The organism is Paenibacillus sp. UNC496MF, assembly GCF_900113915.1.
Lineage (GTDB): Bacteria > Bacillota > Bacilli > Paenibacillales > Paenibacillaceae > Paenibacillus_Z > Paenibacillus_Z artemisiicola.
In genome coordinates this window covers 1-57,671 of the sequence record NZ_FORE01000013.1, presented here as the reverse complement: position 1 = coordinate 57,671, position 57,671 = coordinate 1, and the positions used below count along the sequence as shown (strand labels likewise).

Annotated in this window: 47 protein-coding genes and 2 pseudogenes (1 of these 49 running past the window's edge); 40 read left to right on the top strand and 9 right to left on the bottom strand. The window is 61.9% G+C overall.

The window, feature by feature from the left end; all coding sequences use genetic code 11:
• The 6 genes from BMZ79_RS23315 to BMZ79_RS23290 form a co-directional block, all read left to right on the top strand.
• On the top strand, positions 1-501 hold the final stretch of the coding sequence (locus tag BMZ79_RS23315) for a copper amine oxidase N-terminal domain-containing protein (RefSeq protein ID WP_256253052.1). It extends 1,083 nt beyond the left edge of the window; only the last 501 of its 1,584 coding nucleotides appear in the window; the start codon falls outside the window, past its left edge; the stop codon is at positions 499-501.
• A 73-nt stretch (positions 502-574) separates the two neighbouring features.
• Entirely contained in the window at positions 575-772 is a 198-nt protein-coding gene (locus tag BMZ79_RS23310) for a hypothetical protein (RefSeq protein WP_090644595.1), read from the top strand.
• Between the two features lie 325 nt (positions 773-1,097).
• A complete protein-coding gene (locus BMZ79_RS23305; RefSeq protein WP_090644592.1) occupies positions 1,098-2,048 on the top strand; it encodes a nucleoside hydrolase in 951 nt (316 codons plus the stop codon).
• Positions 2,049-2,146: 98 nt separating this feature from the next.
• Positions 2,147-2,965 carry an ABC transporter permease subunit gene (locus tag BMZ79_RS23300; RefSeq protein ID WP_256253051.1) on the top strand — a complete coding sequence of 273 codons (819 nt, stop codon included), beginning with the start codon at positions 2,147-2,149 and terminating at the stop codon, positions 2,963-2,965.
• Between the two features lie 116 nt (positions 2,966-3,081).
• A complete protein-coding gene (locus BMZ79_RS23295; RefSeq protein WP_090644587.1) occupies positions 3,082-4,002 on the top strand; it encodes a carbohydrate ABC transporter permease in 921 nt (306 codons plus the stop codon).
• A 50-nt stretch (positions 4,003-4,052) separates the two neighbouring features.
• Positions 4,053-5,654: an ABC transporter substrate-binding protein gene (locus BMZ79_RS23290; protein WP_177222290.1), complete on the top strand. Its 1,602-nt coding sequence runs from the start codon at positions 4,053-4,055 to the stop codon at positions 5,652-5,654.
• Between the two features lie 57 nt (positions 5,655-5,711).
• Here the strand turns inward: BMZ79_RS23290 and BMZ79_RS23285 are convergent, their stop codons facing one another.
• Both BMZ79_RS23285 and BMZ79_RS23280 read right to left on the bottom strand, forming a co-directional pair.
• Entirely contained in the window at positions 5,712-7,520 is a 1,809-nt protein-coding gene (locus BMZ79_RS23285; protein WP_090644581.1) for a cache domain-containing sensor histidine kinase, read from the bottom strand.
• Positions 7,517-9,094, bottom strand: a complete 1,578-nt coding sequence (locus BMZ79_RS23280) for a response regulator transcription factor (protein WP_090644580.1) — start codon at positions 9,092-9,094, stop codon at positions 7,517-7,519. The genes BMZ79_RS23285 and BMZ79_RS23280 overlap by 4 nt, the downstream gene beginning before the upstream one ends.
• Positions 9,095-9,304: 210 nt before the next feature.
• Here BMZ79_RS23280 and BMZ79_RS23275 point away from each other — a divergent pair, with 210 nt between their 5' ends.
• A complete protein-coding gene (locus BMZ79_RS23275; RefSeq protein ID WP_143089051.1) occupies positions 9,305-9,685 on the top strand; it encodes a chromosome partitioning protein ParB in 381 nt (126 codons plus the stop codon).
• Between the two features lie 138 nt (positions 9,686-9,823).
• Here the strand turns inward: BMZ79_RS23275 and BMZ79_RS23270 are convergent.
• Positions 9,824-10,452, bottom strand: a pseudogene (locus tag BMZ79_RS23270) (glycoside hydrolase family 125 protein); the annotation flags it as partial.
• A 143-nt stretch (positions 10,453-10,595) separates the two neighbouring features.
• Here BMZ79_RS23270 and BMZ79_RS23265 point away from each other — a divergent pair.
• The 5 genes from BMZ79_RS23265 to BMZ79_RS23245 are packed head-to-tail and all read left to right on the top strand — an operon-like array spanning position 10,596 to position 15,280.
• On the top strand, positions 10,596-11,684 hold the full coding sequence (locus BMZ79_RS23265; RefSeq protein WP_090644574.1) for an amidohydrolase/deacetylase family metallohydrolase: 1,089 nt from the start codon (positions 10,596-10,598) through the stop codon (positions 11,682-11,684).
• Positions 11,662-12,768: a DgaE family pyridoxal phosphate-dependent ammonia lyase gene (locus tag BMZ79_RS23260; RefSeq protein ID WP_090644571.1), complete on the top strand. Its 1,107-nt coding sequence runs from the start codon at positions 11,662-11,664 to the stop codon at positions 12,766-12,768. Before BMZ79_RS23265 ends, BMZ79_RS23260 begins: the two co-directional genes overlap by 23 nt.
• A complete protein-coding gene (locus BMZ79_RS23255; protein WP_090644569.1) occupies positions 12,768-13,523 on the top strand; it encodes a 2-dehydro-3-deoxy-phosphogluconate aldolase in 756 nt (251 codons plus the stop codon). Before BMZ79_RS23260 ends, BMZ79_RS23255 begins: the two co-directional genes overlap by 1 nt.
• Positions 13,516-14,529 carry a sugar kinase gene (locus tag BMZ79_RS23250; protein ID WP_090644566.1) on the top strand — a complete coding sequence of 338 codons (1,014 nt, stop codon included), beginning with the start codon at positions 13,516-13,518 and terminating at the stop codon, positions 14,527-14,529. The genes BMZ79_RS23255 and BMZ79_RS23250 overlap by 8 nt, the downstream gene beginning before the upstream one ends.
• 28 nt (positions 14,530-14,557) lie before the next feature.
• Complete coding sequence (locus BMZ79_RS23245; protein WP_090644564.1) at positions 14,558-15,280, top strand: GntR family transcriptional regulator; 723 nt, start codon at positions 14,558-14,560, stop codon at positions 15,278-15,280.
• A 122-nt stretch (positions 15,281-15,402) separates the two neighbouring features.
• Here the strand turns inward: BMZ79_RS23245 and BMZ79_RS23240 are convergent, their stop codons facing one another.
• The gene (locus BMZ79_RS23240) at positions 15,403-19,662 is read right to left on the bottom strand and encodes a S8 family serine peptidase (RefSeq protein WP_177222289.1); all 4,260 of its coding nucleotides are present in this window, start codon (positions 19,660-19,662) and stop codon (positions 15,403-15,405) included.
• Between the two features lie 55 nt (positions 19,663-19,717).
• Positions 19,718-23,092 carry a S8 family serine peptidase gene (locus BMZ79_RS23235; RefSeq protein WP_090644558.1) on the bottom strand — a complete coding sequence of 1,125 codons (3,375 nt, stop codon included), beginning with the start codon at positions 23,090-23,092 and terminating at the stop codon, positions 19,718-19,720.
• Between the two features lie 642 nt (positions 23,093-23,734).
• Between BMZ79_RS23235 and BMZ79_RS23230 the strand changes: the two genes are divergently transcribed.
• The 4 genes from BMZ79_RS23230 to BMZ79_RS23215 all read left to right on the top strand — a co-directional run bounded on the left by BMZ79_RS23230 (position 23,735) and on the right by BMZ79_RS23215 (position 27,571).
• Complete coding sequence (locus BMZ79_RS23230; protein ID WP_090644555.1) at positions 23,735-25,000, top strand: ABC transporter substrate-binding protein; 1,266 nt, start codon at positions 23,735-23,737, stop codon at positions 24,998-25,000.
• Between the two features lie 57 nt (positions 25,001-25,057).
• Positions 25,058-25,948, top strand: coding sequence for a carbohydrate ABC transporter permease (locus BMZ79_RS23225; RefSeq protein ID WP_090644552.1), 891 nt, complete (start codon positions 25,058-25,060; stop codon positions 25,946-25,948).
• A 37-nt stretch (positions 25,949-25,985) separates the two neighbouring features.
• A complete protein-coding gene (locus BMZ79_RS23220) occupies positions 25,986-26,813 on the top strand; it encodes a carbohydrate ABC transporter permease (RefSeq protein WP_090644550.1) in 828 nt (275 codons plus the stop codon).
• Between the two features lie 131 nt (positions 26,814-26,944).
• Entirely contained in the window at positions 26,945-27,571 is a 627-nt protein-coding gene (locus BMZ79_RS23215; RefSeq protein WP_090644548.1) for a family 43 glycosylhydrolase, read from the top strand.
• Between the two features lie 660 nt (positions 27,572-28,231).
• Here BMZ79_RS23215 and BMZ79_RS23210 read toward each other — a convergent pair.
• Complete coding sequence (locus tag BMZ79_RS23210) at positions 28,232-29,395, bottom strand: ROK family transcriptional regulator (RefSeq protein ID WP_218154761.1); 1,164 nt, start codon at positions 29,393-29,395, stop codon at positions 28,232-28,234.
• Between the two features lie 220 nt (positions 29,396-29,615).
• Here BMZ79_RS23210 and xylA point away from each other — a divergent pair, with 220 nt between their 5' ends.
• The 3 genes from xylA to BMZ79_RS23195 all read left to right on the top strand — a co-directional run bounded on the left by xylA (position 29,616) and on the right by BMZ79_RS23195 (position 34,541).
• Positions 29,616-30,929: a xylose isomerase gene (xylA, locus tag BMZ79_RS23205; RefSeq protein ID WP_090644546.1), complete on the top strand. Its 1,314-nt coding sequence runs from the start codon at positions 29,616-29,618 to the stop codon at positions 30,927-30,929.
• Between the two features lie 19 nt (positions 30,930-30,948).
• Positions 30,949-32,445, top strand: a complete 1,497-nt coding sequence (gene xylB / locus BMZ79_RS23200; protein WP_090644544.1) for a xylulokinase — start codon at positions 30,949-30,951, stop codon at positions 32,443-32,445.
• A gap of 368 nt (positions 32,446-32,813) precedes the next feature.
• Positions 32,814-34,541: a methyl-accepting chemotaxis protein gene (locus tag BMZ79_RS23195; protein WP_090644541.1), complete on the top strand. Its 1,728-nt coding sequence runs from the start codon at positions 32,814-32,816 to the stop codon at positions 34,539-34,541.
• A 121-nt stretch (positions 34,542-34,662) separates the two neighbouring features.
• On the opposite strand, the gene BMZ79_RS23190 is transcribed toward BMZ79_RS23195, so the two are convergent.
• Positions 34,663-35,634: a helix-turn-helix domain-containing protein gene (locus BMZ79_RS23190; RefSeq protein WP_177222288.1), complete on the bottom strand. Its 972-nt coding sequence runs from the start codon at positions 35,632-35,634 to the stop codon at positions 34,663-34,665.
• Between the two features lie 166 nt (positions 35,635-35,800).
• Between BMZ79_RS23190 and BMZ79_RS23185 the strand changes: the two genes are divergently transcribed.
• Positions 35,801-36,199 carry a hypothetical protein gene (locus BMZ79_RS23185; protein WP_090644536.1) on the top strand — a complete coding sequence of 133 codons (399 nt, stop codon included), beginning with the start codon at positions 35,801-35,803 and terminating at the stop codon, positions 36,197-36,199.
• A gap of 56 nt (positions 36,200-36,255) precedes the next feature.
• On the opposite strand, the gene BMZ79_RS23180 is transcribed toward BMZ79_RS23185, so the two are convergent.
• Positions 36,256-37,515, bottom strand: coding sequence for a BaiN/RdsA family NAD(P)/FAD-dependent oxidoreductase (locus BMZ79_RS23180; protein WP_090644533.1), 1,260 nt, complete (start codon positions 37,513-37,515; stop codon positions 36,256-36,258).
• A 404-nt stretch (positions 37,516-37,919) separates the two neighbouring features.
• Here BMZ79_RS23180 and BMZ79_RS23175 point away from each other — a divergent pair, with 404 nt between their 5' ends.
• From BMZ79_RS23175 to BMZ79_RS23150, 7 genes are all read left to right on the top strand, one after another.
• The gene (locus tag BMZ79_RS23175) at positions 37,920-39,482 is read left to right on the top strand and encodes an ATP-binding protein (RefSeq protein ID WP_143089050.1); all 1,563 of its coding nucleotides are present in this window, start codon (positions 37,920-37,922) and stop codon (positions 39,480-39,482) included.
• A 98-nt stretch (positions 39,483-39,580) separates the two neighbouring features.
• Positions 39,581-39,712: a hypothetical protein gene (locus tag BMZ79_RS35275; RefSeq protein WP_256253050.1), complete on the top strand. Its 132-nt coding sequence runs from the start codon at positions 39,581-39,583 to the stop codon at positions 39,710-39,712.
• Between the two features lie 15 nt (positions 39,713-39,727).
• Entirely contained in the window at positions 39,728-40,114 is a 387-nt protein-coding gene (locus BMZ79_RS23170) for a DUF3905 domain-containing protein (protein WP_256253049.1), read from the top strand.
• 129 nt (positions 40,115-40,243) lie between these two features.
• Positions 40,244-40,678 (top strand): BrxA/BrxB family bacilliredoxin, encoded by a 435-nt coding sequence (locus tag BMZ79_RS23165; protein WP_090644525.1) that lies wholly within the window; start codon positions 40,244-40,246, stop codon positions 40,676-40,678.
• Positions 40,679-40,691: 13 nt separating this feature from the next.
• Positions 40,692-41,501: an ammonia-dependent NAD(+) synthetase gene (nadE, locus tag BMZ79_RS23160; RefSeq protein WP_090644522.1), complete on the top strand. Its 810-nt coding sequence runs from the start codon at positions 40,692-40,694 to the stop codon at positions 41,499-41,501.
• A gap of 145 nt (positions 41,502-41,646) precedes the next feature.
• Positions 41,647-42,042, top strand: coding sequence for a holo-ACP synthase (gene acpS, locus BMZ79_RS23155; protein WP_090644519.1), 396 nt, complete (start codon positions 41,647-41,649; stop codon positions 42,040-42,042).
• A 93-nt stretch (positions 42,043-42,135) separates the two neighbouring features.
• Positions 42,136-42,366 (top strand): hypothetical protein, encoded by a 231-nt coding sequence (locus tag BMZ79_RS23150; protein ID WP_090644517.1) that lies wholly within the window; start codon positions 42,136-42,138, stop codon positions 42,364-42,366.
• 147 nt (positions 42,367-42,513) lie between these two features.
• On the opposite strand, the gene BMZ79_RS23145 is transcribed toward BMZ79_RS23150, so the two are convergent.
• Positions 42,514-42,864 carry a c-type cytochrome gene (locus BMZ79_RS23145; RefSeq protein WP_090644514.1) on the bottom strand — a complete coding sequence of 117 codons (351 nt, stop codon included), beginning with the start codon at positions 42,862-42,864 and terminating at the stop codon, positions 42,514-42,516.
• A 173-nt stretch (positions 42,865-43,037) separates the two neighbouring features.
• On the opposite strand from BMZ79_RS23145, the gene BMZ79_RS23140 reads away from it, so the two are divergent.
• The 13 genes and pseudogenes from BMZ79_RS23140 (at position 43,038) to BMZ79_RS23080 (ending at position 57,451) form a co-directional block, all read left to right on the top strand.
• The gene (locus tag BMZ79_RS23140) at positions 43,038-43,910 is read left to right on the top strand and encodes an AraC family transcriptional regulator (RefSeq protein ID WP_090644512.1); all 873 of its coding nucleotides are present in this window, start codon (positions 43,038-43,040) and stop codon (positions 43,908-43,910) included.
• Complete coding sequence (gene mutY / locus BMZ79_RS23135; RefSeq protein ID WP_090644510.1) at positions 43,904-45,259, top strand: A/G-specific adenine glycosylase; 1,356 nt, start codon at positions 43,904-43,906, stop codon at positions 45,257-45,259. The genes BMZ79_RS23140 and mutY overlap by 7 nt, the downstream gene beginning before the upstream one ends.
• 96 nt (positions 45,260-45,355) lie before the next feature.
• A complete protein-coding gene (locus tag BMZ79_RS23130; protein ID WP_090644508.1) occupies positions 45,356-45,991 on the top strand; it encodes a bifunctional 4-hydroxy-2-oxoglutarate aldolase/2-dehydro-3-deoxy-phosphogluconate aldolase in 636 nt (211 codons plus the stop codon).
• A 560-nt stretch (positions 45,992-46,551) separates the two neighbouring features.
• The gene (locus BMZ79_RS23125; protein WP_256253048.1) at positions 46,552-47,691 is read left to right on the top strand and encodes a type III polyketide synthase; all 1,140 of its coding nucleotides are present in this window, start codon (positions 46,552-46,554) and stop codon (positions 47,689-47,691) included.
• Positions 47,684-48,409 (top strand): methyltransferase domain-containing protein, encoded by a 726-nt coding sequence (locus BMZ79_RS23120; RefSeq protein WP_090644503.1) that lies wholly within the window; start codon positions 47,684-47,686, stop codon positions 48,407-48,409. Before BMZ79_RS23125 ends, BMZ79_RS23120 begins: the two co-directional genes overlap by 8 nt.
• Positions 48,406-49,569, top strand: coding sequence for an NAD(P)/FAD-dependent oxidoreductase (locus tag BMZ79_RS23115; RefSeq protein ID WP_090644501.1), 1,164 nt, complete (start codon positions 48,406-48,408; stop codon positions 49,567-49,569). The genes BMZ79_RS23120 and BMZ79_RS23115 overlap by 4 nt, the downstream gene beginning before the upstream one ends.
• Positions 49,563-51,737, top strand: coding sequence for an MMPL family transporter (locus BMZ79_RS23110; protein ID WP_177222286.1), 2,175 nt, complete (start codon positions 49,563-49,565; stop codon positions 51,735-51,737). Before BMZ79_RS23115 ends, BMZ79_RS23110 begins: the two co-directional genes overlap by 7 nt.
• 180 nt (positions 51,738-51,917) lie before the next feature.
• Positions 51,918-52,576 (top strand): annotated as a pseudogene (locus BMZ79_RS23105) (FAD-dependent oxidoreductase); the annotation flags it as partial.
• A gap of 627 nt (positions 52,577-53,203) precedes the next feature.
• Positions 53,204-54,028, top strand: coding sequence for an enoyl-CoA hydratase/isomerase family protein (locus BMZ79_RS23100; RefSeq protein WP_090644496.1), 825 nt, complete (start codon positions 53,204-53,206; stop codon positions 54,026-54,028).
• 341 nt (positions 54,029-54,369) lie between these two features.
• Positions 54,370-55,203 carry a 5-dehydro-4-deoxy-D-glucuronate isomerase gene (kduI, locus tag BMZ79_RS23095; protein ID WP_090644493.1) on the top strand — a complete coding sequence of 278 codons (834 nt, stop codon included), beginning with the start codon at positions 54,370-54,372 and terminating at the stop codon, positions 55,201-55,203.
• Positions 55,204-55,237: 34 nt separating this feature from the next.
• On the top strand, positions 55,238-56,014 hold the full coding sequence (locus tag BMZ79_RS23090; protein WP_090644490.1) for a DeoR/GlpR family DNA-binding transcription regulator: 777 nt from the start codon (positions 55,238-55,240) through the stop codon (positions 56,012-56,014).
• Positions 56,004-56,753, top strand: a complete 750-nt coding sequence (gene kduD / locus BMZ79_RS23085) for a 2-dehydro-3-deoxy-D-gluconate 5-dehydrogenase KduD (RefSeq protein WP_090644488.1) — start codon at positions 56,004-56,006, stop codon at positions 56,751-56,753. The genes BMZ79_RS23090 and kduD overlap by 11 nt, the downstream gene beginning before the upstream one ends.
• A 59-nt stretch (positions 56,754-56,812) precedes the next feature.
• Complete coding sequence (locus BMZ79_RS23080) at positions 56,813-57,451, top strand: bifunctional 4-hydroxy-2-oxoglutarate aldolase/2-dehydro-3-deoxy-phosphogluconate aldolase (RefSeq protein ID WP_090644486.1); 639 nt, start codon at positions 56,813-56,815, stop codon at positions 57,449-57,451.
• Positions 57,452-57,671: the final 220 nt, after the last annotated feature.

Here is a 57,671-nt window from a genome sequence, read left to right as displayed (position 1 = left end):
GGGTACAACAGCTTGAAGTATCAGGTCTATCACGTAGGCGTGCCGCTGCTGCCCGGGGACAATTCGTTTGTGCTGCGCGATATGCAAACGAAGCGCGTGATTGACAGCATTCCGCTGCGGACGACGATGACGGCTGCGGATGTGCCTTTTCGGACGGACGGCGCTATGCTCGCGGATGGCTTGAAGCCGGATCTGCGGTTAACGGGCAGCAACGGCAAATCATGGCCGGGCGGCTATGCGGAAATAAGCGACGGCGCCGCGGTCGATCTGGCCGGCAAGGGCTGGAGCTACGACTACGTTCAATTGAGTTACCGATTCGGCGAATTAGAGAGCAAGCGCGTTCAGATTCCCGTGAAAGACGGAACGTTGGCGTATCGCTTGATCCCGAACAAAGGTCCGGGCACCTATGAAGTAACGCTCTACACCCCGCCGGGCATCATGCCGGGAATGGGCGAAAAAGCCGCTGCGCCGCTGGTCCGTTTTGTTGTCGTAATCCTTTAGACGGCTCATATTCCTCTTTTTCGCAATGGTAGGGTTGGATGGTCAAGAGAACCGTAATGGGAGTGGGAAACGAATGAAGTTGGATATCGCGGCCATTGTCGAACAACTCGGGCTTGACTCGGCTAGATTCGGCGAATGGAAAAGCAAGGCGCTTGAGACGGAGCAGGCCTGTATCATCCAGGCGCGTTCATTTGAGGGGATTGAAAATGAATGCGCTCTTCATCCAATAAACGGCAACCCCCTATGCACGGACGCGCCGAATTCGCCTTGATCCTTGATGCGCGCATTTCTTTCGATCCTCCATGAAATTCAAAGCCAGTCCGATCGATTCCTGGATCGGACCGGCTTTTTGTTTGCTCCGGGACGACTTCAGAATAGCGCTAAGAGAACGCCGAGAGAACGCCGATAGAACTCCAAGATAACGACAGCTCTTTCAACGCGAAACATCGTATATTTTTACCCGAAATCGTACTTTTGTATATATAAACCGGCTCCGATTCACTCTAGAATAGATATGTAAGCCTTTTCAAAATCGTTGCGCGCCACAGGCGCGGCGACGGTACGCGAATGCAAATCCGTAGCTATGGAGGCTGAAGATGGAGCGGACGAAGATCATCATCGATACGGATATCGGCGACGATATCGACGACGCGCTGGCGATCGCCTTTGCGCTGGAGTCGCCCGAGCTGGACGTGCTCGGCATTACGACGGTATTCAAAAACGTGACAGCGAGGGCGAAACTAGCGGTTCGGCTGCTGGAACATGCCGGACGCTCGGACATTCCCGTCTACGCCGGCATCGGCAGTCCGATGCTGAACAAGGCGGACGTGAACGAGATCCCGAACCAATACGCCGAAGAACGCGACGGGGAAGCGTCGGGGTTCGGCACGAACGGCATCGACTTCATGATCGATACGATCCTGAAGTTGGACGGCGGGATTACGCTGGTGCCGATCGGCCCGCTGACGAATATCGCGATCGCCATCCTGAAAGAGCCGGCGCTCCGAAGCAAGGTGAAGGAAATCGTCATGATGGGCGGCTGCTACTACAGCCATCTAAGCGAATGGAATATCAGATGCGATCCGGAGGCCGCGAGAGTCGTGTTCGAATCCGGCATCCCGATCAGGGCGGTCGGCCTGGACGTCACGGTGCAATGCGTGCTGACCGCGGAAGACGTGGACCGGCTGACGACCAGCCCGAAACGGTCGGCCGCGTATCTCCCGGAGCTGCTCGCCAGGTGGCGGAAGGTGACGGACCACCATCCGATGCTGCACGATCCGTTGGCCGTCTGCGCCGTATTCGACGATCGCCTGCTCGAATTCCAACAGGACGACATCGTCGTGGAGACGCAGGGCGAATTTACGCGCGGGCAGACGTATAACCGCAGCGCCCTCTACTGGCGCGGCGGCGCGGACCGGTCCGTCATCCGGGCCGCGAAGCGCGTCGAGGCGGAAGCGTTCCTCAAGCTGTATATGGACAGGGTGTGCCACCGAAGCCATGACGCCATGGCGCAACGACTCGCGGACGAAGGAAGGGATAGCGGTTGAACAAGCACGGTATTCTCTATGAACTCCGTAAGAATCGAACCTTATTTCTCATGGCGCTGCCCGCCGTGCTGTTGGTCCTCTTAATCTCTTACATCCCGATGGCGGGGATCATCCTGGCGTTCAAGGACTACCGCTTCGATCTCGGCGTGTTCGGCAGTCATTGGAACGGGTTCGAAAACTTCAAATACTTCTTTAATTCGGGAACCGGGCTGCGGGTCACGCGCAATACGATTCTGTACAATTTGCTCAATCTGGCGACCTCGCAGCTGTTTGCCATCATGATCGCCATTTTCATTAACGAGATGCGAGGGAAGTATTTCAAGAAGGTCTCGCAATCGATTATTTTCCTGCCCTTCTTCATCTCATGGACGATCGTCGGCGTCTTCGTGTACAACATCTTCAACTACGAGACCGGGACGCTGAACTCGGTGCTGAAATCGCTGCACATGGACCCCGTCAACCTGTACAGCACGCCGACGGTATGGATCTTCATCATCTGTTTCTTCAATTCCTGGAAGTGGGTCGGCTATACGTCGGTCATTTATATCGCTTCGATTCTCAGCATCGACGCGGAATGCTTCGAGGCGGCCGAAATCGACGGCGCGAACGTGTTTCAAAAAATCTTTTATATTACGATTCCGTCGATCAGCCCGACGATCTTCATTATGTTCCTGCTCAACATCGGCCGGATCCTGCGCGGCGACTTCCAGATGTTCTACCAGATCATCGGCAATAACGGCCAGCTGTTCGATTCCACCGATGTCATCGATACGTTCGTCTTCCGATCGCTGCTGACGAGCGGCGATATCGCGATGCCGGCCGCGGCGACGTTCTATCAATCCGTGCTCTGCTTCGTCATCATTATGGTGGTGAACGGCGTCATTCGGAGGACCAGACCGGACAACGCGCTGTTCTAGGATGCATGCCCGAGCAGTGAGCGGAGCTCACGACCAGGCAGGATGCATGCCCGAGCAGCGAACAAAGTTCGCGACCAGGGGTAAGCCGAATACGTTTTCGCCAGGAGAGGAGATTTATGGAGAACAATCTTGCTATCGACCGGACGGGAAGGATTCCAAAGACGGCAGGCGCGAATTTGCTATTCAACGTGATCAGCTACACGGTGGTGAGCGTGGCGGCGATCCTCTGCCTGCTGCCGTTCGAAATCCTCATCTCCGGCTCGTTCACGGACGAGAGCGCGATCGCGCTGCACGGCTACGGCATCCTACCGAGCGATTTCTCGCTCGAAGCGTATCGCGTGTTGTTCAAGTTCCCGCAAGCGATCATACGGGCCTACGGCGTATCCATCTTCATTACGGTGGTCGGGACGGTCATCGGGCTATTCCTGACTTCGATGACGGCTTACGTGATGAACCGCAAGGATTTCAAGTACCGGAACAAGCTGGCGTTCTTCTTCTACTTCACGACGTTGTTCAACGGCGGCATTCTGTCGACCTATATCTTCTTCGTGAAGTACCTGCAATTGAAAAACGACATGCTTTCCTTGATCCTCCCGCTGCTGATCAACGTGTTCTACCTCATCGTGATGCGGACCTTCATCAGTTCGATTCCCGATTCGATCAGCGAATCGGCCAAGATCGACGGAGCGGGAGACTTCACGATCTTCATGAAGCTCATCCTGCCGCTTACGAAGCCGGGGCTGGCCACCATCGGCCTGTTCTATGCCCTGGATTACTGGAATGACTGGTACAACGCGATGCTCTACATTACCGACGTGAACAAGTACCCGCTGCAATATTTGCTGTTCTCGACGCTGCAATCCGCCGAGGCCATCTCGCGGATCTCCAAGATGGCCAGCGTTGCCGCCATTTCCGTTCCGACCTTGTCGCTCAAGCTGGCCATGGCGGTAATCGCGACGGGGCCGATCATTCTCGTCTATCCGTCCGTGCAGAAGTATTTCGTCAAAGGCCTTACGGTCGGCGCAATCAAAGGATAACGCCGGATGATCCGGTTTATCGCATAACGACTATTTCAAGGGGGATGCGTATGAGAAGATCAAACGTATTAACGCTGCTTCTGGCAATCACGCTCACGATGGCGATTGCGCTAACCGGCTGCGGCAATAACTCCGGAAATTCAAACGCCGATTCGGGCAGCGGCGGCAATTCGGGCACGAACGGCAACGCAAGCGCCGGCGGCAATGCGGGCGGCACGACGGATAACGCCGCCGGCGGTACCGGCAATGGCGCGGCGAAGCCGGATATCGACCTGTCCAAGCACGTCGACCTGACCATGTACCTGATCGGCTCGCCCGCCCGGGATTACGACATGGTGCTGGCCGAAGTGAACAAGAAGCTGGAGAAGGACTTGAACGCGACTTTGAAAGTCAACTGGGTCGGCTGGGCGGATTACGGCACGCAATATCCGCTGCTTCTGGCTTCCGGCGAACCGATCGACCTGATTTACGCTTCCACGTGGACGAACTTCTATCAGAATGCCCGGAAGGGCGCGTTCATGGATATTAAAGACCTGGCGAAGAAATACGCGCCGAAGAGTCTTGCCCAGATCACCCCGGACTTCTACAAGCAGACGGAAGTGGACGGCCACCTCTTCGCCATGCCCTCGGAGTTCTATCAGTACGGCGATATGGGCTATATCGTCCGAGGCGATTTAATGAAGAAATACGGACTGACATCCATCGACGGCATCGATGATTACGGGAAATTCATGGATGCGGTCGTGAAGAACGATCCGCAGCTCGATCCAAGCGGCGATATCAGCTCATCCGGCGGTCTGGAGTCGTATTATGCGAATGCTCAAGGCTATTACGGGATCCTGTCGAGCCAGTTTTCCCCGTTCTATATCAACATGGACGATGCCAATCCGAAGATCTTTAACTTGTACGAGACGGACGGCATCCTGGATTACTTCAAGAAAATGAAAGAGTGGGGAGACAAGGGCTACTGGTCGAAATCGATTCTCTCCAACAAAGACGATAAAATGTTAACGGAAGGGAAGGCCGCGTCCAAACTGCATAATCAAGATTCCTGGAGCGGCGTATACATGGAGCACCCGGATTGGGACGTCCAATTCTATCTGAACAGCAAGTACACGTATAAAACGCAAGCGATGCAGGACGGCATGGCGGTACCGGCTTCGTCCAAGAATCCGGAACGCGCGCTGATGCTCCTGGAATTGCTGCGCACGGATCGCAGCTACAACAATCTCCTGACGTACGGCATCGAGGGCAAGCATTATGAAATTACGGCCGACAATAAGCTGAAACCGCTGGATCTGGACGGCTTCGCGCCGGATGGCTATTGCTCCTGGGGCTTCAAGGCGCCAGAGCTCCGCTATGATGTCGTCGGGACTCCGCCGAACAACGCCGAAGTGCGTCAGAAGCTGGCGGACCGGGCGAGAGAGAATCCGTACGCGCTCTTCACGCCGGACTTCGAGCCGGTCAAGAACGAAATGGCCGCCGTCACCAATATCGTGCAGCAGTATTCGTTCCCGCTCAACTACGGTTACGTGAAGAATCCGGAAGAAGGACTGAAGACGCTCCAATCCAAAGTCAAAGCCGCGGGCTCGGAGAAGATCATGGCCGAAATGCAGAAGCAGTTGGACGCGTTCCTGGCGGCCAACAAGTAAAGCCATTCAATCAATCGGAAGGTTCAGGAGGGATGACATCCCTCCTGAATCTTTTGTTCACCGGAAGCGATCCGGGATCCGGATCTCGACGGACGTGCCGTTGCCCGGCGACGAGCGGTAGGCAAGCCCGTATTCCTGGCCGTAGCAGAGCTTGATCCGGTGGTCGACGTTGCGGACGCCGTAGCCTTGGACTTCCTCGCCGGCGATCCCGTTCGCAAGCAGGCGCTCGGCCTGTTCCGAAGGCATCCCCACGCCGTCGTCCGCGACCGTCAAGACGATCTCGCCCATCTCGGGATAGCCGGTAATCGCAATGGTGCCTTCCTTGCCGTCCCTGGCCTCGAGGATGCCGTGGATGATGGCATTTTCAACGAGGGGCTGAAGGATCAGCTTCAGGACATCGCGGCCGTATAAGGCGGGGTCGATCTGAACGTCCAGCTTGATTTTATTGTCGAACCGCAAATTCTGAATCTGCACATAGGCGCGGATATGATTGATTTCGTCTTCGATGCTGACGATGTCCCTGCCCTTGTTCAGGCTGAGCTTATAGAACTTGGCGAGCGATTGCGAGATGACCGCGATGTCGGGCACGCCGTTGTCGATGGCTTTCCAGTTGATCATCTCGAGCGTGTTGTACAGAAAATGCGGGTTGATTTGCGCCTGGAGCGCCTTGAGCTCGAGATTCTTGATTTCCTTGCCGTTCTGGTACTGCTCTTCGACGAGCAGCCGGATGCGTTTGACCATGTGGTTGAAGCTGTCGGTGAGCTCGCCGATCTCGTCCCGACTCGCGGACTGCGCTTCCACGTTCAGCACGCCTTCTTGCACCAAGCGCATTTTTTTCTTGAGCAGCAGGATGCGCTTGACCGTCGCGCCGGCAATCAAGTAGGCCAATCCGTAGGAGATCAGGCCGCAGACGAGCATCAAGACGAGCATGAGGTCCCGGATTCGGATGCTCTGCGTCAGGATTTCCGTCATTGGAATCGCCGTCACCATCGTCCAATCCGTATTCTCGACCGCTCTTGTCTTGATGACGTAATCGCTGCCGCCGATGGCCGCGTTTCTCCATGTCGGGCCATTGGTTTGCGCGTCTTGAGTCAGCGCCGGATTCGGGTTGATCCGCCGGAAATTGTCCATGTTGGAGCAGCTTACGATCGCGCCGTTCGCGTTTTGAAGATAGACGGCGCCGTCATTCGTGATATTCGCTTTCCGCAGGATGTCTTCGATCAATTCCTTGAGAATGTTCAGCTCGATAATGCCGATGATTTCCGTCGTCTGCTCGCTGTTGCGGATCTTGCGGAGCAGCGAGATGACCGGTACCGGGTCGAGATTGCTGTTGTTGTTCGTGATCGCATGTTCCGGCAGCCAGCTGACCTTATCCTTGGAAGCCAGCAGCGCCCGGTAGCTCCCGGTCTGGGAGAAGGCGTCCATGTCGAAGAAGTTGAAGTTCTGTCCCGCGTACATCAGCCACCCCGGCACGTACAGACTGGCCCGGTAGACGTCTTCCGCATTCTGAAAGCTGTTCAAGAAAGATTCCAGCTTCCGTCTGTCGATATTCTGCTGGACGTAATCGTCCCCGAACGCCTGCTTGTCCCTGGTCAGCATCGTCTGCACGTCGGCGTTGAAATAGATGACGTCGGAGGCTTTGATCAGCGTGTTCACCTTATAGCTTAGGAACGTGTAGGCCTGGTCGAACGACAGATCGGCGGAGTGAAGGATCTGCTTCTCGTAATCGCGCGATACGTTCTTGTACGAGAACGAAGTCATCAGCGCAAGCGGCAGGAAGATGAGGATGAAATAGGAGATCAGGAGCTTGCCCCGAATATGCAGGTTCGTGAACCATCCGGTTATCGTCCGCAGCGGGTTTCTCACGGCTTATGTTTTCTCCTGAATTGCGTAGGCGTCATGCCGGTGATCTTCTTGAAGGCCTTCGCGAAATAATTGGCGTCGTTGTAGCCCGACAGATCCGCGACCTCGTACAGCTTGGATTGCGGCTCCATCAGCAGGTCCGCGGAACGCGCGATGCGGACCTCCGCGATATATTCGCTGATCGTCTTGCCCGTCTCTTTCCGGAACAGCGACGACAGATAGGTCGGCGTCAGGTGGACGTGATCGGCCAGCATATTCACGGTAATTTCCTTGTCGCTGTAATTGCCCCGGATATACTTCTTCACGTCCAGCACGGCTCTGCAGTTGGATTCCAGGTTCGCGATGCGGTCGAGGAGAACGGCCGCCCTGCGCAGAAAGTAGTCCTTCAGCTGCTTGAACGTGCTGATCTTGGACATGACCGCCCAGTCGTATTCCACCTGCCCGGCGCCGGACGGGCTCAGGTGCAGGCCGCGCTTCTCGCCTTGCTCCGCGAGCAGGCGCAGCATGCGGTAGAACAGGCTTCTGACATCGTCGACCGGCGTGCCGGTCTTGGTTCGCATGGCCTGATACAGCTGCTCCGCAAACGACAGGATCGCCCCCTTGTTCGGCTCCTGCAGCAGCTTCTCGTAGGCATGAAAGAGTTCGGGCGTGATCGGGTATGCGGCGGTCGGCTTGTCCGCGGCATCGACCATCGTGCCGAAGTCGTAGTAGAACAGCCGGCTCAGGAACCCGGCCGCCGTCTCGTAGGATGCGCGGATTCCAGGCCAACCGGGGGAAGTCATGCCGACGATCCAGGATACCTTGGGGGATGGCGGGTACTGGCTCAGATGCTCCGCAAGCAGCGGGTAGACCGCCGCCAGCTCGTGCCGGCGTTCCGGCCGATGGGCGGAGATAACGACGATGCGGGCGGAATCCTGGATGGCCGCCAGGTGCGTGAAGCCGTTCGAAGCCCGATGCAGATAGTCGACGATCCGGTTGAGGCCGCGCAGGTCGATCGCGTTCGGTTCGCCGTCCTCATGGGCGGGGACGAGGATGGAAACCGTATAGGAGCTGCCGGGGGCGAAGGAGACGCGGGCAAGCTGCAGGCTGCGTTGCAGTTCGTCGTCGTCGATCGGGCCGCGAATGAGCCCGCTTACGATCGTCTGCCTGATGAACGGCAGGCTCTCGGACAGCGCCAGGTTCAGATGATCGGCTTTCAGATGCTCCAGGCACAGCTGCACGGCCTTGGCGATCACCTCCTGCAGCTCGTCGAGGTTGATCGGTTTCTCGACGTAACTGACCGCGTTGATGCGAATGGCGGCTTTCAGGTATTCCTTGTCGGAATGCCCGCTCAAATAAATGATTTTGCAAGCGGGAAACCGTTCGCGGACCGAGGCGGTGAAGTCGATGCCGTTCATGCCGGGCATGCGGATATCCGATACGACGATATCGGGCCGCAGGCGGCGGGCCGCTTCGAGCCCTTCAATGCCGTCCTTGGCCTCTTCGACGACCCCGATGCCCAGCTCATGCCACTTGATATGTTTCATCAGGCCTTGTCGAGTAGCGGTCTCGTCTTCGACGAGCAGAAGCTTAATCATGCGATTTCACTCCCGATTAGGTAGTCGCGGCCGGACGCCCGCCGCGCGGGGGAACCATGCGGACGCGGCGAACGACGCGGTATTCCGAATGGTCGTTCCCTCATTTGAAAACGATTACATCTAAGGAAATTATACGTGATCCCGTCGGATATTCACAGGGACGGGGAAGGGCAATCCGCAAGATTCGAAGAAGTAGAGGAGCAAGAGGTGATGACGGTGGAAGAATCGCTTGCGCGCATGAAGCATAAGCACGGAAGATTGATCGACGGAAGGCGGCATTACTGGGACGTGGAGAAGCTGTGGGCGCTATCGAAGGACCTGCCCGTTCGGAGAATCAAGCTTGAATCCATCCGGGAGCTCGATCAGGATTGTTGGTTTGCGGATAGCGGGAGCAGGCCGGTCCCGACGATTCGCAACGTCGCGTTTCATTGCGCTCGGATTATCGGCGCGAACATGGCATACCCCGTCTTGCTATGCGCCGAGGGGCGATTGATCGACGGGGGACATCGAATCGCAAGGGCGTTGATCGAAGAAAAAAGCGAGATCGATGCCGTCTATATGACGCTGCCGCCGGCGGATGCGATTCTATGATCGGATAACGCATGTCGATGCAGCTTTGCCTAATCGTCGTTTGGCGTACGAGGGATCATAAAAGGCCAGCCGGTCGCTCGCGACCGGCCGGCCTTTTTCTTTTGATGGCCCCGCGCGAACGGCCCGCCGGCGCGGCGTCTACACGAGTCCGCGTTCCATCGCTTTGACGATGAGGGCGGCGAACAGACTGTTGGACCACGCGAACCAGGGCCGGGTGAAGACGGCCGGGTCATCCGGGTGGAAGCCCTCGTGCATGTAGCCGGTGTCGGCGTCGGTGTTCACGAGCATGTCGATCAGCTCGCGGATCTCGTCGTCGTCGTCGGAGGTCAGGGCCTGCATGGACAATGCCATATGCCAGACATAGCCTTTCGGCGTGTGCGTGCTGCCGATGCCGCGCGCATGCGTCCCTTCGAAGTAATACGGATTGTCGCGGCTTAGCGCGAAGCGCCTGGTGTTCCGGTAGATGGGATCGTCGGGTCCGTTACGAACATGTTGTTCGGGATGTTGTAGCCGAACAGGCAGGCGTCGTCGCTTGGACGGAAGCCGGACCATGTCATGCCGGTGTAGTTGACGGGAAGTCCGCGGCCGTCGTTCTGAAGCGTCTCGGTTTCCTTGTCGGTGTCGCGGACGAACCGGTACGGCGACCGCTCCATATGCCGCTGCTCGGTCAGCATGACGTTCACGATCGACGTGAGCGCGCGGTAGCAGGTGTCGGTGAACGCGTCGACGCGGCCGGTCTCCTGCCAATAGCCGTACAGCAGCTGCACCGGGAGAATGCCATCGGCATGTCTCTTTAATTTGTATGAACATTATAACGTTATGTTCAATTTATTGCTAGGATGTGTTAAGCTTTACTCGATCAAGCCGGGCATGCAGCCCGCCGGCACGGAAAGGAAGGATGCTCGGACCCATGGGAATTGTACTGCGCAGCATGAAACGGTTGAATGGACAAGTATCCGACATCGTCATCGACGAAGGCAAGATCGCCGCGATCGTTCCGCCGGGGACGGGCGAAGGCGAGGTCGTCGCCGAAGGCGGCTATGTATCCAGCGGCTGGATCGACATGCACGTGCATGCTTTTCCGACGTTCAAGCCGTACGGAGACGCGATCGACGAGATCGGGGTGAAGCAAGGCGTGACGACGATCGTCGACGCCGGGAGCTGCGGCGCGGACCGGATCGGCGAGCTGCGTGAGGCCGGGCGCCGGTCGGTCACGCGGCTGCTGGCCTTCCTGAACGTCTCCCGGATCGGCCTCGCGCGCATCGACGAGCTGTCCCGGCCGGAGTGGATCGACGAGGCGGCGGTACGGGAGGCGGCGCTGGCTTACCCGGACTTTATCGTGGGGCTCAAGGCGCGCATCAGCCGCAGCGTGGTGAAGGAGCTGGGCATCGAGCCGTTAAGGCTGGCCCGCCAATTCTCCGCGGCGACGGGGCTGCCCTTGATGGTGCATATCGGCTCCGGGCCGCCGGCGATCGGCGACGTGATGGCGCTGCTTGCGCGCGGCGATATCGTCACGCACTATTTGAACGGCAAGGCCAACAACCTGTTCGACGCGCAAGGACGGCCTCTCCCCGCGCTGACGGACGCGGTGGCGCGCGGCGTGCACCTGGACGTCGGCCACGGGTCGGCGAGCTTCTCGTTCCGCGTGGCGGAGCAGGCCCGGGCGGCAGGCGTGCCGCCGCATACCATCAGCACGGACATTTACGAGCGCAATCGGCTCGAAGGGCCGGTCTTCAGCTTGGCCGACGTCATGAGCAAGTTTCTCGATCTCGGCTACGGCTTGCGGGAGGTCGTGGGCGCGGTGACGGTGAACGCGGCCGCCTGGCTGGGCCGGCCCGAGCTCGCCGAGCTAAGCGTCGGCGGGGACGCGAACCTGACGGTGTTCGAGGTCAAGCAGGGCGGCAAGAGGCTGACGGATTCCGAAGGGGAGACGCGAACGGCGAGCACCTATATTCAAGCCAAGGGAGCGGTGATCCATGGATCGTACTTTGCATGCTAAATACGGATTGAAACGGGTCGTCAACGCCAGCGGGCGCATGAGCATTCTCGGCGTCTCCGCGCCGACCGACGGCGTCATGGCGGCGATGAAGACGGGCGGCCAAAGCTACGTGGAAATGGCGGATCTGGCGGACAAGTCCGGCGCGTACGCCGCGAAGCTGCTGAACGCCGAAGACGCGGTCATCGTCAACTCCGCCTCCAGCGGGATCGCGATGGCCGTCGCGGCCGTCGTCACCCGGGGCGACGAGCGGGCGAGCCTCAAGCTCCATCAGGAGCTGCCCGAGCGCAACGAGATCGTCCTCTTCAAGGGGCACAACGTCCAATACGGCGCCCCGGTCGAGACGATGGTCGCGCTCGGCGGCGGGAAGCTCGTCGAAGTCGGCTACGCCAACGAGGGGCGCAAAGCGCATCTCGAGATGGCGCTGGGCGCGCGGACGGCTGCCATTCTGTTCGTGCAATCGCATCATTGCGTCCAGAAGAACATGATCAAGGTCGAGGAGGCCTGGGAAGTGGCGCGGCGCCGCGGGGTACCGCTGATCGTCGACGCCGCGGCCGAGGAGGACCTGCGCAAGTACCCGGCCTGCTCGGACCTGGTCATCTACAGCGGCTCCAAGGCGATCGAAGGCCCGACCTCCGGCATCGTGGCGGGCAAGGCGGACTACGTGAGCTGGGTGAAGACGCAGCTGCACGGCATCGGACGGAGCATGAAGGTGGGGAAGGAGTCGATCTTCGGCCTGCTGCGGGCGCTGGACGAGTACTTCGAGAAGGACGACACGAGCGAGCAAGAGCGCGCCGCGCTCGCGGCGCTGGACGCGCTGGGCGCGCTTCCGGGCGTTGGCGTTCGCATCGTTCAAGACGAGGCCGGCCGGGCGATCTTCCGCGGCCGGGTCAACATCGACGAAGCGGCGGCGGGCTTGTCCGCGCGGGCGGTCAACGACGCGCTTCGCGGCGGCGATATTGCCGTGTACACGCGGGATTACGGCGTGGCGCAGGGGTATTTCGACATCGATCCGCGCTCGCTGCAAGGCGACGATCTGGCGGTCATTATCGGCCGCATTCAAGACATTATCGGAGGGAAGCACTAATGGCGGACATTCGTTCCCGGTTGTACAGAAACAAAGCGGCGCTTAACGTGCTGGCGGGCAGCATCGACAACGCGCGCGAGATCTACGAAGCGGCGGAAGGCCGCGTGATCGTCGGCGTGCTCTCCAAGGCCTATCCCGACGCGCCGTCCGCCGTCGCGGCGATGAAGCAGTACGGCGCGGCCATCGACGATGCGGTATCGATCAGTCTCGGCGCGGGCGACAACCGCCAGGGCGCGGTCGTGGCCGAGATCGTCAAGTCGTACGCGGGCAGCCACGTCAACCAGATCTTTCCGGCCGTCGGCGCCACCAGCGCCAACCTGGGCGGCCGGGCGGGCTGGATCAACGCGCTGGTGTCGCCTTGCGGCCGGCCCGGTTACGTGAACGTCTCGACGGGCGTGTTCAGCGCGGCCGCCGCGGATCAAGCCGTCGTTCCGGTCAAGGCGGCGATCGCGCTGGTCCGGGACATGGGCGGGCATGCGCTGAAATACTTCCCGATGCAGGGCTTGAAGCTCGAGGAGGAATACCGCGCGGTCGCCAAAGCCTGCGGCGAGGAAGGCTTCGCGCTGGAGCCTACCGGCGGCATCGATCCGGCCAACTTCGCGAAGATCTTGGAGATTGCCTTGGAAGCGGGCGTGCCGCAGGTCATTCCCCACGTCTATTCCTCGATTATCGATCCGGCGAGCGGCGATACGCGCGTAGAGGACGTGCGGACGCTGCTCGGCGAGCTGAAAGCGCTGGTCGACCGGCATGTCTAGCATCGCCGCGTTCGGCGAAGTGATGATGCGCCTGGAGACGCCCGGCTTCACGACGCTGTCCCAGAGCGGCAGCCTGGCGTATTCGTTCTCGGGGACCGGGGTCAACGTGGCCTCGGCGCTGTCGCGCTTCGGCCATGAGACGTACCTGGCCAGCACGCTGCCGGACAATTCGCTCGGCGACGCCGCGCTGGCGCATCTGCGCAAGCTGGGCATCGGGACGGCGTTCGTGAACCGGGGAGGCCGCTACATCGGCATGTATTTCCTGGAGCACGGCTTCGGCCTCCGCCCGAGTCAAGTGACCTATACGGACCGGCTCGGCAGCAGCTTCAATACCGTTCCGCGCGACGCGGGGGATTGGGAGCGGATAGCCGAGGCGGCGGACGCGGCGCATTTTTGCGGCATCGCGCTGGCGATGAACGAGCTCGCGCGCTCGCAAATGAAGCAATTGGCCCGCGCGGTCAAGCGCCGCGGCGGCAAGGTGATGTTCGACTGCAATTACCGGCCGTCGCTCTGGGGCGAAGGCGGGCACGCGGCGGCGGCGCCGCATTATCGCGAGATGCTGGAGCTGGCGGATCTCGTCTTCATGAACGAGAAGGACGCGCTGCTCACGCTCGGCATGCCGAGCGGCGGCGCCGACCGCCTGGCGCAGCTGCGCGACCTGATCCCGCAAGTCGCGAAGACATACGGGATCGAAGCGATCGCCGGCACGCACCGGCAGGTGAACGGGGACAACACGCATACGCTGGCCGGCTATTTCTACCGGGAAGGGACGTTCCGGTTCGCCCAACCCTCGACGTTCTCGGTGTACGACCGGGTCGGCGCCGGCGATGCGTACGCGAGCGGCATCATTCACGCGTGGCTGCGCGGCGACGATCCGCAATACGCGGTCGATTTCGCGACCGCCGCGGCCGCGCTCGCGCACACGGTGCACGGGGATACGCCGCTGGCGTCGGAGGCGGACGTGGTGAAGGCGCTGGCCCGTACGGCCGGCGATATCGTGCGTTAACCAGGATGACGAAGAAAGAGGAGCCGGGATGACCATCACGCGCAAGAAGGGCCCGCTGTATTTGCAAATCAAGAAGATCGTCAAGGACCGCATTCTTCACGGGGTCTATCCGCTGGGCGGCCATATCCCGCCGGAGCCGCAGCTGGAGAAGGAATTCAACGTCAGCAAAATGACGGTGCGCAACGCGATCCGGGAACTGGCGGAGGAAGGCTACGTCGCGAAGAAAAGCGGCGTCGGCACCATCGTGCTCACCAACGTGTCGGTCTCCCGCCTCTCCAAGGGCAAGCGGTTCACCGAGCTGCTGGTGGAGGAGGGGCACCGCTTGGAGAAACGGATGCTGTCCATGACGCGCGCGCGGCTGGAGCCGGGGACCGAGCTGCACGGCCTGCTGGGGCCGGAATCGATCCGCATCGAGCGGCTGTACGTGCTGGATGACCGCCCGTATCTTCACATCCGGCACGAGGTGGCCGCGGCCCTGCTGCCGAAGGCGGAGCGGGACGCCGGCGAGCCGGCGTTCGAATCGCTGTACGATCTGCTGGAGGAGCAGGGCGTCGTGCTGGACAACTTCCGCGACGCGTTCTCGGTCGGCATGGCCTCGGCGGAGACCGCGAGCCTGCTCGGGATTCCGCCGGGGTCGCCGCTGCTCGTGCGGCAGCGGCGCACGTACGACCTCGAAGGGCGGCTCATCGAGTACAGCACGGGCTATTACCAGACGGAGCTGCAGCCGTATCTGGTCCGTTACGACGCGTAAAGCCGGCATGAGGCCCCGTTTCCGCGCGCATGAAGAAGGACCGTTGGAGTTCGAACTCCGACGGTCCTTCTTTTCCGTTAGGGTACGCGATTCGAACGGCTGCGGCACGCTATTCCGCGCGGTCAGTCGATCCAATTACCCGCTTGGAGCAAGCGGAACATGACTTTGGCGGTCGCTTCGCGCGTCGTCGCTTCGGCCGGCCGGAAGAAGCGGCTGCCTTGTGTCTCGACGCCGTTCATCAGGCCGGCTTCGGTGACGGCCCGAATCGCGTCGGCCGCATAGGCGCCGAACGTCCCCGCATCGGCGTAAACGATGCCGCCGCCGGCCGCCGGCTTCGCATGCAGCAGCGTAAGCGAGCGGTTCAGCATGACGGCCATGTCTTGACGGCTCACGGGCGCGTTCGGAAGGAAGCGTCCGTTGTCGCCGGTTACCAACCCGGCCGCGTGCGCGGCGGCAACCTCGGCGGCGAACCAGTCGTTGTCGCGCACGTCCGCGAACGGCGCCGCTGCGCCGGGGGTCTTCAGGCCGAGCGCTCTGACCAGCATCGAGGCGAACTCGGCCCGCGTCACGTTGCGTTTCGGCGCGAAGGCGCCGGCGGACGTGCCGTTCATCACGAACTTGGCGGCGAGCTTCGAGATCTCGTCCTTCGCCCACGAAGACCCGATATCCGAGAACGCGACGTCGCGTACCGCCGCCGCATAGGTCGAGAAGCCCGGACGCGCCACGGTCACGATCGTGCCGCCGTGCTTGCCGGCCTTGAAGGTTGCGGCCGCCGGACGTACGGCGCCGTCTTCTTCGTACAGAGCGCCGGCCGTCGCGGCGGGGACGTCTTCGGCGATCAGGAAGGCGCGCGTCACCGTGTCTTGGACGGAGAGCGGAATCGGCGTCTCGCGGTCGTCTTCGACGCCGACCGCTTCGAAGGCGATCGGCGTGCCGACGACGCGGGCATCCGGATAAGCCGCCTCGAAGCGCTTGACGGCATCGCCGTCCTTCTTCATTCGAATGACAAGACCCGCGTCCTCCGAGAGGCCGCCGAGCGCGGAAAGCGGGAGCGCGACGGATGCGCCGTCCAGGGCGAACACGACCGAGCTGCCCGTCGGCGCGGCTTTCAACCGCTGCGCTTGGGCCGGCGTGAAGCGCAGCGCCGCTTCGCCCGCGTCCGCGGAGGAGGCCGAGGCGACGAGCGCGACCGGTTTCGCCGCGCCTTCAAGCGCGCGGTCTAACGCGGCATCGTCAACGGTCGCGGTCAGCACGCCGTTAGCCGCGCTTGTCTTCGCGGCCAGCGACACCGGCGTTTGCGCGGCGCCGATAACCGATGCCGCGACGTCCGCGCCGCTATCCGCCGGCGCCGCGTCCGGCGTTTGCGGCGTACCGGAACCAGGCTGACCGCCGCCTCCCGGATTGCCGCCTCCCGGCTGACCGTCTCCCGGGCTGCCGCCCCCCGGGTTCCCGTCTCCCGGCTGACCGCCGCCGGTATAATCGTTGTCCACGTTGATCGTGATATTGGAGAAATGGACGGCGGATGTGAAGCCGTAGACGGAAAACGCCGTAACGGCGGAGAGCACGTACTGTCCGTCGGGCAGCGAAGGCAGATCAAAGATGCCGTTCGCGCCGCTTGATCCGTCCAGATAACTTCCGTTAAAGTCTTCGATGACGTAATCGCCCTTCGACATATAGGAATCGAAGCCGTTCTTGGCGCTCCTCCAGTCCGCGAGCAGCCCGTAATACCGGCCGTCGTTGTCGAGCAGGGCGAGCTGCAGGACATTATAGCCGCCGCCGTTGTAATGCAAGGTAATGTCGATCGGCGATTGCGGAGATACGATCCTGTTCGTGACGTCGATGCCCCCGAACGCGTTCTCGTTATCGAGCGACTTCTTCCCGACGTGGAAGACGAACGGGAGGCGGAGGGTCGGAACGCCGTCGCTTTCCAGCACGACGGTCCCTTCGTACACGCCCGGCTTGGCGTCCGGCTTCGCTTCGACGGACAAGCCGAAGGTACGGGCTTTCCCCGAGCCGACGGCGAGCTTGCCGTCCGCATCCAGTCCGGTCAGCTTGACGGAGACGCCGTCCCAGTCCGGGGTGCTGACGTATCCGGGCTTATTGGTGAACGCTTGGTGAAGCTCCGTCTTGGCGGCGTAAGTCACCGTCTTGCCGGTCACGCTCTTCAGCTGAAGCGTGCTCGCGGCTTTCGCGTCGCCGGCCGGATCCACGACGCCGAAAGCGACGCTGCTGGCTTCGCTCGGGAGCGTGACCGGCTTCATGTCCTTGTCCATGATCGTAATTTCGTCCAGCGATTTCAACAATGCCGCCGTATGCAGGGCATGGGTCAGATCGGCGCGCCCGGCGCCTTGCGAATAAGCATCGTACGGCGTGCCGTTCTCGTCCGCCAAGGGATCGGACGTATTCGCGAGCGCCGCCCGGATGTCCGAAGGCGTCCAATCCGGAAATTTATCCTTCAGCAGCAGCGCGAGGCCGGCGATATGCGGCGTCGCCATGCTGGTCCCGCTGTAACGCTCGTAAGCCTCGGAATAATCGGCATCCGGGTGCGCCGCGCCGTAGGCGGGGACCGACGAGCGGATAAGGTGGCCGGGCGCGACGACGTCCGGTTTGATGCCCAATCTTCCGTCCTGGTTCGGCCCGCGCGAGCTGAATTCCGCCATGGTATCGCCGGGCAGGGAGACGCTCTTGAAGGGCTTGCCGAACGTCAGGGTAACCGGCGCGTCCGGCTGCTGCAGCATGGCCCGAACCAAGGCGCGGCCTTCCTTGCCCGCGAGGTCGAAGGCGGGGATGAAGCCGTCGTATTCGCCTTGGAAGCCCATGTACCCGATCGGGCCGTCCCGTCCCGGAATCGATTCCGATAGATCGACGGTATTCGGCTGAAAGACGTCGCGGGAATCGTTGGTCGTGCCGTTGAAGATGACGACCGCCTTGGCGCCGTGCTGCTTGGCGGAGACGATTTGCCGGCCGTAGGGGATGTGTTGGCTGTCGTGCGTCCGCGTGACGATGACGATTTTGCCCGCCACGTCTTTCCCCTCGTAATCGGCGTCCAAGCCGAAGCCGAGATAGACCGCCGCAATCGGATCCGTCCCGAGGAGGGAAGCGAAATCCGTGCTCCCGGGCGCCCAGGCCATCGCGCGAAGCGCGTATCCCTGTCCCGTCAAGGAGCTGGCGGCGGCCGTCTCGTACGTGTCGATCCGGCTGGTGGCCGCGCCGACCGTAATGCCGAGCTCCGCCGTCGACGGGGAGCCGAGCGAATAATAGTAAGGCGCGTCCATGGCGGCGTTGCCTGCCGCGATGACGGGGACGACGCCGGCGAGCGCCGCGTTGTTGATGGCAACCGCCTCCGCGGAATACGGATCCTTCGTCGCATCGTCGCCGAGCGACAGGTTGATCACGTCCATGCCGTCCTTGACGGCGTGTTCGATGCCGTCGACGATCATGGCCGAGGTGCCGGTGCCCAGCACGCCGCCCAACACTTTATACGCGTATAAGTCCGCTTCGTAGGCGACGCCCTTCTGCAGGAAATGGCCGTCGGCGTTCGCCGCGCGTCCCGCGATCGTGCCGGAGACGTGGGTGCCATGGGCCGTACCCGCGACCAACTCTTCCGGAATGGCAATGTCTTCATAAGGGTCGCCGTCGTTATAGAAGGAATCGTGCCCGCCTTTGAACGCGTCCTTCAGGTCGGGATGCAAGTAATCGATGCCGGTATCGATGACGCCCACTTTGAGCCCTTTGCCGGTGTAGCCTTCCGCCCAGGCTTCGTCAACGCCCAATTGCCGCAGGGGCGTCATATCGATCCGCGGATCCTCCGCGTTCGCCTCGTAGGCTGGCGCCGGCTCCGACGTATAGGTCAAGTTCGGATAGATCGCGCTCACGCCCGGAAGCTTCGCCAGTTGGGCGATGCGGGTGCCCGGCAGCGTGACCGCCATCCCGTTCAGCACCTGATTGTACCGATAGCCGACGTCAAGGGATAAGCCGCCGGCTTTGGCGGATTTCAGGAATGCGGCTTGCTCGGTCTGCACCGCTTTCGCGGTCGCTTCGGCCGCCAGCGTTTTATACCCCTTGCCCGCGGCGTACTTGCCGATGGCGGCGGGCGGAGCGCTCAATTGCACGATGACGCTGACCGGCCCCGCGGAGGACGTGTCGATCTCCGGCGATATTAGGAGGTTGGCCGAAGCGCCGGGAGCGGAAGCCAAGCTGCGCTTCCAATCGTCCGCGAAGGTCTCGAACAGATTCATGTCCGGGTCCGCCGAGGCGGAGGCCGGGATCAAACCGTTCGGCGAAGCGCCGGCGGACGCGGAGTAGGCGGGCTGGAACAGGGAAGCCGCCAAGACGGTCGCGGAGATCACGATGGACGATACCTTAGGAATTCGCTTCTGCATGCTCTTCAAATCCAGGTCCCCATTTCTTAAAAGTTGTCGCTCTCGCATGGATGATTCACGATTCGATCTCGAAGGCGTCGATCGAGACGGCGGTGCCGGCGGAGCTCGCGTGCTTCCGGCCGCTGTTCGCGACGCGCACGGTGTGCGTGCCCTCGGAGAGCGTCTCCGATTCGAAGACGACGGCCTCGTATTGGCGGGCCGGCCGGTACAGGTCCGCCGATGTCGCCAATTGCCCGTCGATGTAGATATCCGCGATGCCGCGGTTGCCGCCGACCGGCGCGAGGAGACGAACCTTCGTCCCGGCGAAGACGAACTCGGCATAGTCGTCTTTCGTGATGGACGTCGTCACGGACTGGCCCGAGTAAACCGTGCTGAAGCTTGTCGCCCACGTGCCTTCATAGCGCACCTCGGAGAAGTCGGCGTCTTGGACGAGATGTTTGACGAGGAACGCATCGACGTTCACGAACGCGGGATCGTCCTTCCGGGCTCTCGGATCGGTCTTGCCCGTCCATTCGATCCGGATCGTATGCTTGTCGTAGGAGACCGTCTTCTTGAAGAGCGACTGACGCTTCGATTCGGCTTCGCCGTACAAGGACACGGCTGCGGCCAGCTTGCCGTCGAGATAGACGTTGGCGATGCCTTGCTGCGGATTCTTGGTTCCGATCCATTCGACGTAGCTGCCCTCGAAGGCGAGCTCGGCATGGCCCGGGGCGTCGATGCGCTTCGCGGTTCCGCCGGACAGCGCGTCGTCCGGTACGTTCTCCCAATCGCCGGCGTACGTCACGGCTTCCGAATCGTCCTCGTAGGTGCCGGAGGCGTTGGCGTGCCGCAGGCGCAAGGTGTAGCCGCCCGATCCCGCGAACGCGTAGACGTTCACGTAATAGGTGCCGGTTTGCTTCGCGAAATAGGAGAAGCCTTCCCCGGACGTTCCCGGATGCTCGGAAGCGGCGACGATGCCGGCTTTGCCGTGGACGGTAACGGCGGAAGGCGAGTAGAGGTAGAGATCGAAGTCGGTGCCTTCGTCCCCGGTCAGCTCCGCCTGAATCGTTTCGCCGGCGTTCAGTTCGACGGCGTACACGCGGTCCGGATCGGACGCTTCGTCGAGACGCTCGCTCACTTCCGGCACCTGGAGCGGCGTGCCGGGGATATCCTTGTCGGATACGGCCCGATAGACGTCGATCATCTTGCCGGACATGTTCGCGTCCGCCAGGGAGCTCACTTTCTTCCCGCTGTTCATCAAGCGTTGAATCGTCAGCTTCGCGTCGTAGGCCGGATTGACGCCAAGCACCACGGCAGCCGCGCCGGCGGCGTGCGCGATGGCCGGCGTACCGTAGTTTCCGGGAATATCGTAGTCCGGCTTATCCAGGAACAGGTTGGTTTGGGCGAAGGAATCCCGGGCAACGATCACGTCGCCGAACGATTCATCCGGCATCGGAACGGATTGTCCGGCAAAGATGGTCCCGTCCGCGCCCTGCAAATCGTAATAGCCGAAATAGCCTTCGGCCACGTAATCCAAGTGGAGCACGTCCTTCACGAAAGGCGACGCTTCGCTTCCGAAGAGCGCGTCCCTGCCCGTAAGCATCAGTCTCCCGCCCGCCTGCAGGTAATTCGTTAGATTCGCCTTGTCCGACTCGGTCAGCACCGAAGGGGCATCCGGATCCGGATTCATGCTCGCGTTGGCGTAACCGGTGAACCATACGACGATGTCGTAGGCTTGCATGGCTTCAAGCGAAGGGCCGTCCTCGTTCTTGGCAACGGTCGCGATTTGGAACGTTCCGCGCGCATCGCCCTGCGGCATCCCGTCGGTCTCGTAGCCGGCGGACAGCAGGAAGCTCTTGTATAGCGCGAGGAAACTTCGCTCCTCCTCGTTGCCCCCGGCCGAGTTGTCGTCCTGGACGAGCAGGACCGACGGTTTGTCCGCGCCTTCGCCCAAGTAATCGAGCGCCGCGCGGAAGGAATCGGTTTGGAACGGCGGAGCGAAATCTTCGAAGCCGAGTCCGTTATAGATCGCGCGGTACGCGCCGGTATCGATCTGGGCGGCGTACGCCGGGTTTTCCGAAGGCATGGTCGTTAACGTGTCGAGGGCCGGCGCGGCGAGCTGAACGGTCTTTTTGCCGTAGCTCGTCGGCGTATTGCCGGCGCGCCCGATGCCGTTAACGGTCAGCACGTTCGGGAGCTTGTAGGAAGCCGGGTAGCTCGGGATGCGGTCCAGGTCGTCGCCGAAGTCGCCGGGCTGCGCGACGAACAGCATGTCGGAGTGCCGAAGCGCGTCCAGGATCAGGTCGCTCGGTTCCCAGGTCACGAAGTCCAAGACGGCGATGTCGGCACCCATCTGCTCGGCGTAGGCGATGCCCGCCGCGATTTGCGAGAACGTTCCGCTCCCCGACGTCGAGGAAAACGTCTTGACCGGCAGAATCTTCGCGTTCTGGGCCACGCCCGCGATCCCGACGCCGTTGTTGACGGAGGCGGCCACGATGCCCGCGATTACCGTCCCGTTCTTGGCCGGGTCGTCCAAGCCGTCGTCGGCATCGTTGTCGTCATGATTGAAGTCCCAGCCGTGAACGTCGTCGACGAAGCCATTGCCGTCGTCGTCGATGCCGTTATCCGGGATCTCTTCGGGATTGGTCCAGATGCTGTTCGCCAGATCCGGATGATCGCCATCCACGCCGTCGCTGATTACCGCCACGACGACGTCCTTGCCGGCGTCCTGCAGGAACGGCCAGGCTTCCGGCGCGTTGATGTCGATATCCAGGCCGTCGGCGTTATTCAAGGCCCACTGATTGGGAAATAATGGATCGTTCGGGATGAGGGGGGGCAGCTCGGATGAAACGGATGCCGGCCCGTTCGCGGAGGTCATGCCGGCCGAAACGGAGGTCATGCCGGTCGAAACGGAGGATGACGGTTGCGGTGCATGGAGGGCTTGTCCGGGATTCGGCGGAGCGCTTGTGCCGGATGTTCCCGAATCCGATGCGCTGACCTGGGCGTCCGGCTCCGCGTACAGGACGGCCGGGTCGGCCTTGAGACGGGCGAGGATGGCGGCGATATCCGCGCCTTCGGGCAGCTTTAGAACCTCGGCACCGAGTCCCGGGAGCGTTCGCGACGGCGTTAGACCGAGGTCCTCGGCCAACGATTGCGGGCGGCTGCCTGCTTTGTATTTCACGACGATACGGTCGGCTTTCATGGCTTTATCGGCGCCGGCCGGCCGGGAGAGAGGCTGCGAGCGAGGGGCATCCGGGACAGCGATGACCGTCTCCGGCGCATTCGCGGCTTCCGGTCCCATCGTCTTCCGGAGCTTCTCGGATGCGGCGGTTCCCTGCGCCAACGCAAGGCCGTGGCCATGCTGGCCGAGATTCGGAACGAGGGAACCGGACAGGCAAACGAAAGATAACGAGATCAACAAGAACAACTTGCTCTTCGAGCGATGCTTCAAGGGTGTGTCTCCTCCCACCGTGTCGATAGATTCCGAATGTTCATGCCACGCATCGGCTGCGATGGCGGTTGTCTCTGAATCGTGTCTAGTTCGGCCGGCAAAAAATGCGAGCGGCGCTTCCGGTGCGGCGAACAAAGAATGTCCGCGTACATGCAATGGGACTTAGTGAACAACCTCCTCGTCAAATGGCCTGGGACAGGCGTCCCGCTCGGTTGAATCGGCTCCTCCAGTCGGAGAATGGAGAGAATTCGAACATTATGTAAGGTTTTATGACGTATATCGTCCGAAATTCTGAGAGAATTATATAATTGGCAAATTTACGGCGTCAATAAGTTTATTTTTTTAAACTTTCGAAAGTGATTCAAAAAGATATGTAATATTAAGTGACATATACTCGCGTTGACGAATGCGCTTGCTGCCTTTTGGCGCGCCTAATCCGGTGCGGGCGACAACATTCGGGGCAGGTTCGTTGCTAAGGCAGTCGCGGACCGCCGTCCCCCTAAGGAATCCTCGCGTTCACCAAGCTGCCACAATTTTTCAGGTTCAACCGAGCTTGCTTCCGTGTAATTGAAGTCATCCGGCCAAGGTTAAGCGCTTACACCGGCTTGGCCGACTTACGAATGCAGACGGGAGGGATTGAAAATGACCACGCGCGCGACGTTTTCGGCGCTGCTGACGGCGATTCTGGTCGCCGCCGTCATCCTGACGGGCTGCTCCGCGCAGGCGGCCGCCGACAAGAAGACCACGCTGACCATCTGGTACTGGAACCGCGGGCTCGACGACAAGCTCATCGAAGCCGCCCGAACCGAATTTCCGAATGTCCGGATCGTGGCGCAGAAGGTCGGCGGCGATTTCAAATCCAAGCTCAAGACGACGCTGGCCGCCGGCTCCGGCGGACCCGACATCGTGGCCTTCAACGACTGGGTCACGGAGATGTTTCCGAACGCCGACCGGTTCTACGACCTGTACGAACTCGGGGCGCGCGACATCGAGCCCGATTACTTGCCTTGGAAATGGCAGCTCGGCGTGACGCCGCAAGGCCGCATGGTCGCCCTGCCGATCGACACGGGGCCGACCGCGCTGTTCTATCGGGCGGACTTGTTCGAGCAGGCGGGGCTGCCGTCCGACCCCGAGGAGGTTCACAAGCTCATGGGGACCTGGGACGATTATCTCGCGGCCGGCAAGAAGCTGCAGGACGCGCTCGGCGGCGGCGTCAAGCTGACGGACAACATCGGCACGATCTATACGCAGGTGAACGCGCAGAGCGAGACGATCTACTTCGACAAGAACGATCAATTCGTCGGCGGCGACCCGTCCTCCTCGGCGAAGCGGGCGTGGGAGCTTGCCGTGAAGGCTTCGTCCATGGGGCTGCTCGCGAACGCGAACGGCGGGACGCCGGAGTGGAGCGCCGCCATGAACACCGGCAAGATCGCTTCGTTCGTCGGCGCCGTGTGGAACAAGGAAATCCTCCAGCAAGCCGCGCCCGACACCGCCGGCAAGTGGCGCGTCGCCCGGGCGCCGGGAGGAGACGGCAACAACGGCGGCTCGTTCCTCGCGATCATGCGAACGAGCAAGCATCCCGGCGAAGCGTTCCAGCTGATCAAATGGCTGCAAAGTCCGGACAATCAGGTGAAGAGCTTCGCCGACGTCAATCTGTTTCCTTCCGCCAAGACGGCGCTGGACTCGCCGGTGATGCGCCGGAAGGAGGATTTCTTCGGCGGTCAGGCGACGGGCGAGATTTTCACCGCATCGGCGCTGCACGTGAAGCCGACGTACTTCGGGCCGCGGTACGTGAACGTGAACGGCATCGTGAACCGCCAGCTGCAATCGGTGGCGACGCAGGGCAAAAACCCGGACGACGCGTGGCGCGACGCCTTGGCGCGCATCGGCAAGGAGCTGCTCCGTTAGCCTCCGGCATCAAGCGCGCAAGGCAAGTCCGAATGTACGAACGAGGAGGCTCGGCCTATGAATCGCAGGTTAACCGCTGAACTATGGAAGCACCGCAAAGCGTATGCGGCCATTTCTCCCTTTTTTATCGTGTTCGCGATCTTCGGTCTGTTCCCGATCGCGTTCTCGATGTATCTCTCCTTCCAGAAGTGGGACGGCATCGGCGACATGACGTTCAACGGGCTGAACAATTACCGCTTCATGCTCGGCGATCCCGAATTTTGGCATGCGGTGGCCAACACCCTGCTCATCTGGATCTATTCCACGATTCCGATGCTCTTCTTGGCGCTCGTGCTGGCGTTCCTGCTGAACGCGTCGTTCGTGAAGGGCCGGACCTTCTTCCGGATCGGCTATTTCCTGCCGAACGTCACGTCGCTCGTGGCGGTCGCCATCGTGTTCAGCACGCTGTTCTCGGGCAATTACGGATTGCTGAACTACGTGCTCCGTCTGTTCGGCCTGCAGTCCGTGGAATTCCTGCAGAAGACGTGGGGCATCCAATTCGCGATCTCCCTGATGATCGTCTGGCGCTGGGTCGGCTATAACGCCATCATCTACCTCGCGGGGCTGCAGAGCATTCCTTCCGTCCTGTACGAGGCGGCGCGCATGGACGGCGCCACGGGCGCGCAGACTTTCTTCCGGATCACGGTGCCGATTCTGCGGCCGATCATCCTGTTCACCGTCATCACGTCCACGATCGGCGGCATGCAGATCTTCACGGAGCCGCAGGTGCTCGTCGGCAACGACGGCGGGCCGGGAGGCGGCGGACTGACCATCGTGCTTTATCTGTACCGGGAAGCGTTCATCAACAATTACTTCGGCTTCGGCGCGGCGGTCGGCTGGGGGATGTTCGTGCTGATCGCGCTGTTCTCCGTCCTGAATTGGCGGCTGGTCAAGGGCAGCCCGGATTGAAGCGGCCGGGAGAGAAACGAGGAGAGGAGTGTGTCCGATGGCGACGAGCAAATGGAAATCGGCGGTAGTGCATGCGGTATTGATAGCGGGGTTCCTGCTGTCCATCTTTCCCTTCTATTGGCTCACGGTCATGGCCACGCGCACGACGGGGGAGATCTACAGCTATCCGCCCAAATTAGGGTTCGGGACGCAGCTGCTCGACAATGCGAGGCGCGTGATCGACACGATCGATTTCTTCGGCGCGTTCGCCAATTCGCTGTTCGTGTCGGGGGCGGTCGCGCTGCTGGTCCTGTTCTTCGACTCGCTGGCCGGCGCGACGTTCGCGAAGTACGAGTTTCCGGGGAAAAAGTGGCTGTTCGTCCTGCTGCTGGCCACGATGATGGCGCCGGCGCAGCTGTCGCTCGTGCCTTCGTTCGTCATCATGGCGAAGTTCGGCTGGGTCGGCTCGTTCAAGGCGCTCATTATCCCCGGCATGGTCAACGCCTTCGGGATCTTCTGGATCCGCCAGTACGCCGAGGAGTCCATCCCGACGGAGCTGATCGAAGCCGGCCGCATCGACGGCTGCGGATTCTTCCGCATCTATTGGAGCCTCATGCTGCCGATCCTGCGGCCGGCGTTATCGTTCCTCGGGGCGTTCACCTTCATCGGGGTATGGAACGATTATCTGTGGCCGCTGATTATTTTGAACAACGAACGGAAGTTTACGCTGCAGGTCGCCTTGTCGTCCCTGAACGGGATCTACGTGACGGATTACGCGATGGTCATCGCGGGCACGCTGCTCGCGGTCCTGCCGCTCGTCGTTCTGTTCCTGTTCGTCAGCCGGCAGTTCATCTCGGATATCGCGGCCGGCGCGGTCAAGAGCTGAGGCGCGGCGCATGCGGAAGCAGCCGAACCCGGGGGTTCGGCTGCTTTTTGGCGCGCGCGGACGTCCGGACGGGCCGCCGCACGACGGGCGCCCGGCGAACATTCCGACTGCGCAAACGGCGGCGATACGGTATGATGGCAGTGCGGCCGCAGTCGCATCGTGCGGCGGACGGACCGCTCGGGCCGTTCCTGCCGCACAGCGCGGGGCCGGTGACGCCGGAGCGCTGGAGCTCGCTCGACGGGAGCTTGTTCGTCGACGAGGCCGGCGCGCCGTGGATGGTATTCTGCCACGAATGGCAGCAGATCGGGGACGGCGAGGTTTGCGCGGTCCGGCTTGGCGCCGATCTGCGGGAAGCCGCCGGAGAGCCGGAGACGCTGTTCCGCGCGTCGGAAGCGCCGTGGACGACGCCGTACGTATCGCCCCGTTATCCGGACACGGCCAATTACGTCACGGACGGGCCGTTTCTGTTCCGGGGCGGCGCGGGCGCGCTGTACCTGCTGTGGGCGAGCTTCATCGCCAACACGTACGCGCTCGGCGTCGCGCGGTCGGAATCGGGCGGGCTCGCCGGTCCGTGGACGCATCAGCCGGAGGCGCTTTACCGCAGCGACGGCGGGCATGGCATGATCTTCCGCGCCTTCGACGGCCGGCTGCTGCTCGCGATTCACGCGCCGAACCGGACGCCCGACGAGCGGCCGCTGTTCTTGGAGATCGCGGAGCGCGGCGGCGCGATCCGGCTCGCCGGGCGGGAAAGGGCGTAGGCGTGCGGGCGAAACGCTAGCGGCGGTTCGCGATTGATGCGTCGCATTTGCGTGCGGCCGCTGCTGCTGGAGAGCGCGGAGCACGGCGGCGCGATTCGGTTCGCCGGACGGGAGCGGGCGTAGGGGGGGAGTGGGCGATGGGTAGCGGCGGATCCACGCGCCGAACCGACGCCAGACTCATAACGAAAACAACGGGACTGTCCCCGCGGATCCGCTTGCCGGATCGGGGACGGTCTCGTTTTGTTGCGTTAGCGGACGAGGACGGGGGACGGGTGCGGAAGCGGTGAGATTCACGGGAAGGACGGTCGAAGCCAATCGTAGCTGGCGGGGCGAGCGCCGATGGGGAGCATGCGGGCGATTTGAAGTTGGCGGCCATGAGAGCCGCTATTTTGCGGTTTCATGGCAAGTAGTCGAGTTAGCCGGACACCAGAGCCGCTATTGGCTTGAATAGTCGCCGGAATCGCGGTCGAGCACGGCAATAGCGGAACGTGTGTCCGCGTGCTTGCAAAAAAGGCCAAAATGACGCCAATAACGGAACGCGTGTCCGCTTGGACGGCCCCGCAGCACCGGCTTCGCCGCGCGCCGCCGGCCTCGCCGCGCCCCGGCCTCGCCTCGCGCCCCCGGCCTCGCCGCGGCCAAAAAAAAGAAGCGGCGCCCCGATCAGACGCCGCTTCCCTTCATCTTCGACAAAAACGCCGATATCGCGTAATACGCCGCTCCGCGCACCGCCGATTTCTCGCCCTGCTCCGCGAACAGCACGCGCAGCCGGCGCCGGTGATGGGCCAGCGCCCGCTCGGCGACGGTGCGCTGCATCGCTTCGCCGAGCCAAGCCTCCGCGCGCCGCAGTTCGTTGCCGACGATGACGACGTCGGGATTGAACACGTTGACGATGTTCGCGATGCCGACGCCGAGCGCTTCGCCGATCCGCTCGAACAGCCGCAGCACCTCGGCCTCGCCGCGGCCGGCCGCCTCCAGCAGGCCGTCGAGGTCGCGGTAGCCGAGCGCGGCCGCCTGCTCCAGCAGCGCGTTCTCGGACGCGTACAGCTCCCAGCAGCCGCGGTTGCCGCAGCGGCACGGCTTGCCGTCCGCCTGGATGGACAGGTGGCCGAGCTCGCCGGAGAAGCCGCCGGCCCCTTTGTACAGCTCCTTGTTCAGGATCATGCCGGTGCCGATGCCGATCCCCGCGCTGACGTAGATCTGATTGGCGACGCCCCGGCCCGCGCCGTAGCGCTGCTCGCCCTGCGCGCCGGCATTCGCCTCGTTGTCGATCGTGACCGGCACGCCGAAGCGCTCTTCGACGATGGCGCGAAGCGGCACGTCCGTCCAGTCCAGGTTCGGCGCGTACAGAATCGCGCCTTCCTCGTTGACGAGGCCCGGCACGCCGATGCCGACGCCGACGGTGCCGTACGGGCAGGGCGGGATTTCCGCCTGCAGCGACGCGATGCAGTCCAGCAGCCGCGGGAGGACGTACGCCGCGTCGTGCGCCGTCAGCGTCAGCCGCCGTTCCGCCAGCACCACGCCCTCGAGGTCCGTCAGGATGCCGCGAATATAGTTGACGCCGAGATCGATGCCGATCGCGAAGCCGGTGCGCGCCCGGAATTGGAGCAGGTTCGGCTTGCGGCCGCCGCTCGATTCCCCGGGTCCGATGTCGATGACGAGATGATGCTCGATCAGATCCTGCACGAGACTCGACACGGTCGCCTTGTTCAGCCCCGTCCGCTCCGAGATTTGAGCCCGCGAGAGGGGCGCGTAGCGCAGCACGGCGTCCAGCACGATGGCGGTATTCATTTTTTTGACGAGCGCCAAATCTCCGGTTTGCTTCATAATTTCCCGATTGCCTCCGCTTGTCCCGATGTATGGGAACGATTGTACCATGGGTTTCGCGGCGATGCCATAGGGTGCGGGCGGTATCGAAAAACTTTCTTTGTTTACTAGACAAACAAAGTTTGGCGATGCTAGAATAGCCGTAAGAACGTTTTCATCATTATGTTTTCATCAGTACCCGCCGCGTGAAGCGGACACCATTTTGGAGGGATTTCATTCCATGGCGTATTTCAAGAACATCGGCAAAATCGCGTACGAGGGCAAAGGCTCCGACAACCCGCTCGCATTCAAACATTATAATCCGCAAGAAGTCGTGCTCGGCAAAACGATGGGGGAGCACCTGCGCTTCGCCGTCGCGTACTGGCACACGTTCACGGCATCCGGCGCCGATCCGTTCGGCGTGGGCACGGCGGTCCGCGGCTGGGACAGCGCGAACGAGATGGACCAGGCGAAGATGCGCGTCGAAGCGAACTTCGAATTCCTGAACAAGATCGGCATTCCGTTCTACTGCTTCCATGACCGCGACATCGCGCCGGAAGGCGCTTCGCTCGCCGAAACGAACAAGAACCTCGACGTCATCGTCGACCTGCTGGAGCAAGGCATGAAGGACACCGGCGCCAAGCTGCTGTGGAACACGGCGAACATGTTCACGAATCCGCGCTTCGTGCACGGCGCGGGCACGACGTCCAATGCCGACGTCTACGCTTACGCAGGCGCGCAGCTGAAGAAGAGCCTCGAGATCGGCAAGCGCCTCGGCGCCGAGAACTACGTCTTCTGGGGCGGCCGCGAAGGCTACGAGACGCTGCTCAACACCGACATGGCGCTCGAGCTCGACAACCTGGCCCGCCTGTTCCACATGGCCGTCGCGTACGCGAACGAAATCGGCTTCGGCGCGCAGTTCCTGATCGAGCCTAAGCCGAAGGAGCCGACGAAGCACCAGTACGACTTCGACGCGGCGACGACGATCGCGTTCCTGCAGAAGTACGGCCTGAAGGATTACTTCAAGCTGAACCTCGAAGCGAACCACGCGACGCTGGCCGGCCACACGTTCGAGCACGAGATCCGCGTGGCGGCGATCAACGGCATGCTGGGCTCGCTCGACGCGAACCAAGGCGATCTGCTGCTCGGCTGGGACACGGACGAATTCCCGACCGACCTGTTCTCCACGACGCTGACGATGTACGAAGTGCTGAAGGCCGGCGGCATCGGCAAGGGCGGCGTCAACTTCGACGCGAAAGTGCGCCGCGGCTCGTTCGAGGACGAGGATCTCTTCCTCGCGCACATCGCGGGCATGGACACGTACGCTTGGGGCCTGAAGGCGGCCGCGAAGCTGATCGATACGAACCTGATCGACGGCTTCGTCGAGAACCGCTACCGCAGCTTCAAGGAAGGCATCGGCGCCGAGATCGTCGCCGGCCGCGCCACGCTGGCGTCGCTGGAGCAATACGCGCTGCAAAACAACGCCATCAAGAACGAATCCGGCCGTCTGGAACGGATCAAACTGCAGCTGAACGAAATCATCTACAGCGTTTAAGAGGGAGGCTTTCCATTCCATGTCTTACGTCATCGGCGTCGACTTAGGCACGAGCGCGGTGAAGGCGCTGCTCCTGGACCGGAGCGGCGCGGTCGCCGCGGAGGCCTCCCGCGACTACCCGCTGTTTCACGAGCATTCCGGCTGGAGCGAGCAGCGGCCGGACGATTGGGTGACCGGCACGCTCGAAGCGATCCGGGAGCTCGTCGCGGAAGCCGGCGTTCCCGCCGGCGAGATCGAAGGGCTCAGCTTCTCGGGCCAGATGCACGGCCTCGTCCTGCTGGACGCGGACGGCAATCCCGTCCGCAACGCGATCCTGTGGAACGACACGCGCACGACCGCGGAATGCCGCGAGATCGAGGCGCTTGTCGGCAAGGACCGGCTGCTCACGATCACCCGCAATCCGGCGCTCGAAGGCTTCACCCTCCCGAAAATCCTCTGGGTGCGCAAGCACGAGCCCGACGTTTTCGCGCGGGCCGCGTCGTTCCTGCTGCCGAAGGACTACGTCCGCTACCGGTTGACGGGCGCCCGGCACATGGATTACTCCGACGCGGCGGGCACGCTGCTGCTCGACGTGGCGAACAAGCGCTGGAGCGGCGAGATGCTGGAAGCCGTCTCGCTCCCGGCGTCGTTCGCGCCGCCGCTCGTGGAATCCCACGCGCTCACGGGCACGCTGCTGCCGAATCAAGCGGCCGCGGCCGGGCTGGGCGAAGGCACGAAGGTGTTCGCCGGCGGGGCGGACAATGCCTGCGGCGCCATCGGCTCCGGCATCCTGCAGGAAGGGCTGACGATGTGCAGCATCGGCACGTCGGGCGTCATCCTGTCCTATGAGAAGGACAGCGGCAACGACTTCCGCGGCAAGGTGCATTTCTTCAACCACGGCAAGGAGGACGCGTTCTACGCCATGGGCGTCACGCTGGCGGCGGGCTACAGCCTGAGCTGGTTCAAGAACGCGTTCGCGAAGGGCGAATCGTTCGACGAGCTGCTGAAGGGCGTCGGCGACGTGAAGCCGGGCGCGAAAGGCCTGCTCTTCACGCCGTACCTCGTCGGCGAACGGACGCCGCACGCGGATTCCGTCATCCGCGGCAGCTTCGTCGGCATCGACGGCTCGCACGAGCGGGTGCATTTCGCCCGGGCGGTCATGGAAGGCATCACGTTCTCGCTGAACGAATCGGTCGCGATGTTCCGCGAGGCCGGCAAGACGGTCGGCACGATCGTCTCGATCGGCGGCGGCGCGTCCAATCCGGTGTGGCTGCAGATGCAGGCGGACATCTTCAACGCCGACGTCGTGTCCCTGGAGAACGAGCAGGGGCCGGGGCTCGGGGCGGCCATGCTGGCGGCGTACGGCTGCGGCTGGTTCGACAGCCTCGAGGCGTGCGCGGAGCGGTTCGTCAAGCGCGCGTCCGTGTACAAACCGGAACCGTCCGCGGTCCAAGCGTACGAAGGCTTGTTCCGCGTTTACCGGGACGTCTACGCGTCGACGCGTTCGTTGAACGAAGGGCTTCAGGCTTACCGGTAATACGCTCGCGGTTCAAGGCTGCTTTGGCACCATGATTGACCGCAAGACCGCAAGACCGCACTGGCTGAATCGCCGTTCCCTCGCAAGCGGGGGAACGGTTTTTTTGTGCCGTCCCCGGGCGGTAGGGCTCAGTTCAGCGGCGTGAGAGAATAGCTAACGTAAATAGGTGTCGAGTAATGGTAAAATAGCCCGAGAAAATAGCAGCGAAACGGAGAGATGGCGAGAAAATTTAATTATTTAGCTTAATATCCCACAAATACGTCCGGAATTCGGCGAAATACGAGCTGTTTCTTCCTGGTATTCACCCCGTATACTAGATATGGAAACCAAGTTGACATCAAACTATCGACAACAGGGACGGGATTCGGATGGGGAACGCGAAACGCAAATGGACGGTCGGAGCCAAGCTGATGGCGTCATTCTTGAGCGTGCTGCTGCTGCTCGCCGCGAACGGCGCCGTCAGCTACGCGATGATGGCCAAGATGAAGCAAACGAACGGCGACCTGGCCGGCAAATGGGTGGTCGGCGCGGAGACGATCAACCGGATCAACTATTTGACGGAGCATGTGATGAACCTGCAGTACCGGCTGCTGTCCGAGCCGAACGCCGCATTGAAGAAGCAGTACGCCGCGGACGCCCGGACGGCGATGGCGAGCATTCATGAGAGCTTCGACACCTACCGTTCGGTGCTGGGACCGGACGACGAGACGGAGAAGGAGCTGTTCGACGAGCTCGTCGCCGCGTGGAAGGATTTCGAAGGCGATTATAACGACGCGGCCGCCCAAGCGGACGCGAACCGGCCGACGGGCGAGCAAGCGGACGCGCTGCGGAAGGCATCCGAGGGCTCCTTCGCGGCGCTGCAGTCCAATCTGGATTATCTCGTGCGGAACAACCACGGCGGCGCGGACGAGGCGAAGCGGCAGAGCGCCAAGCTGAGCGCGCGGTCCGGCGCCGCGGTGCTGATCGCGGTGGGCGCCGGCATCGTGCTCGTCGCGCTGCTGACCGTCTACGTGCGCCAAGCGATCGCCAAGCCGATCCGCCTCGCGGCGCGGGTCGTGGACGAGGTGGCCGGCGGCAGCCTGACGGCGGACGTGCCCGCGGTGCGCAACCGCGACGAGATCGGCGGACTGTTCGCCTCGCTGCGGACGATGGTCGCGCAGCTTCGCGCGGCCATGCTGGGCGTGCAGGAGGCTTCCGCCGGCATCGCGTCGTCGTCGCGGCAGATGTTGGCCGTCTCCGAAGAGAACGCCAGCTCCTCGCATCAGGCGGCCCAGGCGGTGCAAAGCATGGCGGAAGGCGCCGAACATGCCTTCGCGCAATTCGCGGACGCGAGCCGGACGACCGGCGAGCTCGGCGCGGGGATCGATCGGATCGCCGATTCGACGGCGGTCGTCGCGTCGCTGTCGGCGGACGCGAGCCGGCTCGCCTTGTCCGGGCGGGAAGCGGCGAACGACGCCGTCGCCCGGATGGTCGCGGTGAACGACAGCGTCCGGCTCGCGGCCGACCAAGTCGGTCTGCTGGAGACGCATTCGCAGAGCATCGGCGCCATCTCGAAGCTGATCGGCACGATTTCGAAGCAGACGAACCTGCTGGCGCTGAACGCGGCGATCGAAGCGGCGCGCGCGGGCGAGCACGGCAAGGGCTTTGCCGTCGTCGCGGACGAGGTGCGCAAGCTGGCGCGGCAGACGACGGAAGCCGTCTCCGAGATCGGCTTCGTCGTCGGGCGGATCGCGGGCGACACGCGCGAGACCGCCATGCGGATGCGCGCGAGCGCGCAGGAAGCGGAAGCGGGGATGAGCGCGGTCCAGGCGGCCGGCGCGTCGTTCGCCGAAATCGCGGAGGCGTCGGAACGGGTGTCGGGCCAGGTGCGGGAAGTCGCCGCCGCCTCCGAGCGGATGGCCGCCGGCTCGCGGCAGCTCGTGCGCGCCATGCAGCTCCTGGAGCGCTACGCCAAGCAGAGCGCGGAGACCGCCGCGACCGTGGCCGCGACGTCGGAAGAGCAGACGGCCTCGGCCGAGCAGATCGCGCTGTCTTCCCGTTCGCTGAGCGGCATCGCCCTCGAAATGAACGAGCTGACGGCGGGCTTCAAGCTGTAAGGCATGCCTCAAGCTGTAAAGCATGCGAAAACCTCCGCTTCCCGCGGTCAACGCCGGGAGGCGGAGGTTTTTTTGGCGTGGCCGTGCGCATTGCTTGCCCCTGCGTATCGGTCGCCCGCGCTTATCGATAGGCGCTCCAGATGTCCGCCGGCGCGACGCCGAGCTGGCTCGCGATCAGCTCGGCCGTGAGCCGCTGGGGCTTTTTGATTTTGCCGTTGCGGATGTTGGAGATGGTCGTGAGCGAGATGTTCGTGTTCTCGGCCAGCTGGGTGACGGACAGCCGCTTCTCCAGCATGAGCAGCCGCAGCTTATAGGACGAATCGGTCGGCTCGCCGCGTCCGGCCCCCGCCGCATCGGCGGTTCCGGCGGGCGGAGCCGCTTGCGCGAACGCGCCTTTGACGGGCAGCATGTCCATCACGAGGATGGCGAAGCACTTGAACGACCCGTCCCCGTGATAGAACGGCTTGACGAGCGAATGGACCTGGAACCGGTCGCGGAAAAGCTGCAGCGTGAACCGGAACTCGCCCGGTTTGCGGTCGTCCTGCAGCTCCCGGAGCCCATCGCGCACCCGCGCCCGGTCCTGACGGACGACGAAGCGGCTGCTTTCGGTCCGCGACAGCTCCAGCCGGTCGTAGCGGATGGGGCCGCGGTAGCTGCGCAGCGAGACGATCGTGCCGGCGGTCGTCAGCAGCATGGAGACGAACGGGTCGCGTTCGTAGGCCGCGTCCTCGATCCATTTATGCTCCGACCGGTCGCGGATCGTAATCATCGCGAAGCTTTCGTCGTCGGTCGCTTTCATGCGCTTCGCGTGCAGCTCGCCGAAGAGCGGCGCGTGCTCCGACAGCGAGAACGGCGATTCTGCAAACGCTTCCGGATTGCGCCGCGTCAAGGATGCGCACAGCCGCTCGACGATGGGCCACAGCGGGCTCGTTCCCGCGAGCGGCAGCGACGCCAGCTCGAGCCCGATCAGGCGCTCGCTCTTGAAGCCGGTCAGCGTTTGGAAGGCTTCGTTGCACGCGTGGACGAAGCGTTTGTTGCGGAACGTGCGGACAATCAGGACCGCGTCGGGAGCATGCGCGAATACATCCACCATTATCATCAGCACCTTAGCTCGAATTGTCGTTCTATTATAGCACAGCCCTTCGGTTTCGCATCCATAAATAGGGCTGCGCGCGGCGACGGCATGGCCGGTATGGGCGGCGGGGGAACGGGGCACGCTATGCGGGTTGGAACATTTAACCGATAAGGGTGAATCCGCTATGCAAAATGATACCGCGTTGTTGTTTCAATTCGCCGATTCCCGCACCGCGTCGCTCGCGCGCGGCACGTTCGAAGAGCTGGGCTACGATCCCGTCGTCCAGCAGGGAAACGAGGTGCACATCCATATGCTGGGAGACGACCTGACCTCGGCGCTGGAAATCGCGCAGGCGCACGGCGGGCAGCTCGCCGTGCAGTCCACGATTCCGGACATCGAGCTGACGAACGACGCATACCGGATGGAGAACATCACGATTCCGGCGCATGTCGTGAACGAGGACTGGATCGCCCGGGAGGAAGGGCAGGAGCTCGCCAACCGCGACGACGACGCGCCCGCGGAGGACGAATTCTTCCCGGACGACGGCTCGTACGGGTACTTCTCCGGCGACGTGCACCTGTAATGAAGCGCGCGGCGCGCGAAAAAGGCTGACGGGCGGACGATCCGCCGGTCAGCCTTTTATTCGCGCTCCGCGGCATGGCTGCCCGCGGCGTAGCCCGTCGAGAACGCGGCCGTAATGTTGTAGCCCCCGGTATACCCGTGCACGTCCAGCACCTCTCCGCAAAAATACAACCCCCGCATCAGCTTCGACGCCATGGTCTTCGGATCGATTTCCTTCAGATTCACCCCGCCGCCGGTGACGAACGCGTCCTCCAGCTTGAGCGTGCCGTACGCCCGCATCGGAAACGCCTTGATCAGCTTCGCGAGCCCGAGCCACGCCTGCTTCGGGATATTGTCGTACGTCAGCTGCCCGTCGAGATCGCTTTCCTTCAATAATAGGGGGACCATGCGCTCCGGCACGTAGCCCTTCAGCACGTTCTTGACCGCCTTCCGGGCATCCTCGCGGGCAAGCCGCAGCGACTCCTCGTATACGTCGTTCGCGCTCGCGTCCGGCAGCAGGTCGATCGTGAGCAGGACGTTCCGCGCGCCGCTCTTCTTCAACTCCTTGACGACGAACTGGCTGCAGCGCAGCGCGATCGGGCCGGAGATGCCGAAATGCGTGAAGAGCAGGTCGCCCCGATGCTCGACGATCCGCTTGCCCTTCGCGTTCCAGACGGAGAGGCCGACTCCGCGCAGCGAGAGGCCCTGCAGCTCCTTGCTCTGAATGTACGGCTCGTTGGACGTGATCGGCACCTCCGTCGGGAACAGCTCCGTGACCGTATGGCCGGCCTTCTCCGCCCACGGGTAACCGTCCCCGGTCGAGCCGGTATAGGGCACGGATTTGCCGCCCGTCGCGACGACGACGCTGCGCGCGCCGATCGTCTCGCCCGTCTTCAGCGCGACGCCCCTCACGCGGCCGTCTTCGTAGAGGACGCGGGCGACCGGCGCGTTCACCCGGATCTCGACCCCCAGCTTCCGCACCTGGCCCACGAGGGCGTCCACGACGGTCTTCGCTTTGTCCGAGACGGGGAACATCCGTCCGTTGTCCTCTTCCTTGAGCCGTATCCCGAGCCCTTCGAAGAAGGCGACGATGTCGCGGTTGCCGAAGCTCGTCAAGGCGCTGTACAGGAAGCGGCCGTTGCCCGGAATATGCGCGATCAGCTCGTCCATGTCCTTGTTGTTGGTCACGTTGCACCGGCCGCCGCCGGAGATGCCGAGCTTGCGGCCCAGCTTGTCGCCTTTGTCCAGCAGCAGCGTCTTCGCGCCGCGCCTGCCGGCGGCGATGCCGGCCATCAAGCCGGCCGAGCCGCCGCCGATGATAATGACGTCGTAGTTCACTTGATAATCTCCCCGATGAATCCTCGTCGTATGGCGAATGAATAAAGCTTTCGCCGCCGTTACCTATCATACTATCCAGTTCCGGGAGCGTCTACACGACGCGTTCGGAGGGGATCGGCAATCGATCATTAATGGAATAATATGACAAATTTTATAGAACGCGCGAACCTCGTCGAAAGTCGTTGTAAAAACAATAGACCTGTGATTTAATCGGATTAACGGGTAATTCGGATAACCATTAACTGGGTTTCTTCTGAAGGGTGGGACTCATTTTAGTGTGGAAGCTTATTCTTTTGCAATTCTTTCTCGCATTTCTACCGGTATTTATTTTTCAATTCTGGTATGACTACTCGAAACCACGCAAAAGAGTACCTTACCTCCTAATCGTGTTTTGCGGCGTCAGCATGCTGCTTGGCATCGCGGCTTGCGTCGAAGTGAAAGGGTTCGGCCTGGACTACCTGTACGCGCAGTTGATTCTCGGATCCCTCTACGGGGGAGGCTGGGTAACCTTGGCGCTGACCATCGTCTATCTCGCCGCCGAGCAGCTGATGATGGAGGGCGGCTGGGGTTGGATCGAAATCACCGGCACGCTGCTGTTCATCATCCCGATCGTCTCGCTTTACAATCATCGCTTCATGCAGTTGAAGTTAAGGTCGAAGTATGCGGTCGTGCTCGGCCTGACGGGGCTCCTGCTGCTCATTCGGTTCTGCGCGTTCATTAATTATAGCTACGTTTCGCATCCCGGCCTGTCGATGGCCGATTACGCGTGGATGCTCGCGCATGAGCTGGGCTATTTCGTTATTATGGCGCTCGGGCTCGCCTGCTCGGAGCATTTCGTCCGGCATCAGAACGTCAACCACCGGCTGCATCACATCTCCGACAGCTTCCGCATCGAGGTGCAGAAGCTGCAGCAATTCATCGAGGAGACGCCGCTCGGCGTCATATTCGTCGACGCGGCGGGCACGATCACGCACATCAACGAGATGGCGATCCACCTGCTCCGGGACAAGGTCGGCGCCAAGCAGCGCCACGAGCTGATCGGCCAGCCGTTCACGATCATGTACGACCATATCGAGAAGGACGCGCTCGGCCGCCTGTTATATCAGGCGCTGAACGGTCACAAGATGACGACGGAATACGTGCAGGAGATGGGCAAGATCTACGTAAACACCGGCGTCTGCGTGCGCGACATCCAGAACGGCGAAATCATCGGCGCGGCGATCATCGCCCACGACATGACGGAGCTGAGCCGGCTGCGCGACGAGATCGGACGGATGGAGCGGCTCAGCCTCGTCGGGCAGATGGCCGCCAGCATCACGCACGAGATCCGCAATCCGATGGCGGTCATTCGCGGCTTCGTGCAGCTGATGCGCGAGCGCAGCCCGGACCATCAGAGGGAATATTACCGCATCGTGATGGACGAGCTCGACCGGGCCAACAGCATCATCAGCGACTTTCTGTCGCTGGCCCAGAACCGGGTCATCGAGAAGGACAGCCAGTCGCTGCACGACATCATCAACGAGATTTTGCCGCTGCTGTGGGCGGACGCGAACATGCGCGGCCAATCGCTGGAGCTGAAGCTCGCCGAAGACGTCCCGAAGCTGCTGCTGAACGAGAAGGAAATGAAGCAGCTGATTCTGAACCTGGCCCGCAACGGCATGGAAGCCATGGACCAGCACGGCGTGCTGGCGTTGGAAACGCATACATGCGAGCAATTCGTGGAGCTTCGGGTGATCGATAACGGCAGCGGCATTCCGCAGGAGAAGCTGGAGCACCTGTTCGAGCCCTTCTATACGACGAAATCGCACGGCACGGGCCTCGGCCTGCCGCTGTGCCTCAGCATCATGGAGCGGCACGGCGGCGTCATCCAGGTGGAGTCGCAGGAAGGCGTCGGCACGACCTTCTTCGTGCGGTTCGACCGCAACCGCAACGCCCTCGAAGCGGCGGCGGCGCTTAGCCGCTCCTGACCCCGATTCGAGCCGGCACAACCGGACGGCATCGGCCATGCCGCTACATAAGCGTTCCGTCGCGCGCGCATACTACCCTTTGGAAGGGGGTGCCAGCAATGGAACGCAATTCGCAGCCCGGCAGCGCTTCCGGGAAGGCGGCGGCCGGCAAGAAGAAGCAGAGCGCCAAAGCGCCGGAATCGGAAGGGTACGACAAGAAATTAGACGGCCCCAATCGCCCTTCCATCTAAGGAAGGAGAATGGGTATGAACGAGAACGAGCAGCAGCCGCAAGCGCCGGCGATCGGCGCGGACGATCCGGATCTGGATCCGTACGAAATCGAATTCCTCCCCGAGTTCCGCGCCGGCCGCGGTCCGCGGGGGCCGTTCGTCAACGGCAGCGGCGTCGTGATCGGCGACCATATGTACGAGTCGCCGCAGTCGCCGCTGTCGAATTGGACGGAGGAGACCGATCCCGCCGTCATGGCGGGGGACGAGTGGGTGCATCCGTTCAAGGACGTCGGCTTCCTGACGAGCGAGAACCGGGATTATTTCGAACGGGGCATTCCGCCGAAGGACGGCATCTTCGCGCATCCCGACAAGGATGCCGCTTACGAAGCGGCGGGAGACGGCGTCTCCGGCGAGGAGCCGTAAATCCGGCAGCGAAGCAATCGGGCCCCGGTCCGATTGCTTTTTCTTTGCTTTCGATACGATCGGGGGGTATAATAGGAATTAAAATCATCATTACCATCCCTATCAATAACGCTTAAGGAGCGATGACAGATGTCGATGTCTTTCGAACGATACATGCTGGATATGATTCAACCGATGCGGGACGATCTGACCCGTCTCGGCATCGAGGAGCTGCGCACGCCGGAAGCGGTGGAAGAGAAGCTGCCGGGCGCCCAAGGCACCGCGCTCGTGGTCGTTAACTCCGTCTGCGGCTGCGCCGCCGGCCAATGCCGTCCGGGCGTCGCGCAGGCGCTGCAGTCCGACCTGAAGCCGGACCACCTGTTCACGGTCTTCGCCGGCCAGGACAAGGAAGCCACGGCCAAGGCGCGCGAGTATTTCGCGCCGTATCCGCCGTCCTCCCCGTCCATCGCGCTGATGAAGGACGGCGAGCTCGTGCACTTCATCGAGCGCCACCAGATCGAAAACCGTTCGGCCGCCGAAATCGCGGCGGATCTGACTTCCGCGTTCGAGCGGTACTGCCAATAATAGAGGTGATGGGATGAGCTTGCAGCAACAGATCATTCAAGAGCTTGGCGTCAAACCGGAGATCGATCCGAAGCAGGAGATTCGCAAGCGCGTCGATTTTCTGAAAGACTACGTCCGCAAATCGGGCACGGCCGGTCTGCTGATCGCGATCAGCGGCGGCATCGACAGCGCGGTCGCCACGGGCCTGTGCAAGCTGGCGACCGACGAGCTGAGCGAGGAGAGCGGCAAGGAGTATATGACGCTCGGCGTGTTCCAGCCTTACGGCGAGCAGGTCGACATCTCCGACAGCTACGCGGTGGCGGAGGCGTTCAACCTGAAGCATCGCGTCGAGACGAACATCCAGGAAGCGGTCGACGAAATCGCGCTCGAGGTCGAGCACGGCTTGAAGGCGATCGGCATCTCGCGCCATCTGAGCCGCGGCGGCAAAGGCAACGTCAAGGCGCGCACCCGGATGGTCACGCAGTACGCGCTCGCGTTCGAGCTGAACCTGCTCGTCGTCGGCACCGACCACGCGTCCGAAGCGATCACCGGCTTCTACACGAAGTGGGGCGACGGCGCGGTGGACATCACGCCGCTCAGCACGCTGAACAAGCGGCAGGTTCGTCTCATTGCCGCGGAGCTCGGCGTCCCGGGCGCGGTCGTGACGAAGGCGCCGACCGCCGGGCTGTGGGAAGGCCAAACCGACGAGGACGAGCTCGGCATCACGTACGACGAGAACAGCGATTACCTCGAGGGCAAGCCCGTCAGCGACGCGGCCCGCGAGAAGCTCGAGAAGCAGTACGTCAAGACCGCCCACAAACGGAACACGATTCCGGGCATTTAACGGCCCGCGATGACCGTTTGTCCGCCGCCCTTCGGCCATGGCCGGAGGGCGGTTTGATTTCGGCGGACGCCGCGAATCAGGCGGAGGCAAGCGATTATGGACGGCGGCGCGGGGCGCCGCCGCCGAAGAAGGCGGAGGAAGCGCGATGATACATGGAATCGGGCATGACCTCGCGTCGCTGGAGCGGATCGAGCGGATCTTGCTCGGCGAAGCGGGCCAGCGGTTCCGCGAACGGATCTTGACGGCGCGCGAGCGGGAGCTCGCCGCGTCGTACGGCGGGACGCGGCTGATCGAATTCGTCGGCGGCCGGTTCGCCGCCAAGGAAGCGGTCTCCAAGGCGTTCGGCTGCGGCATCGGGGGCACGCTGCGGTTTCACGATATCGAGATCGACCGGGCGCCGGGCGGGAAGCCGCTCTGCCGCTTGACCGCGAGCGCCTGGGAGCGGCTCGGCCTGCGGGCAGCGGACATGACGATTCACGTCTCCGTCACGCATGACCGGGCGCTGGCGTCCGCCTATGCCGTCGCGGAGCGCCGCGCATAATCAACGTCGGCATCATCCGGCATAACGCCGGCACCCTTTGCCCATAATGGGAATAGATAGTAGGAACAAGACGGACGGGGGGCGCGTACGGCGATGAGAACGGAATGGCTGGCGAAGCGAATGTTCAGAAGCGGGCAGCAGGTGCCGCTCGACGGAGAATACGGCGATCTATGGGGAACCCGGTTGGCCCTGTTCAAGGGCGATCTGTTCCCGTTCCATCCGCAGATGGGCGATTCCAGATGGTCGTACAGAGGCCCGTTCGGAATGGGCATGCCCGCATGGAAGGGGCCAGGTGGCGCAGGGCGGCTGACGGGAGATCGGTGATCTGCCGTTCCGGCCGGCCGGGTCGATGGCGGAAGCGCTCCGAACCAGGCGCGGCCGAGGCGCCGGGCGGCCCGAGACGGGCACGGCCCGAGCAATGAAGAAGACCCTTGCGGGATGCGCGTTTCGCGCCCCGCAAGGGTCTTCGTTTTATTTTTTGGCGCTCAGCCAGGAAGCGAGCTCGTCGATCTGCGCGTCGGACAGCCTGCCGTTAAAGGCCGGCATCCCGCCGCCGCCCTGCTTGATTTGCTTCTCGATTTGGTCCTTCGTCATGCGTTTGCCGACCTTCGTCAAATTGGTGGACGCGCCCATGCGTCCTTGGAGGTCCGTGCCGTGGCACGAGACGCAGTTGGACTTGAAGACTTGGGGCGCATCGGCGGATCCGATCGTCGTCTTCGCCGACGAACCGCAGCCGCCGAGCATCAGGAGCGCGGCCGGCGCGAGGACGAGCAAGAGGCGGGCGGCTCCGCGAGGGGCGAGTAGAGTGGCAGCAATTGGCATGTGATGCGTCAGCCTCCATCGTTTGGATGTCTGTTCCAGTATAGGCCTTATTAGGCACGTGAAGCAACCGGTTGCGGTGTGGCTTTATCGGGATAAAGTGCGTTATAATAGTACGGACTTGTATACAAGATGTAGAGCCAGCGAATAAACATTTTTGATGATTGGGAGCCGCAATGAAACTGACCTACAAGACGATCATTCAAAATTATTTTCACCGCTTTCACGCGGAAGTATCCATGGCGGCGTTCACGCGCACGAATCCGGGGATCCGGGATCAATCGACGCCCGAATTTTACCGATTCTGGATGATACAAGAGGGCGGAGGCCGGCTGCAGATCGGAGGGCGCTGCCTCGATCTGCAGCCGGGACAGCTGCTGCTCGTTCCGCCGGGCACGCGCCAGTCCTTTACCGCGGAGAACGACGAGACCGTCGGGCTGTATTGGTGCCATTTTCGCGCCACCATCGGGGATATGGACATGTTCGAGCTGCTCCAGCTGCCGATCTCCGTCGTTCCGTCGGAACCGGAGCGCGTCGCGGGGCTGTTCTGCCGGCTGATCGACGCCTGCCATTCCACGGCCTTGACGAGAGAGCTGCACATCCGCTCCGCGATGTTCGAGCTGCTCGCCTGCTACTTGGAGTACGGGGGCTTCGGCGAATCGTCGCTGCGCGAAAACGAGCCGCTCGACAAGATCGATCATGTGCTACAATACATTGAAGAGCATCTGTCCGGTCCGATCGCCGTGGAAGACATGGCCCGTCTGGCTTATTTGCACCCGAACTATTTTATCGGCTATTTCAAAAACCTGATCGGCTACGCGCCGGCCCAGTACGTCCTTTACCGGAGACTGGAGCGCGCCAAGGAGCTGCTGGAACGAAAGGACGCCAGCATCTCCGACGTCGCGCGGGCGGTCGGCATGCAGAACCATTACTTATCGCGGATGTTCAGGCATTACACGGGCCTGACGCCGAGCCGGTACAGACAGATCTATCATCAAACCGCTGCCCATTGCGAGCAAGCCGCGGACAAGGAGGACAACGAGTGGTAACGACGGAGGCGGCGGCTTATTTCAGCGAGGAGCTGCTGCATTGGTATTTGGCGAATAAACGGGACCTTCCCTGGCGAATGAACCGGGACCCATACCGCGTCTGGGTGTCGGAAATCATGCTGCAGCAGACGCGGGTGGACACCGTCATTCCCTATTACGAACGGTTCATGGCGAAATTCCCGACGGCGGCCGCCTTGGCGGAGGCGCCGGAGCCGGAGGTGCTGAAGTGCTGGGAGGGCCTCGGCTATTATTCGCGCGCCCGCAATTTGCAGGCGGGCGCCAAGGAAGTGGTCGTCCGCCACGGCGGCGCCGTGCCGGACGACCGCGACGCCGTCGCCGCGCTGCGCGGCGTAGGACCGTATACGACGGGCGCGATCATGAGCATCGCGTTCAACCGCCCGGAGCCGGCGGTGGACGGCAACGTGATGCGCGTGCTGTCGCGCTACTTCTGCCTGGAGGAGGACATCGCCAAGCCTTCCACCCGCGTCGGCATCGAGAAGCTGGCCGCGTCGCTCATACCGGAAGGCGCTGCGGGCGACTTCAACCAGGCGCTCATGGAGCTCGGCGCGCTCGTCTGCACGCCGAAGTCGCCGGGCTGCTTGACCTGCCCGGTCATGCGGCATTGCGAAGGACGAATGGCCGGCAAGGAACACGAGCTGCCGGTCAAGTCGAAAGCGAAGCCGCCGCGCCGCGAGACGCGCATCGCCGCGCTCGTCGCCGGCAGCGGCGCGAACGCCGGCAAGCTGCTCGTCCGCCGGCGGCTGGACAGCGGGCTGCTCGCGCAAATGTGGGAGCTGCCGCATGTGCTGGCGCCGGAGGCGCCCGGAGCCGCGGCGCCCGCGAAGCGCCGCGGCCGCGGCAAAGCCGCGCAGGCGGCGGCAGGCGCCGAGGCCGCCGGCCGCGGGGAAATCGCGGCGGCGCTGGAGCTGCCGGCGCTGCTCGCGGCGCCCGCGCCGGAGCCGCCTACGGCCGGCGAAGCGCTGCCGGCCGTAGGTGGCGGCGAGCCGGACCGCCGCGCGGCGATGGCCGACTTCCTGAGCCGCGCTTTGTCGGCCGAGGAAGGGCTGCTTGTCCGGCCCGTCGCCTGGTGGGGCGAGACGGATCACGTGTTCAGCCACATCGTCTGGGACATGCAGGTGTTCCGCGCGGAATTCGGGTTCTGGCAAGCGGGCGGCCTTGACGGCGCCGGTGATGGGCTTGCGGCGATGGCCGCGGAAGCCCCCGGCGCGTACGGCGAAGGCGCCGCGCCGGACCGTTACCGCTGGATCGGCCCCGAGGAGATGGACACGCTCGCCTTTCCGAACGTGTTCGTCCGGATTCTGCAGGTGTATTGGCGCAATCCCGGTTGATTCGGCGAAGAGCACGTTCTACAATGGGGGTGAAGCGTCCGGCTGCGCGCTGCAAGGCGCATGCGCGGGCGAACCTGAAGCAGGGGGGACAGGAACGTGAGCGAAATGTTGGAACGGCTGCAGCGGGAGAAAATCGTCGCGATTTTCCGCGGCATCGAGGACCGGCATGCGGACCGGGCGGCGGAAGCGCTGCTGGACGGCGGCATCGCGCTGATGGAAGTGACAATGAATACGGCCGGCGCGGCGGGCATGATCGGCCGCTGGCAGGACAAGTACGGCGAGCGGGCCGGCATCGGCGCCGGGACGGTGCTCGATCTGGACATGGCGAAGGAAGCGGTCGCGGCTGGCGCGCGGTTTCTGATCTCGCCGAATCTGGACGAGACGGTCGTGGACTACGGCTTGAAGCACGGCGTGCCCGTATGGCCGGGCGTCATGACGCCGACGGAAATCGTGCGCGCCTGGAAGGCCGGCGCGGAAGCGGTGAAGATCTTCCCGATGGGCACGCTCGGCTGGAAGTACCTTGCCGAGATCCGCGCGCCGCTCGACCGCATCCCGATGCTCGCCACGGGCGGCGTCGACCTGGACAATCTCGCCGATTATTTCAAAGCCGGCGCCAGCGCGGTCGGAATGGGCAGCAAGCTCGTCAACCTGGAGTGGGTGCGGGACGGGCGGTTTGACCTGCTCGAGGAACGCGCGCGCCAGTTCGTCGAGGCGGCGAAGGCGATCGGCTAGGCCGGGAAGTAGTCCGAAACGGAAAAATGAGAAAATTGTAAGATTTGTGTATGGAAAAACGCGGTCCGCAGGGACCGCGTTTTTTCGTGCCGCCGGCTTCCCCGCATCGGAGGAGCCCCGGAAAAACCCGTATAAAACAAAGAGGCCTGCGGCATATCCGCAGGCGCAAGAGAGAAAATATATAATAAAGGGGGGTCATGCGTCTAGTATAGCTTCCGAAGATGAAAGGAACATGAAGGAAATATTACAATTCCATTACAAGGTGATAAATCGAGGGAAAGACATCGCGAGAATCTTATGAGGGAAAATAAAGTTCTTTAACGCTAAATAAAGTTCTTTAATCACACTGGTCTAAAATGAGTTTGTTGATCCGACATCTTTATTTGACGGTTGTTCATCTCCCGTTTAGCACCTACGTTTCAAACCATTTTAATCCTATTCTCCGCTTCGGCCGCATCATAACATATTGCACCTGGAAGAAGAATAGAGATAAGGAAAGCATGTCTCATTCGTCCGAAAGGGGTTGATTCAAGATGCATTCCTCAGAGCCAACGATCGCAATGTTAGGTATCGGCACGGCTGTGCCCGAATACGTGCTCGACCAGACAGAAACGGCGCAGCGTTTGATGCACGCCCTCGGCGGAACGCCGGACGCCGCCCGCTGGACGAAACGGATTTTCAAGCAATGCGGTGTTCAAACCCGCTATACATGCGAGCCTGATTTGCTTGAGTCTGCCGAGCACAACCGTTACTTTGCCCAAATGTCAGGCTTGCCGGTGCCGACTACGGCAGAACGGATGGCGACCTATAAACAAGCTGCGCTGCCGCTGGCGCTTCAGGCAGCCAAGAAGGCTATGGTCGAGGCTGGCGTAGGACCGGAAACGATTACCCATCTGTTGACGGTCAGCTGTACCGGGCAGTTTCTGCCGGGTCTTGATGCGGTGCTCGTCCGGCAGCTCGGACTCTCCCTCTCGGTCAACCGCATCCCGCTGACTTTCCTCGGCTGCGCGGCCGGCCTCAAGGCGATCGGCATGGCGCGTGATATCGTCGCTGGACGTCCCGACGCTGTCGCGCTGATTGTCAGCATTGAGCTGTGCACGATCCACATGCAATCGTCGCCGGAACGCGAAGCCTTATTCGGGGCATCATTCTTCGGCGACGGAGCTTCCTCTTGCATCGTTGGGACAGCGGGGCAGGCAAACGGCCCCGTCTTCACGCTGGGGGAGGCGCGCAGCGGCCTGATGCCCGATACGGCCGACGAAATGATATGGGAGGTCGGGAATCATGGCTACGACCTGTTCCTGTCCCCTCGCATCTCCCAATTGATTGGGGAAACGATACCCGAGCATCTTGCGCCGCTCATGCAAAATGACGGTCCTTTTCCGGGAATTTGGGCTATCCATCCCGGGGGTAAAGGCATTATCGATGCGCTTGAAGAAGTGCTCGGATTATCAACAGACCATACCCGCTTCAGCCGCGACGTACTTCGCGATTACGGAAACATGTCCTCAGCAACGATTCTGTTCGTGCTGGATGCGACCCGTGAAGCTTTCATTCGGGAAGGGGCTGTCAGAACGGAGGGGTTCTGTCTGGCTTTCGGGCCGGGACTCTCTTGCGAAATCGTACCGATTGCATTCCTCCCGGCTACGGAAGGTGTCATGCCGATCGGCGCCGAAGCAAGGACGAGTCACTATGCTTAGGTCGTTCCGCGAACGTGCTTCTTCGCACGAGCTTATGGACGACCAAACGCAAGGCGGGGAAGAGTTAAGGGAAGCGCTGCGGCATCTTCGCAGGTTGAACCGTCTCTTTGCCGCGGCGGCCCCGACTTTATTCGGGGTTAATCGATTATGGGTGCAAGCCGGCAAACCTCGCCACTTGTCCTTACTCGATATCGGGGCCGGCTCCGGCGATGTCAATGCTGCCTTACTGCGATGGGCCGATGCGCAAGGAATCGAGCTGACGGTGACGCTGGCAGATCGGACGGAAGAAGCTTGCGCGGAAGCGTCGGCCTATTTCGCGGGCGAGCCCCGGATCTCGGTTCTTTGCCGTGACGTACTGGATTTGGACAAGAAGTCGGCCGATATCGTGACGGGCTCGCAGTTCATTCATCATTTCGGATCTGAGGAACTGCCGGGCGTTGTTTCCGCGATGCTGCGGGCTTCCAGAATCGGCATCGTTATTCAGGACATTCATCGGCACTGGCTGCCGTGGGCGGCTGTATGGCTCGCGACCCGATTGGTATCGAACAACCGTTACATTCGAAACGATGGCCCGTTATCCGTTGCCAAAGGCTTCCGGGCGGAGGATTGGAAGCGATTGGACGCAGCGCTGGGCTTACCGGGGTTGACCTACGACTGGCGGCCGTTGTTTCGCTATGTCGTTACCATTCCCGTAGGAGCGGTGGGCAAACGCGGATGAGATGTCACGAGACGATAGATGTGGCCATACTCGGTGCAGGCATAGCCGGCAGTTGCATGGCGGTCCTTTTGGCGAGGCGAGGCTGGAAGGTCGTGCTTATCGACCGCCGGTCATTTCCTCGCCATAAAACCTGCGGGGAATTCTTATCGCCTGAAGCGGTCGGCTCGCTGATCGCCCTTGGAATGGAACCCCGTCTTCGGACGCTTCGGCCGTCAATTTTTCATCGTGCCCGGTTGGTCACTGGAAGCAGGGCTTCCATCATCGTGCAATTGCCCGGCGCGGCTTGGGGGATTAACCGTTACGACCTCGACGAGGCGCTTCACGAAGAAGCGCGGCTCGAAGGCGCGGAGGTTGCGACGGAAACCGCCGTATCGGCGATTCGCCTGCGCAGCGGCGGATACGAGTTGGTGACGAAGCGAGGTGCTGAGCTGACAGCGATACGGCCCAGAGCCGTGATCGGAGCATGGGGAGGAAACGGGCATGTCGCGGAAATGCCGGATGCCCGGCGCGGACGTCCCGCTCCTTGTCCATACGTTGGCGTCAAAACGCATTTATCCGGAATCAAGGCGGACGGGGAGTTGGAGCTCTATTTTTTCAAAGGCGGTTATATGGGGTTATCTTCCGCCGGGGACGGCATCGTCAATGCTGCGGCGCTGCTCGATAAACGTGCCTTTCGGTCCATGCCAGTTTCGGTAAACGGCTGGCTGGAAGCGGCCGGAGCTCTTAATCCGCGTTTGGCTCGGCGTTTGGCCGAAGCCCGGCCCGTTACGGGAACTCATGCCGCAGTCGCGCCGGTTAGGCTCTTCGACGCTCCGCTCGCCTGGAATGGCATTCCCTTGATCGGCGATGCTTGCGTGACGATACCTCCCTTGTGCGGCGACGGTATGTCGATGGCGATCCGTTCGGCGCAGCTCTGCGCGATAGGTGCTGATCGGTACTTGCGGGGCGAAACGACGCTGGAGGAATGGGAAGCAAGCTATGTGATGGCGATCTCCCGGCAATTTCGCGGTCCGCTTCGATGGGGGAGGCTGCTTCAGCGCACGGCGGGGAATCCGTCGTTCGCGATGCTGGCTGCGGCTGTCGCAAGCCGGTTGCCGGGTGTCGTCAACCGCTTGGTGAAAGCAACCCGACTCGGCAAAATGGACGATCTCCCATGGTGAAGACCCGCCGCGGAACCGGCATGCCACCGGTCATCGGACCGCTGGTGCGGCTGTCTGTCAGACGTCCGTCCGCCGTCGTGTTTCTCTGGTTCGCCTTCGTTGCCTTGATTGGCGGTTATGCTTCGAAACTTCCGGCCGTCGCGCAAGGGCACGGTTTAACGCCGACCGGCGACTTCGCCTACGTGCAGGGGCGGCTTGCCACCGAATACGGCATTCCCCCGAACCCCGTCCTCCTCGTGTTCGAGTCGGATGAGGAGGGCACCCTCCCGGACTTTCGCGCCTTTATTGCGGAGGCCTTGAACACGGTTAATGAGCAGCATGGCATCTTCGTCTCCGCATCGCCGCTGAGAAATGACGACATGCTGAAGGAACACAGTGCTTATGCCGTGCTCGCTTTGGAAGGGAATTCATCCGCGATAGATGCAGGTTTGGCGGACCGGCTGCGCAACCAAATGCCCCGTGCGGAGCATTACCGCGTAAGCTTGACAGGCAAACCCGTCGTACAAGAGCGCGTAAATGAAGCCAGCCGCAGTGATTTGGGGAAAGCAGAACGTTTCGGTATTCCCTTCGCGTGCTTAATCCTGTGGCTTGCGTTCGGCGGTTTGCTGCCGGCGCTTATTCCCGTCGCGGCGGGCATCGTTGCGGTGACGGGAACGATGGGCATGCTTTATTTCGCAGGCAAGCATGCGCCGCTGTCCGTATTCATCTTGGACGTTATCCCCATGGCAGGCCTAGCGCTATGCCTAGATTTTGCGTTGTTGATCGTAAGTCGCTTTCGGAAAGAAGTCGCCGTGCTCCCTCCCGACCAAGCGGTTTTCCGAACCATGGCGACTTCGGGCAGGGCCGTCACGTACTCCGGCGCCTGCGTCATGGCGGGCCTGGCGGGCACCTTGTTCATACCGCTCCCAATGTTCGCGAGCCTCGCAATGGGAGCGATCGCGGTGACGTTCGTCTCGCTGGTGGTCAATATCACGCTGCTCCCGGCCATTCTGGTCATCTTGGGGTCGCGATTGCGCCGAAAGTCGAGTAGGGCCGGTAGCCGCCCCGCACGCGGTCAACCCGCGAGTTCTGGATGGGAAAGGCTGCCGCGCTTGGCGCTGAAGCGGCCGATCCGGACAAGCTTGTTTTGCGGGAGTTTGCTGCTGGCGTGTCTGCTGCCGCTTGGCGGCATGCGCGTCGCCGTGCCGGACGCGGACTCGCTTCCGCGCGGTGATTCGGCCAGAGAAGCCTATCATACATACCGTGAGAACTTCTCTTCCGATACGGGCGCGGAAGTCGACATTTTGGCACTGGCGGCGGATGGCCGATGGGATGGGAGGGAGCAGCTAGGACTGTTCGATTTTCTCGTCGGTATTAGAGGGGATCCCGATGTGCGATTCGAGTCCCTAGCCCCGCTTCCCATGCCGCCAGAGTCTGCGGGCCGCCAGCATCGAGAACGGATCGTCGGAGCCGGGGGCGGATACGACGATCGAGCGGTTCGCGTTCTCATCAACGCGGACCCGGCTTCCGCGGAAGCGAGAAACTGGGTCAGGGGTTGGCAGGGCGGCGTGGCGCAGGGACCGCTCGTTCTGTACGCCGGAGGAGAAGCGAAGTACGAACAGGAAGTTTACGATGCGGTGGCCCACCATCTGCCGATGGCGTTGGGATTTGTTCTGATTATTAATTACATTCTGCTGTTCGCAGCGTTCCGTTCCGTTCTCGTTCCGCTCAAGAGCCTTTTTATGAACATGATCAGCATTTGCGCCGCGTTCGGGGTATTGGCTTTAGCCGCCGCGTTCGGGTTGTTCGGCATGGAAGGGGGCCGCGTGGCGATCATCATCCCCGTCTTTATCTTCGGACTTGTCTTCGGCATGAGCATGGATTACGGCGTGTTCCTTATCTCTCGCATTTCCGAGGCTTACGGCAGGACGGGGGACAACGAGCAGGCAATCGCGGAAGGAACCGGCCAAAGCGGCAAAATCATTACCGCCGCCGCTGCAATCATGATCGCGGTCACCTTGCCGTTCGCCTGGGGACAGGTTGAAGGCGTCAAGCAGCTTGGAATCGGCATTTCAACGGCAATCTTTATCGACGCGACCGTTGTGCGGATGCTGCTAGTGCCTTCACTTATGATCATGCTGGGGGATTGGAACTGGTGGGGGCCGGGTAGAAAACCGCCGAAACCTTGATCGTCTCCTCGAACGACGACAAGTCGAATTTCAACCGCTGTGCTTATTACCGAGAGGGTTAATTGACTATTTTCCCATTTACTGTGCAACCTAATCGGGTGTTAACAACCGCATCTGTGAAGATTACGATTCCAAGTGTCCTTCCGAAATTGGCAGTATGCCGAATTGCCCGATCGCTCCAAGCTCATTATCGTCGTCGGCCAAAGCCATAAAACAGGGCAGGGCATTGTACCATTCACCACTATGAAGAATTGCATAAGTTCGTCGCGACACAGTTCCGGTTAAAAAAGATTTCCTATCGATGGTCGGCCCAAGACCTGGTAACCGGCGATAAAATACCGTTCATCGGCCGCATCATGGCCTCCTCACCTAATGTCTCTATCGCGACTGGATTCAGTAAGTGGGGAATGACCAATGGGACGGTTGCCGCCTTATTGATCAAGGAGCTGATCGTCGAAGGATCAAGTCCTTACGAAGCGCTCTTTGCTCCTTCGCGCCCCATATCGCTCAAAACGATCGGAAGCTTCATCTCCGATAACATGGATGTCGCCAAACATCTGATCGGTGGCAAATTGCAGCATGCCACGCGGCGTCCCGAACAATTGGAGAAGGACGAGGGGGCGGTCGTTCAGGTAAACGGGAAGCGGGCGGGTGGCTATCGCGATCAGGACGGTCGGCTCCATCTCGTAGATACGACATGTACGCATATGGGCTGCGAAGCGGAGTGGAACAACGGGGACAGAACGTGGGATTGCCATTGCCATGGATCGCGATTTTCCATTGTGGGCGACGTTATCGAAGGCCCGGCAGAAAAGTCTTTGAAACAAATTCTAACATGATAGAATCGACCCTAGGCTTGGCCGAAATATTCGGGTCCGCAAGAACGGAACCATTCGCAAGATGACAAGCGAACAGCAGTAACTTCTGTTATTTTCGGAGGTTGCTGCTTTTTTGCGCTATTCAATCAATGTTATTTCAAATGGAGGCCTTTGTTGGTCTCTAATTAAAAATTTAATTTCACAATTTCATTCGCGTTTTTGTGGAAAGTTCTACTCATTAAACAACTTTAGATTGTTATCGTCGATTTTGTTTACCCTAAACCTTTGATTTTACTAGACCTACATTAAAGAACTATTTTCTCTCACCAGAATCATCGAATTTGCCGGTCGTCGTGGAAGAAGAGTTAGCTAAGGATGAATCGGGACGATTCTGGAACAAACGGTCAAGATAATTCTTGACCGTTTGTTCCAGATATGATAAATTACCTCATGAACGGGGAGCAACCGATGGAGGCCTACAAAGCGGGAAGAACGAGGGCTATTTTTTTGCCTGATTCTTGACCGAATGGTCTAAAAAGGTGCCGGAAAATCAAGCCTGCCAGCGAAGACGATTGTCGTGAACGCGGCGGATGGAAGAACCCGCAGTCAAAGGCAGCGGAAGACGAGCATACAAAAGGAGCCATCGCCATGAATACGCAATTTACCGTAAACCGCAAGACGCCCGCTTATTGGCGCGTTACGTTCCATAACCCGCCGATCAACCTCCTGGATCCGGATACGATCTACGAGCTGTTGACGCTCATGGATCGATTCGAGACGGATCCCGAGCTGAAAGTCGTCGTGTTCGACAGCGCGGATCCCGACTACTTCATCGCCCACTACGATATGGCGCGCGCGGGCGAAGCGCAGAAGACGCCAAGCGCGTCCGACCTGCCCGCCTGGTTCGACTTCACGACGCGCCTGGCCAAGTCTTCCGTCGTCAGCATCGCGGAGATCCGCGGCCGGGCCAGGGGCATCGGCAGCGAATTCGCGCTGGCCTGCGACATGCGGTTCGCCAGCCGCGAGAAGGCCGTCTTCGGCCAGCCGGAAGTCGCGGTCGGCGTCGTGCCGGGCGGCGGCGGCAACGAAATGCTGGCCCGTCTCGCGGGACGCGCCCGGGCGCTCGAGATCGTCCTCGGCGCGGACGACTACGATGCAGGGACCGCAGAGCGCTACGGCTGGATCAATCGCGCGCTTCCGGATGCGGAGCTGACCGGCTTCGTCGACAATCTCGCGCATCGGATCGCGTCCTTCGATAGCCGTACGTTGAGCGAAGCCAAGCGGCTCCTCAATCGCGCGGGGCTCCCCGACGCGCCGGAGCTGATCGAATCCCGGACGGCTTTTCTTTCGCTGGCCGTGACCGAGAGCACGCGGGAAACGCTAACGAAGGCCATCGCGCAGGGCTTGGGCCGGGCAGGCGGCTTCGAACTCGATCTGGGCGCGCGATTGGGGCGTTTGGAGCGTTCGGGTTAACCATTCCATCCATCCGTACCCCTATCCATATCGGTCGACAAAAAGCGCCCTTGCGGCGCTTTTTTCGTTTGTCTTCAGCCTGCCAATTCGCCTGCGGCCGTTGGCGGGGGCGCCGTAGGATTGCCTTGCGGACGGGACGGCCAGGGCGGGATTGCGTTGCGCCCGATTCGCGCATAACCATACCCGAGAATCATGCCGCCGATGAAGCGGCATGCTTTTTTGCGGTTGAACGGCTCAGCGGGTTTTAAGTGATTCCCGTTGCCAAAACGACGAATCGGTTCTAAAATGAACCTATAAAGTATTAAATGAACTTATATGAACATGAAAAGGAGAATCCATTCATGGAAATCCGTTATGCTTCCCATCCGAACGAGGTCAAGGCGTTCGACACGACCCGCCTGCGGGACGAATTTCTGATCGAGCGGCTGCTCCAGGCCGACAAGCTCGTGCTGAGCTATTCCCACGTCGACCGGTTCATCATCGGCGGCGTCGTGCCGGTCCGCGAGACCGTCAAGCTCGAGGCGGACCCGAAGACGATCGGCGCGGCCACGTTCCTGGAGCGCCGCGAGATCGGCATCATCAACGTCGGCGGCGCGGGCACGGTGACGGTCGACGGCGAGACTTACGCGATGGCGAGCAAGGACTGCCTCTACGTCGGCCGCGGCGCGAAGGACGTCGTCTTCGCGAGCGAGGGCGCGAGCAGCCCGGCGAAGTATTACTTGAACTCGACCCCGGCGCATCAGACGTACCCGACGGTGAAGGCCGCGATCAGCGAAGCGTCCCCGAACCATCTCGGCAGCCGGACGAATTCCAACGAGCGGACGATCTACCGCTATATCCATACCGGCGGCATTCAGAGCTGCCAGCTCGTCATGGGCATGACGCTCCTGAAGGACGGCAGCATGTGGAACACGATGCCGTGCCATACGCATAACCGCCGCTCGGAGGTGTATTTCTACTTCGACATGCCGGAGGACGGCGTCGTGTTCCATCTGATGGGCGAGCCGGACGAGACGCGCCACCTCGCGGTGCGGGGCGAGCAGGCCGTCATTTCGCCGAGCTGGTCGATCCACAGCGGCGTCGGCACGAGCAGCTATACGTTCATCTGGGGCATGGCCGGCGAGAACCAAGTGTTCGAGGACATGGACGCCGTGGCCATGAAAGATTTAAAATAAGAGCAAAACTACGCAAGAAAGCGGCGAATCCGACATGAACCCACTGCGAAGATACGAGAAGATCATGGAAACGTTGCTGGCCGCGCGCGAGGTGACGGTCGCGGAGCTGACCGAGGCGCTCGGCGTCACGGGCAAGACGATCCGGGAGGACCTGGCGAAGCTGGAGGAGAAAGGCTTGCTGGCCCGCGTGCACGGCGGGGCGGTGCTCGCGCAGCCGAACCAGCTCGGCATCCTGTCGCCGAAGCGCGAGGAAGCGCCGAACGCGGCGGAGCGCCGGGAGATCGCGGCGTCGGCCGCGGCGCTCGTCGAGCCGAACGAGGTCATCGCCCTGGACGGCGGGCGCACGACCTTGGAGATGGCCCGGCTGCTGGCGGATCAGCCGCTCACCGTCGTGACCAACGACCTGCTCATCATCGCGGAGCTGTCCCGCAGGGAGCGGATCCGCCTCGTCGTGCCAGGCGGCTACCAGAGCCGGAACGTGCTGATCGGCGCCGAAGCGGAAGCCTACATCCGCAAGCTGAACATCACGAAGGCGTTTCTCTCCGCGACGGGCGTGCACGCCGAATACGGCTTCACGATCTATTCCGGCGAATCCGTCGGCATCAAGCGGGCGTGGCTGGAGACGGCGAAGGCCTCGTACGTGACGGCGGATCACCACAAGTTCGGGCAGGGGGCGCTCTTCACCTTCGCCAGGCTGGACGAGGTCGCGGCGATCATTACGGACTCGGGCATGCCGTCCGGGAAGGCGGAGCTGTTCCGCCAGGGCGGCGCGCGGGTAATCATACAAGGGAGTGGAAGCGATGAGCTTTGATCTAACGGGCAAAACGGCGCTGGTCACCGGCACGTCCGGCGGCATCGGCCAGGCGATCGCCGTCGGGCTCGCGGAAGCGGGCGCGTCGGTCGTCGCCGTCTCGGCCTCGAACAGCGCCGAGACGGTCGCGCTGGCGCGCGCGTTCGGCGGCACGATCGCGGAATTTTCCGCCGACCTGAGCGACCTGGACGGGCTGGAGGCGGTCTTCGCCCGGGCGCTCGGCTGCTTCGGGCAGGTCGACATTCTCGTCAACAACGCCGGCACGATCCGCCGCGCGCCCGCCGCCGAGCACGCGCGCCGGGATTGGCACGACGTCATCGACCTGAACCTGAACGCGCTGTTCTTCCTCAGCCAGCTGGCGGGCGGCCATATGATCGAGCGGGGCAGCGGCAAAATCATCAACATCGCCTCCATGCTCAGTTACCAGGGCGGCATCAACGTGCCCGGTTACACGGCGAGCAAGCACGCGGTGGCCGGCGTCACGAAGGCGCTCGCCAACGAATGGGCGAGCAAGGGCATTCAGGTGAACGCGATCGCGCCGGGCTACATCGCCACGCGCAACACGGCGCCGCTTCGGGCGGACGAGCAGCGGAGCCAGGCGATCCTGGAGCGCATCCCGGCCGGCCGCTGGGGCAGCCCGGACGATTTGAAGGGACCGGCGGTGTTCCTGGCGTCCTCCGCTTCCGACTATATGAACGGCCACGTGCTTTGCGTCGACGGCGGCTGGATGGCCCGCTGACGCCGGTCCGGTACACGGATCGGCTGCCGAACGGAACGTTCGGAGAAAGGAGTTCAATCATGTCTTTGAATCTGTTGCAGGCGCTATACGAGGAGAAAATCATCGCGATCATCCGCGGCATTCCGGAGGAAGCGGGCGATGCGACGGCGAAGGCGCTGGCCGACGGCGGCATCGTCTTCCTGGAGGTGACGCTGAACACGGACGGCGCGCTCGGCATGATCGCCCGGTTCCGGGAGCAATATGCCGGCCGCATGCGGATCGGCGCCGGCACCGTGCTCGATCTCGGGCAGGCGAAGGAAGCGGTCGCCGCGGGAGCGGAATACATCATTTCGCCGAACCTGGACGAGGAAGTCATCGCGTACGGGCTCGAGCATGGCGTGGACGTCTGGCCGGGCACGATGACGCCGACCGAGATCGTGCGCGCGTTCAAGGCCGGCGCGACGGCGGTGAAGCTGTTCCCGCTCGGCTCGCTCGGCGTGAATTACTTAAAGGAAATCCGCGCGCCGCTGAACCATATTCCGATCATCGCCACCGGCGGCGTCAACCTGCAGAACATCCGCGGCGTGCTGGACGCCGGCGCGGCCGCGGTCGGACTCGGCGGCAACCTCGTGGACAAGCAGCTCGTCAAGGACGGGAAATTCGAGGAGCTGACGAAACTGGCGAAGGCGTTCACGGCGGCGGCGAAGGGCCAGCCGTAACGCGAGCCAAGCGGACGCGGCGTCGCTTGCTTGGAGCCGCTGAACCGGACGCGGGCGCGGATGAGACCGCGTAGCAAGGGTAGCGGCGATAAGCAGCGACAATAGCAGCGAAAAAGCCCCGGGGGTTGGTAATATCCCCTCATGGTTGACAGCGAAGAAAAGCCCATTGGTACAATGGACTTAAAAGCTGCAATCGGAGGGGATTTTTTTGGCGAAAAAG

Coding starts and splice junctions, on each gene's coding strand:
- BMZ79_RS23220 (WP_090644550.1), top strand. CDS start 25,986: ATGGCGACGAGCAAATGGAAATCGGCGGTAGTGCATGCGGTATTGATA.
- BMZ79_RS23225 (WP_090644552.1), top strand. CDS start 25,058: ATGAATCGCAGGTTAACCGCTGAACTATGGAAGCACCGCAAAGCGTAT.
- BMZ79_RS23210 (WP_218154761.1), bottom strand. CDS start 29,395: ATGAAGCAAACCGGAGATTTGGCGCTCGTCAAAAAAATGAATACCGCC.
- BMZ79_RS23125 (WP_256253048.1), top strand. CDS start 46,552: ATGTTAGGTATCGGCACGGCTGTGCCCGAATACGTGCTCGACCAGACA.
- BMZ79_RS23115 (WP_090644501.1), top strand. CDS start 48,406: ATGAGATGTCACGAGACGATAGATGTGGCCATACTCGGTGCAGGCATA.
- BMZ79_RS23250 (WP_090644566.1), top strand. CDS start 13,516: ATGTCTAGCATCGCCGCGTTCGGCGAAGTGATGATGCGCCTGGAGACG.
- BMZ79_RS23080 (WP_090644486.1), top strand. CDS start 56,813: ATGTCTTTGAATCTGTTGCAGGCGCTATACGAGGAGAAAATCATCGCG.
- BMZ79_RS23255 (WP_090644569.1), top strand. CDS start 12,768: ATGGCGGACATTCGTTCCCGGTTGTACAGAAACAAAGCGGCGCTTAAC.
- kduI (WP_090644493.1), top strand. CDS start 54,370: ATGGAAATCCGTTATGCTTCCCATCCGAACGAGGTCAAGGCGTTCGAC.
- BMZ79_RS23140 (WP_090644512.1), top strand. CDS start 43,038: ATGAAACTGACCTACAAGACGATCATTCAAAATTATTTTCACCGCTTT.
- BMZ79_RS23275 (WP_143089051.1), top strand. CDS start 9,305: ATGACGGTGGAAGAATCGCTTGCGCGCATGAAGCATAAGCACGGAAGA.
- kduD (WP_090644488.1), top strand. CDS start 56,004: ATGAGCTTTGATCTAACGGGCAAAACGGCGCTGGTCACCGGCACGTCC.
- BMZ79_RS35275 (WP_256253050.1), top strand. CDS start 39,581: ATGGAACGCAATTCGCAGCCCGGCAGCGCTTCCGGGAAGGCGGCGGCC.
- xylA (WP_090644546.1), top strand. CDS start 29,616: ATGGCGTATTTCAAGAACATCGGCAAAATCGCGTACGAGGGCAAAGGC.
- BMZ79_RS23150 (WP_090644517.1), top strand. CDS start 42,136: ATGAGAACGGAATGGCTGGCGAAGCGAATGTTCAGAAGCGGGCAGCAG.
- acpS (WP_090644519.1), top strand. CDS start 41,647: ATGATACATGGAATCGGGCATGACCTCGCGTCGCTGGAGCGGATCGAG.
- BMZ79_RS23245 (WP_090644564.1), top strand. CDS start 14,558: ATGACCATCACGCGCAAGAAGGGCCCGCTGTATTTGCAAATCAAGAAG.
- BMZ79_RS23170 (WP_256253049.1), top strand. CDS start 39,728: ATGAACGAGAACGAGCAGCAGCCGCAAGCGCCGGCGATCGGCGCGGAC.
- BMZ79_RS23100 (WP_090644496.1), top strand. CDS start 53,204: ATGAATACGCAATTTACCGTAAACCGCAAGACGCCCGCTTATTGGCGC.
- BMZ79_RS23215 (WP_090644548.1), top strand. CDS start 26,945: ATGATGGCAGTGCGGCCGCAGTCGCATCGTGCGGCGGACGGACCGCTC.
- BMZ79_RS23185 (WP_090644536.1), top strand. CDS start 35,801: ATGCAAAATGATACCGCGTTGTTGTTTCAATTCGCCGATTCCCGCACC.
- BMZ79_RS23305 (WP_090644592.1), top strand. CDS start 1,098: ATGGAGCGGACGAAGATCATCATCGATACGGATATCGGCGACGATATC.
- BMZ79_RS23240 (WP_177222289.1), bottom strand. CDS start 19,662: ATGCAGAAGCGAATTCCTAAGGTATCGTCCATCGTGATCTCCGCGACC.
- BMZ79_RS23195 (WP_090644541.1), top strand. CDS start 32,814: ATGGGGAACGCGAAACGCAAATGGACGGTCGGAGCCAAGCTGATGGCG.
- BMZ79_RS23260 (WP_090644571.1), top strand. CDS start 11,662: ATGGATCGTACTTTGCATGCTAAATACGGATTGAAACGGGTCGTCAAC.
- BMZ79_RS23295 (WP_090644587.1), top strand. CDS start 3,082: ATGGAGAACAATCTTGCTATCGACCGGACGGGAAGGATTCCAAAGACG.
- xylB (WP_090644544.1), top strand. CDS start 30,949: ATGTCTTACGTCATCGGCGTCGACTTAGGCACGAGCGCGGTGAAGGCG.
- BMZ79_RS23265 (WP_090644574.1), top strand. CDS start 10,596: ATGGGAATTGTACTGCGCAGCATGAAACGGTTGAATGGACAAGTATCC.
- BMZ79_RS23190 (WP_177222288.1), bottom strand. CDS start 35,634: ATGGTGGATGTATTCGCGCATGCTCCCGACGCGGTCCTGATTGTCCGC.
- BMZ79_RS23280 (WP_090644580.1), bottom strand. CDS start 9,094: ATGATTAAGCTTCTGCTCGTCGAAGACGAGACCGCTACTCGACAAGGC.
- nadE (WP_090644522.1), top strand. CDS start 40,692: ATGAGCTTGCAGCAACAGATCATTCAAGAGCTTGGCGTCAAACCGGAG.
- BMZ79_RS23090 (WP_090644490.1), top strand. CDS start 55,238: ATGAACCCACTGCGAAGATACGAGAAGATCATGGAAACGTTGCTGGCC.
- BMZ79_RS23145 (WP_090644514.1), bottom strand. CDS start 42,864: ATGCCAATTGCTGCCACTCTACTCGCCCCTCGCGGAGCCGCCCGCCTC.
- BMZ79_RS23230 (WP_090644555.1), top strand. CDS start 23,735: ATGACCACGCGCGCGACGTTTTCGGCGCTGCTGACGGCGATTCTGGTC.
- BMZ79_RS23110 (WP_177222286.1), top strand. CDS start 49,563: ATGGTGAAGACCCGCCGCGGAACCGGCATGCCACCGGTCATCGGACCG.
- BMZ79_RS23300 (WP_256253051.1), top strand. CDS start 2,147: ATGGCGGGGATCATCCTGGCGTTCAAGGACTACCGCTTCGATCTCGGC.
- BMZ79_RS23310 (WP_090644595.1), top strand. CDS start 575: ATGAAGTTGGATATCGCGGCCATTGTCGAACAACTCGGGCTTGACTCG.
- BMZ79_RS23120 (WP_090644503.1), top strand. CDS start 47,684: ATGCTTAGGTCGTTCCGCGAACGTGCTTCTTCGCACGAGCTTATGGAC.
- BMZ79_RS23165 (WP_090644525.1), top strand. CDS start 40,244: ATGTCGATGTCTTTCGAACGATACATGCTGGATATGATTCAACCGATG.
- BMZ79_RS23175 (WP_143089050.1), top strand. CDS start 37,920: ATGCTGCTTGGCATCGCGGCTTGCGTCGAAGTGAAAGGGTTCGGCCTG.
- BMZ79_RS23290 (WP_177222290.1), top strand. CDS start 4,053: ATGAGAAGATCAAACGTATTAACGCTGCTTCTGGCAATCACGCTCACG.